Consider the following 46,361-nt stretch of genomic DNA (forward strand, 5'->3'; position numbering starts at 1 on the left):
TTACAGGCAGTGGCATGGTCACGTACCGACGCATCACTCAGTACGCTGAGCCGGTTTTGCTCCCGCGCCACAAGGCCATCCAGCCAGGCACGGGTAGCCGGGCTGCTGCCATCGTTAACCAGCAGAATCTCGAAGTGGGGGTAACGGGTTTTTTCAATCAACGCATGCACGCAGCGCTGTACGTGATCGAGACGCCCATTGCACGGCACGACCAACGAAACCAATGGCTGCTCGGCGTGCCCATAATCAATGCGATGAATGCCTGGCCGATGCATGCACACCTGCGCCTGGGTATAGCCGCGCCGCTGCAAATGGCGCAGCAGCACCGCCTGTTCCTGAGGGCTGTGGATAGGCGCTTCGCTGGGTGATATGCACACGGGTTCGCTGACATGAGCCAGCCCGTCGAGGCCATCGGCATCTTCGATCAGGTGCAACAGCAACGCGAGCTCGGCCGCCCCCGCGCAGGCCAGGTCGAAACCGCCCGCCTCGAGGAATACCTCGCGGCGATAGAACCAATTCCGCGCCAGTTGGGCCGGGCTGGCCAGCAGCATGTCGAGATTGAAGTCGGGGCGCAGCAGCGCCTGCCGGGTACCCTGTGGCGTGGTCACCAGCTCATCGGCATACACCGCACGCACCTGGTCGCCCTCAAGCAACTCCAGCGCGAGTATCAACAACCCGAACGGTGTGAACGTGGTGCCTGCACGCACAAAGCAGAGCCACTGCCCGGTGCCTTGTTGCAAGACCAGTTGGTTAAGCGTGGCAAGCTCGCAATCGGCAGGCACATGGACGGCGAGCTGCTGGTACATCTGCCCTTGCAGGCTTTGGCGCGTGGCCTCGACCGCAGCTGGCGGGCCGTCTGGGAGGATGACGAAATCGAACGTGGGCAAGTCCATGCGCCTGTCTTCCAGACGCTGGGCGATCAACGCCGCCTGTGCGTCAGTAGGGCGACGGGAGCGCAGCCACTGGGCAACCTGTGCATCTGGCCCACCTGCTGCCCCCTGCATGGCGTCTGGTTGCAGGTCGGTGCAAGGCATGGCCTGGGTCTGCTCGATGAAACTGGCCAACTGGTCCCAGAACCGGCCCTGCAAGTCAGCATACTTTTGCTGGACGATGGGCAAGCTCGATCTGGCATGCTCGATAGCCTCGGGCGCGTCTTCGAAGGCCAGGCCATCTGTGCCGAATTCGCCAATCCCAAGCGGTGTGCCATCAAAGAAGGGCGACTTGAGTACCACGGCCGGGCAACCACACAACATGGCTTCCAGCGCAGTTGCAGTGGAAGAAAAGCAATAAATACCTTCACTACGCCGGAACAGCTCGGCCATTTCCCGAGGGGTGGCTGGCCATTTGTTGGTAATGAGCGTGCACCGCGCCGCCAGCTCGGGATGTTCCTGAAGCGCAAGGGTATGGCGCCCAGGGTAGATCAGCCAACCTTTGCGATGGCTGTCATAGGCGTTGTCAAGGTTGTTGAACAGCGATGTATCGATCGGTGGCAGGAACAATATACGCTCAGCCCCAGCGCCCTTGGGCAACAGATGCTCTCCATAGGCAAAGATCATCTCCGAGTCGGCAAACTCCGTATCCCCTGCGATCAACCCCGGTACGTTGAGCAGGTAACGCACGACCGACCTTGCCTTGGTCGGGTTGCCTGACACCACTTCCGGGTACACCACGATAGGCTGGCGACCCGCCTGCTCATGCTGTTGCCTCAGTTCATTGGTGAGCAGCGGCGTGTGCCACATCGGGTTGGTCGTGGAGCTGTACAGGTAGGCGTCCTGGCCGCACCGGTTCAGCAAGTGACACAACATGTGCATCACCCGGATACCGGCTGAGTTATGCCGATAGGCGGGCGCAACGATGTAATACGGGCGCGGCGACGCAACGTGCAATGGTGGATAGTGCTGAGTGCTCACGAGTTGCATCCTGGATGTGGCATGGACGGGCGTGCGCCGCTGGCTCGGGCGAACAACCTGCGGCAGCGCCCGGCAATTCGTTCACACGCAAAGGCGCTCATCAGCGCAGCCTCCGCACATAGGCTTCGATGCTGCCGGCCACATGCTCGAGGTGGTCTTCGCCAAGCCCGGGCCACAGGCCGACCCAGAAGGTGTCCTTCATGATCTTGTCGGTCACCGTCAGGTCACTGGCTACCCGGTATTGCTGGTCTTTCATGTAGGGCTGTCGGGTAAGGTTGCCGGCGAACAGCAGGCGAGTACCCACCTTCTGCGCATCGAGATGACGCAAAAGGTCCAGCCGCTCGACACCACAACCATCACGCAATGTCAGCGGAAAACCAAACCAGGACGGGTCACTGTTGGGCGTGGCGTGCGGCAGGATCAGTTGGTCTACACACCCGGACAAGCGCTCGCTGAGCCAGGCAAAGTTGCGCTTGCGTGCAGCGATGAAATCATCCACCCGGTCCATCTGTGCCAACGCGCAGGCAGCCTGCATGTCGGTGATCTTCAGGTTGTAGCCCAAGTGGGAATAGGTGTACTTGTGGTCGTAACCTTGCGGCAGGTCGCCCAGCTGCCAGCAGAAACGCTTGCTGCAGGTATTGTCTTCACCTGGCCCGCAATAGCAGTCACGTCCCCAGTCACGGAACGATTCGACGATACGCTTGAGCAGCGGAGAATCGGTGAAAACCGCCCCGCCCTCGCCCATGGTGATATGGTGGGCCGGATAGAAACTGAGCGTACCCAGGTCGCCGAAGCTGCCCACCTGGCGGCCATCATAGGTGGCACCCAGCGCATCGCAGCAGTCCTCGATCAGCCACAAGCCGTAGCGGTCGCACAGTTCTCGCACCACGGCCAGGTTGAACGGGTTACCCAGCGTGTGGGCCAACATGATCGCCTTGGTCCGCGGGCTGATCGCCGCCTCGATCAAGGCCGGGTCGACGTTATACGTACCCATCTCGATATCGACGAAGACCGGCACGGCACCGAACTGCAGGATCGGGTTGACGGTGGTAGGGAAGCCCGCTGCCACGCCAATGACCTCGTCCCCCTTGCGAATGGCACGATCCCCCAGGCGCGGCGACGTCAAGGCGGAAAACGCCAACAGGTTCGCCGAAGAGCCGGAGTTGGCGGTGAGCACGCCACGCCGCCCCAGGTAACGTGCCAGGCGTTTTTCGAATGCCTGGTTGAAGCGCCCGGTGGTCAACCAGCCGTCAAGTACCGCTTCCGTCATGGCCTGTAGTTCGGGTGCACCAATGACTTTGCCAGAGGGCGGAACCGCATGCTGGCCAGGTACAAAACCGGGCGCGGCCAGTTCCAGCTCGGCGTAACGGCCAACGAGCTCGGTAATTTGCTGGCGCAACTGCTGCGCCGTTTGATCAGTCATTGAACTCACCTTCGTGTGCCGCTATTTGCGTGCGGCAGTATTGCTGCATGTCTTGGCCATCGCGCCAGGCGTGATGCCATTCAAGGGTGTGACGCAACGATTGCTTCAGGCCCCATTTGGGCCGCCAGCCCAACGATTGACGAGCCCTGGAGGAGTCGAGGGTCAACAAGCCTGCTTCATGGGGCTGCACGCGCGCCTCGACAGACCAGCCCGCCTCGCCTGGCCACAACTGCGCCATGGCATGTACCAACTCACCCACGGTTGCCGTCCCGCTACTGTCAGGGCCGAAATTCCAGGCCTCTGCCACATCCTGGCCACGCTCGATCAACGCCTGGGCCAATAGCAGGTAGCCGTGAAGCGGATCGAGTACGTGTTGCCACGGGCGCACGGCATCGGGATAGCGCAAGATCACCGATTCCCCGGCTTCCCAGGCACGCAGGATATCGGGCAGCAACCGGTCTGCTGACCAGTCACCGCCACCGATCACGTTGCCCGCACGCGCGGTCGCAAGCGCCACACCGCGCTCGCGCAGGAACGACTCGCGCCACGAGGCGCAAAGCAGCTCGACGCACGCCTTGCTGCTGCTATAGGGGTCATGCCCCCCCAAGGCATCCTGCTCACGGTATGGCCATTGCCACTCGCGGTTCTCGTAGCATTTGTCGCTGGTGACCACCAGCACGGCACGCACCGTGTCGCACTGCCGCACGGCTTCAAGCAGGTTGAGCGTGCCGGTAACGTTGGTGGCGTACGTTTGCGCCGGGCTGCGATAGGATTCGCGCACCAGCGGCTGCGCGGCCAGGTGCAAGACAACCTCCGGGCGAAATGCCGCCACACTGCGCAGCAACCGGTCAGCATCACGAATATCGGCAAACTCGCCAGACACGCACTCGGCTAGCCGGGCGCTGTCATAAAGCGAGGGCGCGGTATCGGGGGCCAGGGAGTAGCCATACACTTCGGCGCCCATCTCGCGCAGGCAAAGGGCTAGCCAGCCGCCTTTGAAGCCGCTGTGCCCCGTCAGGAAAACCCGACGCCCCGACCAGAAGCTACGGCTCATGACCAAATGCGCCATTGTGCTTCATCGGCCTTCCAGCGCTCTTCCAGGTAACTGCGATCACGCAGCGTGTCCATGGCCTGCCAGAAGCCACGGTGCACATGGGTCATCAGCTGGCCATCCTGCGCCAGGGCACGCATGGGCTCGTATTCCCATGTGGTGACGTCGCCCTCGATGTAGTCGAAGACCCCGGGCTCAAGCACGAAGAAGCCGCCATTGATCCAGCCACCATCACCCAGTGGTTTTTCCTGGAAGCCATGCACCTGCTCGCCCCGCACATCCAGCGCGCCGTAACGCCCGGGGGGCTGAACGGCAGTGACCGTGGCCAGTTTGCCATGGCGGTTGTGGAAATCGATCAAGGCTGGCAGGTCCACATCGGCAACGCCGTCGCCGTAAGTCAGGCAGAAGGTTTCGTCGCCAACGTAATCGCGTACCCGCTTGAGGCGCCCGCCAGTTGCCGTATTCTCGCCAGTGTCCACCAGCGTGACCCGCCAAGGCTCGGCATGCCGGTTATGGATATGCATCTGGTTTTCCGACATGTCGAAGGTGACATCTGACATGTGCAGGAAATAGTTCGCGAAGTATTCCTTGATCACATAGCCCTTGTAACCGAGGCAAATCACGAAATCGTTGATCCCGTAATGGGAGTAGATTTTCATGATGTGCCAAATGATGGGCTTGCCACCAATTTCGATCATCGGTTTCGGGCGCAGATGCGACTCTTCACTGATACGGGTACCCAGGCCTCCGGCCAGGATGACTGCTTTCATTGTCGACACACCTTGACAGGCTGACGCCCATAGCGGGCTGACAAAATACTGACCAATTCAGTAAGTTGCCGTTATCTAGCAAAAAGATTGCCAATCAGCCTGACCGGGCAAGGTAAATGCGCGTGCAGCGGGAGATACCGCTCAAGTGTGGAGCCGGCCTTGATCGGCCGGGCTCGCGGGTATTGTCGAAACAGGCAGGACAGGGCTGCGACGTCAGCTTGCAGCCCTGTCAATAATCCGCCTCGGCCTACTTGACCTGTTCCAGCCAAGCTAATGGCGTCACTGCCTGCTCGCTGAAGGCCGAGGGCCAGCGTTCGAACAGCACCTGCGCCAACGCATGATCCGCTTCAGGCTGGGCGCTGAGCAACAGCCTGGCCTGCGGCGTCCAGACCACCAGTTGCCCGGCCTCGACAACGGCCCGGCACAGGTCGATATCGGCACCGTGGACAACCTGCAAGCCCGCGCAATGCTCGAACACCTCCTTGCTCACCATCAGGCAGTCGGCACTGACCGCCTGACAACCGCGCACTGCCAATGGCCACCGGGCTTCAGCACACGCTTGCGGCTTCAGGCCCAGCCAGGGCGAAGCCACCTGCGGCCCCAGCAGCAAGGCGTAACCCGCATGCAGAAGCGCAGTATCGCCCCCCTCGAGGCAGGCTCCGACCACACCCACTTCCGGACGCTGAGCCTCATTGAGCAGCGCCTCGATCCAGGCCGGGGTAATGACCTGGCTGCGCGCAGACACCAGCACCAGGTAGGCCCCTCGTGCCTGGCTAGCCGCCAGGTTCAGCCAACTGCTGCGCGACTCGCCTGGCTGGCCGACCAGCACATGCACCTTGCCGGCGAACGGCTGCAACGCCGCAACCTCGTGCTCGGCACACACCACCACCACTTCGTAGCGCGGGTAACGGGTACGCTGCAGCACGCTACGCAGGCAATCCTGCAGCTGCGCGGCATCGCCTTCACTTGCCACAAGCACGCTTACCAACGGCGTGGAGGAATGCCGGTAGTCGATGGACAATCCATCATTCGCCTGTATCTTCACCTGTGCGCGATAACCCAGTTGCGTCAGGTGTCGGCCAACCACCTTGGCAGCTTCCTCATCCAGTGCACTGCCGCCCTGCTCACCGATTAACAGGTATTCGGCCATGTGCGCCAGGCTGCTCAAGCCTTGGGCCTCTACCAGACGCAGCAGCAGGTCGAGCTCCAGCGCTTCACGGCAGGTTTCACTGTACCCACCCAGATCCAGCACCGCCTGGCGGCGCACCAGCCAATGCCGAGACATCAACCCAGGCTGGCTGCGCAACAGATCGAGGTCTGCACCTGGGCGTTCGACCCTGTGCAAACGCCCTTCACCGTCGCGCTGTACTTCATTGGCGGCGATGGCCTGGCAGGCAGGTGCATCGACAAGCTCCACCGACAGGCGCAACAGGCCTCCGGCAAGCAGCACATCGCCGGCACTCAGCAGCATCAGCCAGGCGCTTGGCAACTGACGCACCGCCTGGTTCAGGTGTGTCACCCAATTGCTGTCACTGACCTGTATGAAATGCAGCGTGTCGCGCGGCGTGGTGATGGCCGGTGGCTTGCCAGCCTTGAGCACCAGCAGCTTGAAGTTGCGTATGCCGCTGGCCAGCAGGCTGTCGAACGTGGCCTGAAGCGCTTGATCGTCGTTTTCCAGGTCGAGAACCACAAAGGCGATCTGCTCGGCCGGGTGCTTGCCCAGGTAGCGGAGAACGCGCTGGCGTCCAGCCTCATCCGGTGTAGCAGCCGAGATGGCCTCGATCACCTGACCCGACGGGGTGCCCTGCAAACGGCACTGTTCATCAATACCCGGGACCTGTTCGAGGCGTGCAAGCCAATCCGTCAGCTCACGGACATGCGCAGCTTCTTCTGCCCTGTCCAGCGTGGACAACAGCCGATGGCAGACTTCGCGATTGAACAGGCTCAACGCCAAGGCCTGCCAGTAGCGGTGGCTCAAGCTTTCTGCGGTATCGTTGGGGTGCTCCTGCAACAAGTCACGCTGCTGCACCCAGATCCCTTCCAGCGCACGTTGCTGCTGCGGGCTGGTCGGCCATGCGTGGCAAAGAAACTCAAGCTCGGTCAACCGCGCAAACAGTGCACCGTTGTAATAGGGCAGCTGTACGTCCTGATGCGGCTCGAACAACCGCTCGGGGTCATCGATCACACTGCGCCAGCTGGATGTGAAGATCAACGACGCCGCACCCAGATCGTAGGTGTTGCGCACAAGCCGGTTGAGGGCCGTGAAGCCTTGTTCGTCACCCCATAGCCGATACAGCCCGGCATCCCACTGGCGCAAGCCGCGTACCAGCTGCGTCAGGCGCTCTTCACGCTCCACCGGGCTGTAGCCGGCGGGCTCATGCTCACTCACCACATCGGTCTGGGCCAGGTGTGCAACCGGCCCTTGCGCCAACACGGCAAGGGACATTGCCACACGCACGGCAGGCGCATCCAGGCTGTCTGGCAACGCCGCCAGCACGGCTTGCAAAGTCGACACACGCATGACGGCACGCCAGGCCTGCTGCCCCGCCTGAGCGTACTGCAACAGCCTGGCTGTAGCGGTTTCGGCAATGGCAGATGCAAATGCCGAGCCTACGCGGTAGTACTCGACCTTGCCACTCCCCGGCCTGTAGCCCAACAACTGGCCTTGCGCAGCCACCACCCCAGGTTGCGCGTGCAGGCACGCCGCCGCAGTATCCAGAGCCGGGGCCAGCACGAAGTCGGTATCCAGCGCCAGCACCACATAAGCCGTGGCAAGCCCTTCCAGGCATTCTGCGAGGGCCTGAGCGAACCCGGCCGAGCTCGACCCAGCCGGCAAGTCAAACGCCACACAGGGGACGCAAGCCTGCTGGTAGTAGTGCTGCGCGCGGGCGCGGCTGTGCGCCTGATGCTCGCCCAGCAAAACAACGGTCACATCATTGCGCGAGCCGATTGCGGTATCGATCATATAGCACCTGTCCAATTGTCAATCAGGCGCGGGCATCGCCCCACGCCAACGTTCAGTCTGCCAACCAGGCGTTGGCCCAATGCTGCAAATGGTGCGGCATCAGCATGTAGTCACGCAGCACTTCCGCGCGCAGGGCATCGCCTTGGCGGTAGCTGGCCTGCGGGTCAGCCAGGTGCATGCGAATCGCATCCAGCCATTGCTCGGCGGTGTTGTCCTTGACCCGGGTACATGGCAGGTAGCCGGCGTAGGCCTTGGTGTCGCTACAGACCACCGGAAAACCACACGCCCCGTACTCCAGCAAGCGCAGGTTGCTCTTGCAGTCGTTGAACAGGTTCTGCTCCAACGGCGCCAGCGCCAGGTCGAGGTTGAGGCTGGCGAGCTTGCGCGGGTAATCAGCCAGTTGAACCGCCTTGTGAAACTCTTTCACATAGGGGCGCAAGGGGTCCGGACACATACCGAAGAAGACCCAGTCAACCTCGTTGGCAAGCGCCTTCACAACGTCTTGCAACAGCTCCAGATCACCACGATGGCTCGTGCCACCCGCCCACCCGACGCGCGGCCGGATACTGGTCTGACGCTGGCTGGAAAGCCCAGCCCAGAGCGCGGCAGACAACATGTTGGGCACGACGCGGATGTCCTTGTGCATGCTGGATAGCGCATCGGCCAGTGGCTCGGTCGAACACACCAGCCGATCACACTGCCCGATGCCTTGGGCCACCAACTCGGCAAGGTTGCTAGGCAGGTTGCGGGCATGGTCGTTCTTTTTCGGCGGATCGATGATGTAGTCGTCCAGCTCGTAGATCATCCGCGCCTTCGAAAAGCGTTTGAACTGCGCCATTTCCCGGATGTTGCCCGGCATGTAACGACACTGCAGGATCATCACATCGGGCTTTTCGCGCTCGAGCTCGATAATACCCGGGGAGACGTGGTTGACCCGCCCCTGGATCCAGCCCGCCCGCTCAAGCTCGGTGAACGGCTGGATGACCCGGTAGTGCCCCACTGCCGTGGTATTGACCGGCAACGCCAGCACGGACGGCATGGCACGGGCAATGAAAGGGTCCCAGCCACTGCGCAGGCCTGGCTCCAGGTTGAAATTGGCGAACTTGAGGCTCAGGTTGTCGTTGTAGGCTGGGTCCCGCGCAATGCGGCTCAGCCAACGGTCGTAAGCAACGTCCCGGTCGGCCCTGGCAAGCTCGTCAGCCAGCTCGGCAGCTTCACCACCCGGGAGCCTCATGACACGAGCAAACGGTGTCCCGACCGACAGGAAACCTTTTTCACGCGCACGCAGGCAGAGGTCAACGTCAAACAAGGCGACCCGGAAGGCCGAGGTATCCAGCCCCTCAAGCTCCTCGAACAGCGCCCGGCGAATGAGCAGGCAGTCCAGGCTCAGTGCGCTCCAGTTCTGTACCAGTTGCTGGCGCCCCATGTAACCTTCGGCTGACAGGATTCTGCCCGGGAACGGGCTACCCGCTGTACCGCCGCCAAGGCCGAGCACCAGGCCGGAAGACACCAGCTCGCCGTTGCTGCCACACAGCGCCGGCCCCACCAGGCCGACCTCGGGACGCTGCGCCTGGCTCATCAAGGTACTGAGCCAACGCGGTTCGAAAAGCGCACACTCCGGTGCGAGCAATAGCAAATACTCTCCCTGCGCATGGCGACTGGCCTGGTCGAGCATCGCCGCCCTGCCCTGCGCCTGCACATCGATGACGCGCAACTGGTCACTGCCCAGGCCACGCATCGCCGCCAACCACTCGGTGACAGCCCGCGGCTCGTCGCCATTGGCGATGACCAGCGCTTCGAACGGGCTGTATTCGGTGTACTGGAACAGCGACTCGACGCAACGCCTGAGCGCGTTCAGGTTGGCCCCTGCGGGGATCAGTACCGATACACTTGCCTGCTGCTCATGCAGATAGGTCACACGCGTGACCAAGCTGCCAGCAGTGCCCTCCACCAAGGCATCGACGCCTATACGACGCAGGTGTGCCTCGACCACACGCGCCGCCTCCGCCTGCCCTGCCGGCTCGCTCATCCAGTCTGCGTACCCCGACTGGCAATGCACCAGCATCTGCGCGACGTGCTCTATCACATGCAAGCCATGAGCCTCGACCATTCGCCACAGCAGATCCTGTGGCGCCAGGCTCTCGAACCGGGTATCGAACCCTTCCAGCGCCAGCAGTGCTGTACGCTTGAATGCCAGGGTACGGCCCACATAGGGCACGCTGCGCATCAGGTCGAGGTTGAAGTCCGGCTTGAAAACCGGGTTGCCGGGCGCCAGGGCACCAAAGGTGTCTTCATCGGTGTACAGGCACGTGCTCTCGTCGCGCAGTGCCATGCGCTCGGCCATGACCACCAGCGCATGCGGCCGCAGGCGATCACCGGCACGCAACAGCAGCACCCAGTCGGCGACGTGTGTGCCTGCCAGCCACTGATTGAGTTGAGCGTAGCCACTGCCGCTCAAGGCCAGGTATTGCACGCCTGGCGCGTCAAACCTGTCGAAGCCATCCGGCACCAGCACCAATACCTGGCTGGCGGCATAGGATTGTGCAGCCAGGCAATCCAGGGTGGCGCGCAGTGCGCTTTCATCGCCCTCGCGACAGGTTACGATCGGGACGATGGCGGGCTGTACCGGCCACTGCTCGACCCGCTTTGGCAGCAACCGCAACTGCCCGTCAGACAGGTTGCGGCAAGCCAGCCATTCGGCATAGAGCTCGGTAAAGCTGAGGGCGTTGCTGCCTACCTGCTGCGAGAAATTGGCGACCTGGCCGGCATGGAAGCGGCGGATGTCCAACTCCTCCCAGGCTGAGTCGGCCCCTGGGTCGTAAGCCTCCAGCGGCAGGTAACGCACCCAGCCATTGGCCGGCGCCGACTCGCCGGTGCGCGCCGCCAGCATCTGCTGCAGCCACTCGGTTTCACGCTTGTAGGCCTCGGTCATGCTCGAGTGATGACTGAGCCGGCCTGGGTGAATGCGCTCCACACTCAGTATGCGCTCCAGGCTCGCCAGGTGCCCGCGGCGCAGCAGGCAGGCGTACAAGGCCAGGTCCAACCGTGCGGCGAACCCTTGACCACCCTGTACCAGTTGCGGCAAGTATTCCAGCACCTGAGCACGACGGAACAGCACATGGCTGATGCCACCAAACAGGTTAGGGACGTTCTCGGCGATGCTGGCCAGCAAGTCCGTACCGACAAGCACGGCACTTTGCGGGGCGATCACACTGTTGAGCGCACGGGAAGGCAAGAGGATGTCATCAGCCGACCAGAGCAGACGCTGACCGATCACCATGCTGAGCTGAGGCCATTGCGTCAAAACCTGCGCTTGCCGGCTGATGCAACTGTCGAGCAACAGGTCGTCATCACACAGGAACTTCACCAACTCCCCGTTGGCCTGCTCCAAGCACGCTTGCAGGTTACGTGCAAACCCCAAGCGGACAGGGTTGCGCGTATAGCGCAAGGGCACCGCAGCACCGTTGCCCAGCGCCTGGCAGATAGCCTCGATCTCGGCGCCGGCGCTGTCATCGCAAATGACGACTTCCAGGTTGGGGTAGTCCTGGCCAAGCGCACTGACCAAGGTTGCTTGAAAAAAATCGGCATTGAAGGCAGGAATGGCGATACTGACGAGTGGCTGCTCTGACACGATGACGACCTTGCTGGAGAGGCGGTGCGCTTGGGAATAGGCGGGCGTTCAACCTGGGCGACACAAGGGCAAGCCGGCCGGTCGTTATCAACCCAGGCCGGCGTGCCCGTGCGTCATGACGGGCAAACGCCCGCGAGGATCAGATGTAATTGACCAGCGAGAGACCGGCAATCTTGGCGTAGGCCTGCAACGAGGCCTGCAACATGTTGGATTGCATCTGAAGGCGAATCATCACCTCAGCCGGATCGCTCTCACGAATCGAGCTCTGGGTCTTGGCGTTTTCGCCACTCAGGGCCTCATTGGTTTCCACTTGCACATCGATTGCCTGACCGCGGCCGCCGATCGACGAAATGGAGGAACTGACCTGATTGGTGGCGCTGGCGATGTTGCCAATCGCCGAGTCCAGCGATGCCAGGAAGTTCTGCCTGGCCACGGGGTCGTTGTCGACCGGGGTGGCCAGCGCCGCGCGCAACTGGCTGATGGTATCGAGGACGTTCTGGGTCTGGTGCGTGTCGACCTTGATACCAAAGCTGTCGCCTGCGCTGGGCGTGTCCGAAAGCGTGAACTCGACCCCCATGGCGGTCGCTGTGTTGCCACTGAGCGTGCCCTTGGAAATCGGTTTGCTGTCGGCGCTCACGGGGGAGGCATAAAGCTCGAATTCGGTAGCACTGGTGAACTTGAGTACCGCCCCCTCAGGGAACGCAGACTTGTATTTCTCAGCATCGGTGATGGTAGCGCCGGTCACCTGGGCAGACGAGCTGTTGCCCGCACTGCGGGTGCCGGAGATTTCATCCGCCTTGGAGCTCAGGCTGAAGACATGGCCGGCAATGGCCGCGTCGGGGTCGGCGGCGTCGCCGTCCTTGAAGGTGATGTCCAGACGCAGGTCAACACCACGGAAATTGACCGTGGTGTTCTTGCCATTGGGGTCGAAGGTGCCCCCCTGGCTGGCTTCCAGCGTCACGTCCTTGCCGTCCGCATCGGTGATCTTGAACTGGGTGCTGCTGGTGAACTCAATGGTGTACGGCTCGCCGCTGCGGAAGCGGTCGTTGTACGTTGCGCTGCCGCTCACCTGGCCATTGGACAAGTTGATCCGGCCATCGTCGGTGGCCGGCGACACAAGGCTGGTTTCGCTGCGGCTGGTATTGAGCGCTTGCTCGAAGGCATCGTAGCCAGTTTCGTTGGCCGCCAGGGTGAGCATGTCACCCACTTGCAGGTTCAGTTTGCCCTGGTCGCCCTGGTAGGTATAAGTGCCATCAGCGTTGCGCACATAAGGCGGTGTATCGCCTTTGGACCCCGAGAACAGGTACGCACCGCTTTCATCCTTGCTGTTCATCAACGAGAACAGCTGGTCCTCCAGCGACGCCAGCTCGGTGGCATTGGCCTTGCGGTCTGCATCGGTGAAACCGGCGTTACCCGAGCTGACGGCCAGCTCGTTGACGCGCTGCAAGATGGTGCCAATCGCATTCAGCGTGCTTTCTGCGGTGCCCAGGGCGTTGCGCACATTGGTGACGTTGCGGGTGTACTGGTCGAGCATGTTCTGTTGCTGCTGCAGTTGCAGCAGACGTGCCGCACCTACCGGATCGTCAGCCCCGCGACGTACCCGAATGCCGTCAGAGGCCTCTTGCCGAGTCTTGTCGAGGTTGGAGAAGCTGCGCTGGTAATTGGCGCTGTTGCTGCTGTAGAACTGCGAAGTGGAAATGCGCATGTCTACGCCTCCTTAAAGAGCATTGATCAAGGTGGTGAAGGTTTCCTGTGCCGCCTTGATAATCTGCGACGACGCGGTGTAGTACTGCTGGAACTTGACCAGGTTGCCGACCTCTTCATCGACCGACACGCCGGAAAGGCTGTTGCGGCTGTCCAGCGCAGAGCTGTGCAGCGCATTGGTGGCATCACTGTCCATTTCCGCCTGGCCAGCTTTTCCGCCAACGTTTGAAACCAGCTTGGCATAGGCATCGGTAAAGCTGATGCCCTTACCGTTGGCCCCGACTTCGACCGTGGATTTGGTCTGGAGGTCGATCACCGACTGGGCGTTGCGGTTGTCGGCCGAGCCAGCCCCCGTCAACGACACGGTGTAGCTGTCGCCGTTCTGTGGCGCGCCGGAAACGCTCATTTCGAAGGTGAAGCTGCTACCGGTCGCATTGCCGCTGCCATCGACCATCGGCACCGACAGCTTCAGCTTGTTCTCCTGGCCCGGCACGATGGTGCCGCTGCCGATTTCGGTACCCTTGGCGTCGTACAGCTTGTAAGCCTGGGGCGAAGTGGTTTCGTCACCGAACACCAGCTTGACCGGGGTGGAATTCTTCAGGCCTGCCTGCAACTGCGAACGCTGCGTGGCATCGTAGATATCCAGCTGCGAGGTCAAGGTCGGCTGGGTGATCACCCCGGTGCCCTTGTTGCCGGCACCGTTGGTGGCGGTCAGGGGTGACGCCAGGGCCAGGCGTTTGGGGTCGGTGAGGACCGTCTCGATATTGGCGGCCGCGTTGCGAGTGGGTGTGATCTTGAAGCTGTCGCCAGCGCTCAAACCGCCGCCGTTGAGCGACAAGGTAAAGCCATCAATGACCGGCGGTGGCGTGTCGTTAAGGTCGTAGCTGCCCATTTCGGTGCCTTCCGGCAGCTTGCGCACGCTGTAGCCTGTGGCGCTGGTGAAGGTCACCTGGTAATCGCTGGTAGTCAGTTTGCCGGTGTCCTTGATGCTGACATCCAGGTTGCCGGACCCGATGCTGTTGCCGAGTTTGGCCACGCTGCGCTCACTCATGGCCTTGGCGCTGTTGATGTCACCGAACAGGGTGGCGCCAAAGTTGCCATCCTTGTCGATACCCTGGGCCAACTGGCTATTGATCTGGTCTGCCAACACCAGGGCCACGCGCCCCAGCTCGTTAAGCGCAGGGTCGAGGGTTTCACTGCGGTAGCGGATCAACCCACCCAGCTCGCCTCCGGTGGCACTGCTGGTGATGTCCATCTTGGTCGAGCCGCGGTTGAGCACCAGGCTCAAACGGCCCGGGTCGCTCGCCGTAGGCTCCACACCCACCGTCTGGGTGGTGTTGCCCAGCACCAGCGCCTGGCCGTTCTTGAGATAGACATCGTAGGTGCCGTCACGCTCGACCACATCCGTGCCGATCAGCTTGTTCAACTCACGCACCGCACCATCACGCTGGTCCAGCAAGTCGTTGGGCTGACCGGAAACAGCGCCCACCCGGGCGATTTGCTCGTTCAACCCGGCGATGGTCTTGGTCAGGTTGTTGATCTGGTCGGTAATCGCCGTCATGTTGCTGTTGATATTGCTCAGTTGCTGATTCAACTGCGACGACAAGGTATTGAAACGCTTGGCCAGCGACTGGGCGCTGGTCAGCAATAGCTGACGCGACGCGTCTTCGGTTGGCTTGGACGCCGCATCCTGCATGGAGGTGAAAAAGCTCTGCAGCGCAGCCGTAATACCGGTATCGCTACTGGACAGCGAAGTATCCAGCGGCGTGATCTGATCCAGGTACGAGGACGCCTCACTGCTCAGCGAGGTGGTGGTACGCAGCTGGTTCTCGATGAACGCGTTGTACACCCGGCGCACGTCCGCCAACGTAGTGCCCGTGCCAATGAACACCTGGCCGACTTGTTGCCCGCCCTTGGTCTTTTGCACGTTCTGTTGGCGCGAGTAGCTTTCGACATCGGCGTTGGCGATGTTGTTACCGAGGGTGTACATCCCCGACTGCGCGGCACCCAGCCCCGACATACCAATGTTGATCAGACTCGCCATGGTTCCATACCCTTAAAGTTTTGTTGCGGTACCGAGCATTGCGTAGTGCTCGTACGACTTCATCTGTCTTGCGATCTGCGAGATCTTGCTGGCGTAATTCGGGTCGGTGGCATACCCGGCCTTTTGCAACTCTTGCACGAACTGTTCTGGTTTATCGGCGGCCTTCACCGCATCTTGATAGCGTGAATTGTTCTGCAGCAGGCTGACCAGGTCGTGGAAGCTGTCCTGGTAGGAATCGTACGAACGGAACGCCGCCGTCTCCTTGACGAACTGGCCATCACGGTACTCGCTGGTAATCGCCCTCGCCTCGCCGCCGTCCCAGTTGCCAGTGGCCTTGATACCGAAAAGGTTGTGGCTGCTGCTGCCGTCGGTGTTGCGCATGACCGACTTGCCCCACCCGGTTTCCAGTGCGGCCTGGGCCACCAGGTAGCGTGGGTCGATACCAATGCGCTTGGCCGCCTGTTCGGCCATCGGCAGCATGGTGGCGACGAATTCATCGCTGTCGCCAAAGGCTTTGTTCGGCGCCAGCGGCGGCTGGGCCACGGCGCGGCCGACGATGCGCAGGCCGTTGTCCGGCACGGCGAAGGCCTTGGCCACTTGCTGGCCGTCACGGGCAGGCACAGTGGCGGTGTTGGCAGTGGCCGCCGACGGCACGATGCCGGCCAGCAAGCGGTCGGTGAGTTTGCTCGGCAGTGCCAGGCGCCGTGAATTGAGTGCTGCGACGTCGTTGCGGGTCGCGGTCGACTGGGCGGCATGCACCGGCTCGGCCACCTTGTTGCCCCACAACGCCGGGGCATTGCCCTCGGTACGTGGAAACGGGCTGGTGCTGGCCGGGCTGGCCTTGTTCTTCGACAGCTGACGCACCAGCACATCCTGCAGCCCGATACCGCCACCTTCGCGCGACATGCTCACAGCCAGTTGCTGGTCATACATGTCACGGTACTGCTTCACCGTTTCGGTGTTCATCGGGTTGTCGTCGGCCAGCACGTCGCTGGCCTTGCGCGAGGCCTTGAGCATTTCGCTGATGAACAGCGACTCGAACTCCTGGGCGACCTTGCGCACGTTGGCATCGCTGTCGCGGTCGCCATGTTTGAGCGAGCTCAGGCGATTGAGGTCGGTGTAGGCACCGCTGTCGGCGCTGCCAGGAACCAGGCTTTTGCTGTTCATCCGCGCCGTCCTCAGATCACGATCAGGTCGGCCTGCAAGGCGCCGGCCTGTTTCAGGGCTTCAAGGATCGCCATCAGGTCGCCAGGCGCTGCGCCCACCTGGTTTACCGCACGGACGATTTCATCCAGCGTGGTGCCCGGCCCGAACTTGAACATGGGCTTGGCTTCCTGCTCGGCATTGACCCGCGAACGCGGCACCACGGCGGTCTGGCCGTTGGAGAACGGCCCGGGCTGGCTGACGATCGGGTCTTCGGTAATGGTCACGGTCAGGCTGCCGTGGGTGACCGCCGCTGGCGACACCTTGACGTTCTGGCCGATGACGATGGTGCCGGTGCGCGAGTTGATGATTACCTTGGCCACGGCCTGGCCCGGGTCGATTTCGAGGTTTTCCAGGATCGACAGGTAATCCACGCGCTGGCTTGGATCCATCGGGGCACTGACGCGCACCGAACCACCGTCCACGGCCTGTGCCACACCAGGGCCGAGCAGGTCGTTGACCTTGTCGACGATACGCTTGGCGGTGGTGAAGTCGGGGCGATTGAGGTTCAGGGTCAGGGTATTACCCTGGTTGAAGCCGCTCGGCACCGCACGCTCGACACTGGCACCACCCGGAATACGGCCGGCCGACGGAACGTTGACGGTGATCTTCGAGCCGTCACGGCCTTCTGCATCAAAGCCGCCGACGACCAGGTTGCCTTGGGCAATGGCGTAGACGTTGCCATCGATACCCTTGAGCGGGGTCATCAGCAGGCTGCCGCCGCGCAGGCTCTTCGAGTTACCGATCGAGGAAACGGTAATGTCCACCACCTGGCCAGGCTTGGCGAACGCCGGCAGGTCGGCATGCACCGACACCGCCGCAACGTTTTTCAGCTGCACGTTGCCGGAGCCGGCCGGCACCTTGATGCCGAACTGCGACAGCATGTTGTTGAAGGTTTGCAGGGTGAATGGCGTCTGGGTGGTCTGGTCACCCGTGCCGTTCAGCCCCACCACCAAGCCGTAACCGATCAACTGGTTGGAACGCACGCCAGAGATGCTGGCGATATCCTTCAGGCGCTCGGCCTGGGCAGCGAACGCACAGGACAAGAGCAGAGTTGTGGCAATCAGCTGCCTCACGTTGAACATGGTCATCCGTACTCAGAAAGGCCAAAGCGGGCTGATGAAGAAGCGGTCCAGCCACCCGGGCTGGCTGGCATCGGCGAACGAGCCGGTACCGGAATAGGTGATGCGCGCGTCGGCCACACGGGTGGACGGCACGGTGTTGTCAGTGGCGATATCGTCAGCGCGGATCATGCCGGCAATACGCACCAGCTCTTCGCCTGTGTTCAGGGTCAGCCACTTCTCGCCACGCACGGCGATGATGCCGTTGGGCAGCACTTCGGCCACAGTGACGGTGATGGAGCCGGTCAGGGTGTTGCCCTGGGTAGCCTTGCTATCTCCCTTGGTGGTGCGCTCGCCGTTGTAGCCGGCCTCCAGTGACAGATCACCGCCGCCAAACGGGTTGTTGGTGTTTGGCGTAGTGCCGAACAGCGAAGTCAGGCCGATATTGGCGTTGCTGTTTTTCTGGATCTGCGAACCGGCGTTCTTGCTGGCGGACGTGCGCTCGTTCAGCGTGATGGTGATGATGTCACCCACCCGGAACGCCTTGCGGTCGCTGTACAGGTTCTGCTCGAAACCGGCCTGGTAGATCGAACCGTTGTTGGCCGCTGCCGGCAACGGGGTGCGCGGCAGGACCGGCGCATAGTACGGGTCGTTGGGCTTGGGCGTCGGGCCGACGCAACCTGCCAGCAACACCGCCCCCCCCAGGGCGAACACGGACAACAGACGATTCATGATGCATACCTCACGGGTGTAACGAAGCGACAGGGCTTAGAGCTGTTGGGTCACGAACGACAGCATCTGGTCGGCGGTGGAGATGACCTTGGAGTTCATCTCGTAGGCACGCTGGGTGGTGATCATGTTCACCAACTCTTCCACCGTGCTGACGTTGGAGTTTTCCAGCGTCTGCTGCAGGGTAGTGCCGAAGCCGTTGAGGCCTGGGGTGCCGACCTGCGGCGCACCACTGGCAGCGGTTTCCAGGAACAGGTTGTTACCCATTGCCTGCAGGCCAGCCGGGTTGATGAAGTCGGCGGTCTGAATGTTGCCGATAACCTGCGCAGCCGGGTTGCCGGCGGTGGTGATCGACACGGTGCCGTCCTGGCCGACCGTGAAGGTCTGGGCGTCGTTCGGGACCACGATGGCAGGCTCCAGCGCCAGGCCATCGGCGTTGACGATCTGGCCGTCGGAGTTCAGGTGGAACGTACCGTCGCGGGTGTAGGAGACGGTGCCGTCAGGTTGCAGGATCTGGAAGAAGCCACGGCCATTGACGGCCATGTCCAACGGGTTTTCCGTGGTCTGCAAGCTGCCGGTCTGGAAGTTTTTCTGCGTGCCGACAATGCGCACACCGGTACCGACCTGCAGGCCCGACGGCAGCTCGCTGTCCTGGGTAGACTGCGCACCTGGCTGACGCTTGATCTGGTACAGCAGGTCCTGGAATTCGGCACGATCACGCTTGAAGCCGGTGGTCGAGACGTTGGCCAGGTTGTTGGAGATGACCGTCAGGTTGGTGTCCTGTGCGGACAGGCCGGTTTTAGCGACCCAGAGAGCCGGAAGCATTTAGTGTTCTCCTCGTGCGCCTGATTTACGGCACCCGTTCAAATGTGGTTAGCCGAGTTGCAAAACACGCGCCATGGCTTCATCGCCTTCCTTGGCCGCGTTCATCATCTTGACGTGCAGTTCGAACTGACGGGACAGCGCCAGTACAGAAGTCATTTCCTCGACAGCGTTGACGTTGCTGCCTTGCAAAAAGCCCGATACCACCCGCACGTTGATGTCGGCATCGGCGGGTTGGCCAGACGTGGTGTGAATCAGCCCGTCCTGGCCTTTGGTCAGGCCTTTGGTGTCGGGGTTGACCAGCTTGATGCGGTCGACCTCTGCCATCACGCGTGGGTCTTCACCCATGGAGCGGATGCTGATGGTGCCATCGGAGCCGACTTCGACCTTTTGCTCAGGCGGGATGGCAATAGGGCCGCCGTTGCCGAGCACAGGCATGCCGTTGCCAGCACGCAACACCCCGAGGGCGTCGATGTTCAGGCTACCGGTACGCACATACGCTTCACTGCCATCTGGCGCTTGCACGGCGATGAAACCATTACCGCTCACGGTCACATCCAGGTCGCGGCCGGTTTCCACCATCGGGCCTTCACTGAAATCGGTGCCCGGGCGCTCGGTCATGGCAAAGGCACGCGCCGGAAAGCTGTCACCGAACACCGGCATCGAACGCGCCTGCTCCAGGTCACGCTGAAAACCATTGGTAGAAATGTTGGCCAGGTTGTTGGCATGCGCCTTCTGCGCCAGCGCGTTCTGGCTGGCCCCGGTCATGGCCACATAAAGCATCTTGTCCACAATCATCCTCCGTTGCACTGGCGGCCGTTTGCCGTTCGCCGTTGCTCTACAGGGGCTAAAGCAAGTTCCGAACCAACTTGCCAAAAGCACGAAAAAGCCCGTGAATACGGGCAATTGGGCAAGCCCAGGCGGCGACAGCCGCCGGTTATCCGGCGCTGCTTTGCCGCTGGCGGCAAAACGGGTTCATCTACAGGCAACCCCGTGCCTACGGCAGGTCACGGCAACGCGCATTGTTGTAAGGCCCGGCAAAGCGCCTCCAGCCCTCACCTGGCGACCACTGCGAACACACCAGACGCCCATCCACCAGGCTTTCCCATCGCCAGTAAGGCGCTGGCGCCGCCTGCAGCTGACCAAGACAGCAGGCAACCAGCATTGCGACAAACAGCCTTTTCATCACCCCTCCTGCAAAAACGACGAACCCCTTCACGAGAAAGGGGTTCGCCTGTACGCACTCAAACAATCACGATCAAGTCATCTGAATGATGGTCTGCATGACGGTACTTTCGGTCGAAATGGTCTTGGCGTTCGCCTGGTAGTAGCTCTGCGCCTTGATCAGATCAACCAGCTCCTGCGTCAGGTTGACGTTGGAGCCTTCCAGCGAGTTGGACTCGATCGCGCCCAAGGTACCGGTTTTCGGCGAGTCGATACCCGGAATGCCCGAGTTGTAGGTCTCGGTCCAACGGGTACTGCCGATTTGCTGCAGCCCCTGCTCGTTGGCGAAACTCGCCAGCGCTACCTGACCAATGGCGCGCGACTGGCCATTGCTGAAGGAGGCGAACAATACACCCGTCGCGTCGATGCTCAGGTTGGACAGGATGCCCGTGGCATAACCGTCTTGGGACTGAGACATACGCGCCGTTTCAGTGTTGTAGGAGGTGGTGCTGGCCATCGACATTTTCATGCCGGCAGCATCGCCCACCGCACCGTTGGCACTCCAGTTACCCGAAGCATCTTCGGCTGCTGGCACCCAGCCAATCATGCTGAAGGTATTGTTGACGACCGTGAACGAGGTGCCCGCTGGGTGCCCGGTGTTGTCGGCTGTCATCGAGTTGACCGAGCCATCGCTGTTGAATGCGATCGTGCCCACCAGCGGCTCTGTGCTGCCCGGATTGAAAGGGTTGCGCCCGTCAACGAGGGTGTACATGGTCCACTCGTTGGTACCGGTCTTGCGATAGAACTGCTCCATGGTGTGTTCGTTGCCCTGGCTGTCATACACCTTGGTCGGGAACGAGCGGGTATAGGTCGTATCGTCGGAAGGGTCGAACGGCTTGTTCGCCACCAAGGCAGGCGAGGTGACACCCAGCGACTGGTCGGTACCTGCCGCACCACTGGCAACCCAGTCACCATTGGCATCCTGAGTGGCCGGCACCCAGCCGGTCATGGCAAACGCGCCATTGCTGACCGTGAACGAAGCACCACTTGGCACGCCCGTGGTGTCAGCCACCATGGAGCTGATGGTGCCATCACTGTTGTAGTTGATGGTGCCGGCCAGCGGGGTGGTACTGGCCGGGTCGAACGGGTTGCGACCGTCGACCAGCGTGTACATGGTCCATTCGTTGGTGTCGGTCTTGCGGTAGTACTGCTGCACTTCGTGCTGAACACCGTTAGCATCCAGCACGGTACTGGTGCTGGAGCGCTGATAAGTGCTTGGGTCCGCCGGGTCGAATGCAGCCATGGACGGCGGCTTGGTGTTGTCATACACCAGGAAAGGAATCGAGGCCGCCGAGGAGTTCAGGTTGATGCCCTGGTCGATCAACGAGGTCGGCTTGGGCTGCAATGCCGACGTATCGATCTTCAGGTCGGTCAGGACGCCTTTCTGGATCTTGCCGGTGGCATCCGCCATGTAACCTTGCAGGCGCAGGCCATCAGAGGTTTCGACGAAGTTGTCCTTGCTTGGCTGGAAGGAGCCCGCCCGGGTGTATACCTTCGAGCCGTTGTCAGACAGCACGAAGAAGCCCTGCCCCTGGATGCCCATGTCCAGCACGTTGCCCGTGGTGTTTACATCACCTTGGGTGAACTGCTGAGAAATGGCCGCCAGCCGCACACCATTGCCCACCTGATTCTTGCCCACACCCAGGCGGTTGGCGCCTGCATACACATCCGCGAACTCGGCGCGCGAGGACTTGAAGCCCGTGGTATTGACGTTGGCGATGTTGTTGCCGGTGACATCCAGCTGCTTGTTGGCTGCGTACAGACCGCTAAGGCCGATATTGAAAGACATGAATTCGCTCCTTTTGCCGCTCTAGCGGGCCTTAGATACCGATGGTTTGCACGTCGGAGAGGGAGACCTTGCCTACACCGGCAAGGTTGAGCACCATTTCGCCCGAGGCACTGAAGCTGACACTGGTGACCTTGGCCGGCAACAGCGTGCTCATTTGCACCGCCTTGCCATCGACTGTGGTGCTTGCAGTGAAGGTATAAGTGCCCGGGTCCACTTTCTCGCCACTGTTGTTGGTACCGTCCCAGATGAAGTCGGCGTAACCGGCTTTCTGCTCACCCAACTCGATGGTCTTGACCGTGTTGCCGTCCTTATCCTTGATGGTGATCTTCGCTTCACTGATGGCCTGGGGTACAACGAACTGGGCATTGAAGCTTTCAGCGGTGTCAACCACGGCCTTGTCGTTCTGAACCACCACCGACCGCCCTACCAGCGACGATGCCTGAAGCGCCTGGGACGAAGCCATGGCACTGGTGATGGCGCTGACCGAGTCGTTCAGCGAGGTAATACCTTCCAGGCTGCTGAACTGCGCCAGCTGGGCAACGAACTCGCCGTTATCCTGCGGGTCCAGCGGGTTCTGGTGCTGCATCTGGGTGACAAGCAACTGCAGGAAAGCATCTTTGCCGAGCGAATCGGTGCCAGTCTTGGATGCAGTGTCCGTGGTCTTTTTGGTGCTGGTGCCCACGCCCGACGCCGACAGCACGTCATTGAGGTTCACACCGTTAGTATCGATTGCCATGGTCCGAATTCCTTATCACTGCCCCAGGGTCAGCACTTTCTGCATCATGGTCTTGGCCGTGTTCATCAGTTCGGCATTGGTCTGGAACGCGCGGCTGGCAGAGATCATGTCAGCCATCTCCTCGACCACGTTGACGTTCGGGTAGTAGACGTAGCCGTCCTTGTTCGCCGCCGGGTGGTTTGGCTCGTAACGTGCCTCGAGGGTGCTCTGGTCTTCGACGATGCCTTTTACCTGCACGCCCTGCCCTGCTTCACCCTGGTCTTCGAACAGCGACTGGCTGCTGCCGGCCTGTGCGTCCTGGAAGGTGGTAGCGAACACCGGATGGCGGGCGCGGTAGGTCTGGTCGATGCTCGAAGACACGGTCTCGGCGTTGGCAATGTTGGACGCAACGGTATTCAGGCGCGTGTTCTGCGCGCTCATACCGCTACCGGCAATGTTGAAAACACTGGAAAGGGACATGGTCATTCTCCCCGCAGGGCGGAAACCAGCCCTTTGAATTTACTGTTGAGCAAGGTGAAACTGGCCTGGAAGCCAATGGCGTTTTCGGTGTAGTTCGATTGCTCGATCTGCGCGTCCACGGTGTTCTGGTCGATCGACGGCTGCAGCGGTGTGCGGTACTTGAGGGTATCGTCAGCGGCAATGGCGAGGCCTTCGGCTTCGATGTGCCGGCTGTTGGTACGGTCCATGGCGAAGCGGCCGCTTTGCTGCTTGCTGGTTTCGGCGGCGAGCACCGAAGAAAAGTCCATGTCACGCGCCTTGTAGTTGGGCGTGTCGGCGTTGGCGATGTTGTTGGCCAGCACTTCAGCGCGCTGGGCGCGGAAGCCCAGTGCCTTTTCGTGAATGCCAAGCGCCTTGTCGAAGCTGATGCTCATGTCGGGGAAACCTTCAGAGGTTGACCGGAATGTCGTTGAGCAAGGTATAGCAAGGGCTGTGCCAACGCGTGAAAAGCCCGAAAACACAGGCTTTCGAGGTACGGTGGTGTCAGGGTGATGCCAGAAAAGCGGCAAAGGCCTTCCGCCTTGGGCGGCGAAAGCGGCAATTGCCGGATGGCAAAAGCGGCAAATCAAAAATTTGACGTCAGTCTTTCCCCTGTACCGGCCTCTTCGCGGGCGCGCCCACGAAGAGGCCGGTACAGGCCAACAAAAAGGCCGGCAACTTTCGCTGCCGGCCTTCGTGCTTACTTGGCCTGGTAGATGATCCCCGGGCTGCACTGCACCATCTGGTAATGATCCGGCAACCCGTTCAGGGCTTCCGAGGCGCCGAGGAACAGGTAGCCACCCGGCTTCAGGGTGCTGTGAATGCGCAGCAGGATGTCCTTCTTCACCTGCGCCGAGAAGTAGATCAGCACGTTGCGACAGAACACGATGTCGAACTTGCCCAGGCTGGCATAGCTGTCGAGCAGGTTGAACGAGCGGAACTCGACGCGGCTGCGAATGGCCGGCTTCACCGCCCAGCGCCCTGGCCCCTTGGGGTCGAAGTAGCGCTGCAGGCGCTCCTGCGACAGGCCACGGGCAATGGCCAGGCTGTCGTACTCACCGGTCTTGCAGTTGGTGAGCATGGTGCCTGACAGGTCGGTGGCCACAATCTGCGCCCCCATCTTCAGCTGGCCCAGGTTGCTGCGCTCGAACTCGTCGATGGCCATCGAGATGGAATATGGCTCCTGCCCCGACGAACAGGCCGCCGACCACATGCGCAGGCGCTGGCCTGGGTTGTTGCGGATGAACTCGGGAATCACCTTGTTCTTCAGCACTTCGAACGGGTAGGTATCGCGAAACCACAGGGTCTCGTTGGTGGTCATGGCATCCACCACCTGCTCGCGCAAACCGCCGCGCGGCTGGGCCTGGATACGCTGTACCAGCTCGCCCAGGCTCTTGATGCCCTGTTGTTCCATCAGCTTGTTGAGACGGCTGGAAACCAGGTACTGCTTATTCTCGCCCAGCAGGATGCCACAGGCTTTCTCCAGGAATACCCGGAACTGTTCGAAATCCAAATTACCCGTAGACACTACTGCCGCCTCTTTTCAATCACTGGTGCCGGGGGCCTGCCCCCGGCTGCTTCAATGCGCTGCCTTGATCCGGTCGACCACCCGCTGGGCCAGGTCGTCCGGCTTGAACTTGGCCAGGAAGTCATCGGCGCCGACCTTCTTGACCATTGCCTGGTTGAACACCCCGGAGAGCGAAGTATGCAGGCAGATGTGCAATTTTTGCATGCGCGGGTCGCTGCGGATCTCCGCCGTTAGCGTATAGCCGTCCATTTCCGGCATTTCAATGTCGGAGATCATCATCAGGAACTCTTCTTCCGGCTTTTTGCCCTCATCCACCAACTGACGCAGGTAGTTCAGAGCCTGACGGCCATCGTTGAGCGCAACCACCTCGACCCCTACGGTCTGCAGGCAGCGGCTGACCTGCTTGCGCGCCACCGACGAATCGTCGACGGTCAGCACCCGCATCAGCACGGCCTTGTCCTGCACTTCGGCGTCGATCACCCCGGCCGATACCGATTCCGACGATGGCGACACTTCGGCCAGCACCTTCTCCACATCGATGATCTCGACCATCCGGTTGTCTACCCGGGTGACCGCCGTCAGGTAGTGGTCACGGCCAGTTCCCTTGGGTGGCGGATGGATCTCTTCCCAGTTCATGTTGACGATGCGCTCCACCGAGTGCACCAGGAAGCCCTGGGTCTTGGTGTTGTACTCGGTGATGATCACGAAGCTGTTGCGCGTGTCTTCCTGCAGCGGCCGCAACCCGGTGGCCATCGACAGGTCGAGAATCGGGATGGTCGCCCCGCGAATGTTGGCAACGCCACGCACCACCGGGTGCGCCTTGGGCAGCAGGGTCAGCGCAGGGCACTGCAGCACTTCCCTGACCTTGAACACGTTGATGCCGTAAAGCTGCTCGCCATTGAGGCGAAACAGCAGCAATTCCAGGCGATTCTGCCCCACCAGCTGTGTGCGCTGGTTGACCGAATCCATAACACCCGCCATGCCAGACTCCTTAATCTTTCAGCCTTTCGTTGCAACTCAGGTAGCGAGTCGGCACGGGCTTTGCTTTTTTGAGCGTCATGCACACGAAAACGACATTTTTCCGACGATTGACGCGCCTGCTGACCGGCTTGCTGGCCACGCTGTGCCTGCTGGCGCCCGGCGTTCGTACGTTAGCGGACGCGTTCACCTTGCCTGAACAACTTATCGGTGTCACCCAAGGGTTTCTTGAATTCACGGTAGAAGATTACCTGGCCACCACCCAGACCCCTGGTCGCTATGAGATACAGGTCAACCCGCTGGACCCGCGCCTGCGCATGCCATTGTGCAGCCAGCCGCTGGACGCCTCGCTGGAAAGCCCCGCCCTGCCGCTAGGCCGGGTAACGGTACGGGTCCGCTGCGACAGCGCAGCCCCGTGGACAGTGTTCGTACCGGCTACCGTGCGGCTGTTCCGCGACGTGGTGGTGGTAACCCGCCCGCTCAAGCGCGACAACACGGTTGGCGAAGGCGACGTGGCCCTGCGCGAGCGCGATGTCGGCACCCTTGGCCAGGGCTTTCTGACTGAACTGGACCAGGCAGTGGGCATGAAGATGCTGCGCCCCACGGTGATCGACCAGGTGCTGACCCCGCAGCATCTGGAACAGGCCGAGGTGGTCCGCAAGGGTGACCAGGTGGTAATCATTGCCCGCAGCGGCAGCCTGAGCGTGCGCATGCCGGGCGAGGCCCTGAGCAAGGGCGGCCTGAGCGAGCAGATACGGGTACGCAACCTCAACTCCAAGCGAGTGGTGAAGGCCAGGGTGACCGGCCCCGGCCAAGTCGAGGTCAGTATGTAGGCCGGCCACCAGATTAGGCTGGCAGTGAGGAACCGCTTTTCCTAAACTGTGTCAGAACACGGGTTCGCGAGCTTGCTGACAGGCGGCGATGCATTTGTGCCTAAAGTTTCTATCGGGTTGGCCGAAAACAAGGCAAGCGTCCAAATACCCAGAGGTTTCTGATCATGGTCATCGACTTCAGTCGTTTGAATAACTCGCCGTCCGTCACGGGCGGTGTGCGCGGCAACTCCGCGTCGGGCAGCGCCGAAAAACCGGCAGTCAGCCAGGAAGCGGCCAGCGCCACCAGCGTCAGCGGAGAAGCGGTGCACCTCAGCCAAGAGGCCCAGCAGTTGCAGAAGATCAGCGACAAGCTGCGCGACGAGCCCGTGGTCAACAGCGCCCGCGTGGCCCAGTTGAAACAGGCGATCGCCGACGGCAGCTACCAGGTCGATGCCGGCCGGGTCGCCAGCAAACTGCTCGATTTCGAAGCCCAGCGCTGACCGTACGGCGCGCTGACTTCACGGACGCTAGAAAAGCCAAGAGTTAGCCATGCACGACATCACCTTGCTGCAATTGATCGAAGACGACATTGCCCCGATGCAGGAACTGCTCGACCTCCTGCAAAAGGAGTCTGTAGCCCTGCATGGCCGCGATATGGCCCCGCTGGAAAATATTCTGGCCCGCAAGCAGTCATTGATCGTGTTGCTCGAGCAGCAAGGCCTGCGGCGCAACAACCTGCTTACCAGCCTCGGCCTGAGCGCAGACCGCGCCGGTGTGGAGGCTGTGGCGGCACAATCGCCCAACGGTGAATTGATCCTGCAACAACTCGACGTGATCAGCCAGTTGATGCAAGCCTGCCAACAGCTTAACGAGACCAATGGCCGGATCATCCAGGTGCAGCAACACGTCACCAGCAACCAGATCCGGATCCTCATGGGCGGCGATTCGCCGTCGCTGTACGACAGCCGCGGCAGCACCTCGCCGCTGGCCAAGCCACGGGCCCTCAGCCAAGTGTGATTTTTTCTATCAAGGCACGGAACATACTGGCAAAATGCCGTTAATTGCGTGTGTCGCTTTTGCCTGGAGAACGATAAGCCGTGTTCAATGAATCCGATGCCCCGCAACCGCCAAAGGTGCTGAGCACCCCCTTGGAGATTGCGGCCAACTTACGGCAGCTGCAGGAAAGCCACGACCCCCTCATCATCACCTTCCACGACCGTAGCCAGCGCTTTCAGAGCTATGTGGTGCACGTGGACCGTGAAAGCAACACCCTGGCCCTGGACGAAATGATCCCCCGCGATGGTGAGAAGTTCATCGAGAACGGCGAGCACTTCCGCATCGAAGGTTTCCACGATGGCGTGCGCATCGCCTGGGAATGCAACCACACGCTGAAGATTACCGAAGTCGACGGCCACCGCTGCTACAGCGGCCCCATGCCAGAAGAGATGACCTACCACCAGCGCCGCAATGCCTTCCGCGCCGCGCTGAAGTTGTCGCAACTGGTCGATATCATCCTCGACGGCGCCCACCTGAAGGGCAACGGGGCCCTGCGCGGCAAACTGCTGGATATCTCGGCTACCGGCTGCAAACTGCGCTTTGAAGGCAATGTCGAAGACCGCCTGCAACTGGGCCAGGTGTACGAGCGTTTCAAGGCGGGCAACCCGCTGGGCCTGGTGGACACCATGGTCGAACTGCGCCACCTGCACTATGAAGAGCGCATCAACACCACCTTTGCCGGCGTACGCTTCCATAACCTGAGCGGGCAGGCACAGCGCAAGATCGAGAGCTTTGTATACCAGCTGCAGCGTGAGGCGCGGCGGTTCGACAAGGACGACTACTGATCGTCGGCTAGCTGTTAAGCAAAAACGCCACCTGCTGAGGTGGCGTTTTCATTTGTGCTCTTCCTGCCCCGCGAAGAGGCCGGTACTGGCTTACACCGACTTGCTGACCGCCTCCGGTTCAGCTGCCTGTTGCTCAGCCCCTTTGTCTTCATCCTCGGTATCTTCAGCCGCTACCGGCGCCTGCATCATGTCCTGCACGGTCTGCTCATCCACCCGTGGGTCCAGCGCTGCCGACAACGGCGAACCGGCCGCCGGCATCGCCACGTGGCCCAGCGGCGCATCCTGAACCTGGTGCAGCCCAGTAACCGCTTTCGGCCGAATGCGCCACACCAGCACCAAGGCGAAGAACACAAAGAACGCGTACAGCATCTGTGCGCCCAGCACCTTCATCAGCACGCCCGCCGCCAGGGGCCCGATGCACGCCCCCACACCGTAGGTCACCAGCAGCATGGCGGTCAGCGACACCCGCCGCTCGCTTTCCACGTGGTCGTTGGAAAACGCCACCGCCAGCGGGTACAGGCAGAACTGCAGCAACGAAATCAAAAAGCCGATACCGAACAGCAACTCCAGCGGCACACTGGGCAGTATCGCCAAGGGCGCAGCGGCCAACGCCAGGCCTATTGCCACGCTGCGAATCAGCACCGCCCGGTCGTAACGATCAGACAACCAGCCCAGTGGCCACTGCACCAAAAGGCCAGCAAAAATGCAGCTACCCATGAACAGGCCGACCTGCTCGGTCGTCATCCCCTGGCTGGAGGCATACAAGGGCGCCAGGCCGTAGAACGAGCCGACGATCAATCCCGAGCCCAATACCGTACTGAGCGATTGCGGCACACGCTTGATGAAGAACTTCGGCTCCATCGGCGCCGGGCGCAAGGGCGCCGGGTGAATGCGCCGGGTCATCGCCACCGGCACCAGGCACAAGGCAAAGCACATCGCCACCAGCATCAGCAGCTCCGGGCCGAGCGCGGGGTGCACCACCAGGATCAGCTGGCCAAGCACCAGCCCCAGGTACGATGCGATCATGTAGCCGCTGAACACCGCGCCACGGTGCTTCACATCAGCCTGCTCGTTGAGCCAGCTCTCGATGACCATGTATTGGCACATCATGCCCAGGCCCACGATCATGCGCAGCCCGACCCAGGCCGGCAGCCAGCTGGTCAGGCCATGGCCGAGCACCGCCGCACCGACGATGCCGGCGCAGGTGGCGTAGGCGCGAATGTGCCCTACCCGGCCGATCAGCCGGTGGCCGACCTTGCCGCCCACCGCCAGGCCAAAATAGTTGGCCGCCATCAACGCGCCCACCCACAGGCTGTCGACGTGGTCGGCCGCCAGGCGCAACGCCAGGTAGGTACTGAGCAGACCCGAGCCGATCAACATCATCAGCGCGGCGAAATACAACGACTGAAACGGCTTCCATACATTTCGCATACGTCCCGCAATGCTCCCTGGTCAGGTGGCGGTAGGTGCTAGCAGCATAAGGGCAAACGCCGGTCCTTGCAGGCCCCCGACTGCAAAATGGTGCAGCCGGGGCGTGTCCGGTGCAGGTCGTGTCGCGATCAGGCCTGTGCCGCCAGAACCCGGCGCTCCCACGGGGTGATTTCGTCGAAGAAATCGGTCAGCTCCAAGGTCTTGCTGGCGATGTAGCCTTCGATGAACTCACTGCCGAACAGTTCCCGCGCCAGCGCGCTGCGCTTGAGCCGCTCCAGCGCCGCATGGAGGGTGCATGGCAAGCTCAAGTGCTCCGGCACTTCGAACTCGCCCTGGATCGCCGGCGAAGGTTGCAGGCGCTGCTCGATGCCGTGCAACCCCGCGGCCAGGGAGGCGGCGATGGCCAGGTAGGGGTTGGCGTCAGCGCCGGGCAAGCGGTTTTCCACCCGCCGCGCTACCGCTGCACTGGCCGGGATGCGCAAGCCTGCTGCACGGTTGTCCTCGGACCAGCAGGCGTTGTTCGGCGACGCATAGGGGTGGCACAGCCGCTGGTACGAGTTGACGTTGGGCGCAAACAGCGCAGTGAAGTCGGCCATGCATGCCTGCAGGCCGCCGATGAAATGGTGGAAGGTATCGGTAGGCTGGCCCTGCTCATCGCTGAACACGTTACGCCCGCTGCCGGTATCGACCAGGCTCTGGTGAATATGCATGGAACTACCAGGCGTGCGCGCCAGCGGTTTGGCCATGCACACCACGGTCAGCCCGTGCTTGAGTGCCACTTCCTTGAGCAAGTGTTTGAACAGGAAGGTCTGGTCGGCCAGCAGCAGCGGGTCGCCATGCAGCAAGTTGATCTCGAACTGGCTGACGCCCATTTCGTGCATGAAGGTGTCGCGCGGCAGGCCGAGCGCGGCCATGCACTGGTACACCTCATTGAAGAACGGGCGCAGGCCGTTGTTGGAACTGATACTGAATGCCGAATGGCCCAGCTCGCGGCGGCCGTCGGTGCCCAGCGGTGGCTGGAACGGTTGCTGGGGATCGCTGTTGGGGGCAAAGACGAAGAATTCGAGCTCGGTCGCCACCACTGGCGCCAGGCCCAGCGCCGCGTAGCGGGCGATCACGGCCTTGAGCTGGCCACGGGTGGACAGTGCCGAGGGGCGACCATCCAGTTCATTGGCGTCGCAAATGGCCAGGGCGCGGGCGTCGTTGCTCCAGGGCAGGCGATGGACCTGGCTGGGTTCGGCGACCAGTGCCAGGTCGCCGTCGTCGCTGCCGTAGAACTTCGCCGGCGGGTAACCGCCCATGATGCATTGCAGCAGCACCCCACGGGCCATCTGCAGGCGGCGGCCTTCGAGAAAGCCTTCGGCGGTCATCACCTTGCCGCGTGGGACGCCGTTGAGGTCGGGGGTGACGCATTCGATTTCATCGATGCCCTGGAGCTGAGCGATGCTCATGACGCTTGTCCTTGTTGTTGTAGGCTGACAACAACATAGGCTGGGGGTGTTTAAAATATCAAGCAGCCTCTCGAACGCCTGGGGCCTCTTCTATTCGCGCAAGGTCATGCCATTGGCCGGCAACGGCAAGGCTGTCTTGTAGCGCACCTGTTTCAAGGCAAAACTCGAGCGGATATTCGCCACCCCCGGCAACCGCGTGAGGTAATCGAGAAACCGCTCCAGCGCCTGGATACTTGGCAGCAGTACCCGCAACAGGTAGTCCGGGTCGCCCGTCATCAGGTAGCACTCCATCACCTCGGGCCGTTCGGCAATTTCTTCCTCGAAGCGGTGCAGCGACTGCTCTACCTGTTTTTCCAGGCTGACATGGATGAACACATTCACATCCAGCCCCAACGCCTCGGGCGACAACAAGGTCACCTGCTGGCGGATCACCCCCAGCTCTTCCATGGCCCGCACCCGGTTGAAACAGGGCGTGGGCGACAGGTTGACCGAGCGTGCCAGCTCGGCGTTGGTGATGCGGGCGTTTTCCTGCAGGCTGTTGAGAATGCCGATATCGGTACGATCGAGTTTGCGCATGAGACAAAATCACCGGTTTTTTGTGTTTATGCGGAATGTTTATCTGCCCCGCTCGGCAAAGGCAATCAACTTGAGAGAAAAATTCTCCTGCCGGACCACTAAGATGTAGGGGACGCTGACTTACCAGTCACAAGCCGGTACTCAGCGGCGGCCGCTTCAGAGCTCACAAAAACAAATACCCGAGCGAGCGTAAAAAGCATGAACGAGTACGCCCCCCTGCGTTTGCATGTGCCCGAGCCCACCGGCCGGCCAGGCTGCCAGACCGATTTTTCCTACCTGCGCCTGAACGATGCAGGTCAAGCCCGTAAACCCCCTGTCGATGTCGACGCTGCCGACACCGCCGACCTGTCCTACAGCCTGGTCCGCGTGCTCGACGAGCAAGGCGACGCCCAAGGCCCGTGGGCTGAAGACATCGACCCGCAGATCCTGCGCCAAGGCATGCGCGCCATGCTCAAGACGCGGATCTTCGACAGCCGCATGGTGGTTGCCCAGCGCCAGAAGAAGATGTCCTTCTACATGCAGAGCCTGGGCGAAGAAGCCATCGGCAGCGGCCAGGCGCTGGCGCTTAACCGCACCGACATGTGCTTCCCCACCTACCGTCAGCAAAGCATCCTGATGGCCCGCGACGTGTCGCTGGTGGAGATGATCTGCCAGTTGCTGTCCAACGAACGCGACCCCCTCAAGGGCCGCCAGCTGCCGATCATGTACTCGGTACGCGAGGCCGGCTTCTTCACCATCAGCGGCAACCTGGCGACCCAGTTCGTCCAGGCGGTCGGCTGGGCCATGGCCTCGGCGATCAAGGGCGATACCAAGATTGCCTCGGCCTGGATCGGCGACGGCGCCACTGCCGAATCGGACTTCCACACCGCCCTCACCTTTGCCCACGTTTACCGCGCCCCGGTGATCCTCAACGTGGTCAACAACCAGTGGGCCATCTCAACCTTCCAGGCCATCGCCGGTGGCGAGTCGACCACCTTCGCCGGCCGTGGCGTGGGCTGCGGCATCGCTTCGCTGCGGGTGGACGGCAACGACTTCGTCGCCGTTTACGCCGCTTCGCGCTGGGCTGCCGAACGTGCCCGCCGTGGTTTGGGCCCGAGCCTGATCGAGTGGGTCACCTACCGTGCCGGCCCGCACTCGACCTCGGACGACCCGTCCAAGTACCGCCCTGCCGATGACTGGAGCCACTTCCCGCTGGGTGACCCGATCGCCCGCCTGAAGCAGCACCTGATCAAGATCGGCCACTGGTCCGAAGAAGAACACCAGGCCACCACGGCCGAGTTCGAAGCGGCCGTGATTGCTGCGCAAAAAGAAGCCGAGCAGTACGGCACCCTGGCCAACGGTCACATCCCGAGCGCCGCCTCGATGTTCGAGGACGTGTACAAGGAGATGCCCGACCACCTGCGCCGCCAACGCCAGGAACTGGGGGTTTGAGATGAACGACCACAACAACAGCATCAACCCGGAAACCGCCATGGCCACCACTACCATGACCATGATCCAGGCCCTGCGCTCGGCCATGGATGTCATGCTTGAGCGCGACGACAATGTGGTGGTGTACGGCCAGGACGTCGGCTACTTCGGCGGCGTGTTCCGCTGCACCGAGGGCCTGCAGACCAAGTACGGCAAGTCCCGCGTGTTCGACGCGCCCATCTCTGAAAGCGGCATCGTCGGCACCGCCGTGGGCATGGGTGCCTACGGCCTGCGCCCGGTGGTGGAAATCCAGTTCGCTGACTACTTCTACCCGGCCTCCGACCAGATCGTTTCTGAAATGGCCCGCCTGCGCTACCGTTCGGCCGGCGAGTTCATCGCCCCGCTGACCCTGCGTATGCCCTGCGGTGGCGGTATCTATGGCGGCCAGACACACAGCCAGAGCCCGGAAGCGATGTTCACTCAGGTGTGCGGCCTGCGCACCGTAATGCCATCCAACCCGTACGACGCCAAAGGCCTGCTGATTGCCTCGATCGAATGCGACGACCCGGTGATCTTCCTGGAGCCCAAGCGCCTGTACAACGGCCCGTTCGACGGCCACCATGACCGCCCGGTTACGCCGTGGTCGAAACACCCGCACAGCGCCGTGCCCGATGGCTACTACACCGTGCCACTGGACAAGGCCGCCATCACCCGCCCCGGCAATGACGTGACCGTGCTCACCTATGGCACCACCGTGTACGTGGCCCAGGTGGCCGCCGAAGAAAGTGGCGTGGATGCCGAAGTGATCGACTTGCGCAGCCTGTGGCCGCTAGACCTGGACACCATCGTGGAGTCGGTGAAAAAGACCGGCCGTTGCGTGGTAGTACACGAGGCCACCCGTACCTGTGGCTTTGGCGCAGAACTGGTGTCGCTGGTGCAGGAGCACTGCTTCCACCACCTGGAGGCGCCGATCGAGCGCGTCACCGGTTGGGACACCCCCTACCCTCACGCGCAGGAATGGGCTTACTTCCCAGGGCCTTCGCGGGTAGGTGCGGCATTGAAAAAGGTCATGGAGGTCTGAATGGGCACGCACGTCATCAAGATGCCGGACATTGGCGAAGGCATCGCGCAGGTCGAATTGGTGGAATGGTTCGTCAAGGTGGGCGACATCATCGCCGAGGACCAAGTGGTAGCCGACGTCATGACCGACAAGGCCACCGTGGAAATCCCGTCGCCGGTCAGCGGCAAGGTGCTGGCCTTAGGTGGCCAGCCAGGTGAAGTGATGGCGGTCGGCAGTGAGCTGATCCGCATCGAAGTGGAAGGCAGCGGCAACCATGTGGATGTGCCGCAAGCCAAGCCGGCCGAAGTGCCTGCGGCACCGGTAGCCGCTAAACCTGAACCACAGAAAGACGTTAAACCGGCGGCGTACCAGGCGTCAGCCAGCCACGAGGCAGCGCCCATCGTGCCGCGCCAGCCGGGCGACAAGCCGCTGGCCTCGCCGGCGGTGCGCAAACGTGCCCTCGATGCCGGCATCGAATTGCGTTATGTGCACGGCAGCGGCCCGGCCGGGCGCATCCTGCACGAAGACCTCGACGCGTTCATGAGCAAACCGCAAAGCGCTGCCGGGCAAACCCCCAATGGCTATGCCAGGCGCACCGACAGCGAGCAGGTGCCGGTGATCGGCCTGCGCCGCAAGATCGCCCAGCGCATGCAGGACGCCAAGCGCCGGGTCGCGCACTTCAGCTATGTGGAAGAAATCGACGTCACCGCCCTGGAAGCCCTGCGCCAGCAGCTCAACAGCAAGCACGGCGACAGCCGCGGCAAGCTGACACTGCTGCCGTTCCTGGTGCGCGCCCTGGTCGTGGCACTGCGTGACTTCCCGCAGATAAACGCCACCTACGATGACGAAGCGCAGATCATAACCCGCCATGGCGCGGTGCATGTGGGCATCGCCACCCAAGGTGACAACGGCCTGATGGTACCCGTGCTGCGCCACGCCGAAGCGGGCAGCCTGTGGGCCAATGCCGGTGAGATTTCACGCCTGGCCAACGCTGCGCGCAACAACAAGGCCAGCCGCGAAGAGCTGTCCGGTTCGACCATTACCCTGACCAGCCTCGGCGCCCTGGGCGGCATCGTCAGCACGCCGGTGGTCAACACCCCGGAAGTGGCGATCGTCGGTGTCAACCGCATGGTTGAGCGGCCCGTGGTGATCGACGGCCAGATCGTCGTGCGCAAGATGATGAACCTGTCCAGCTCGTTCGACCACCGCGTGGTCGATGGCATGGACGCCGCCCTGTTCATCCAGGCCATGCGTGGCCTGCTCGAACAACCCGCCTGCCTGTTCGTGGAGTGAGCATGCAACAGACTATCCAGACAACCCTGTTGATCATCGGCGGCGGCCCTGGCGGCTATGTGGCGGCCATCCGCGCCGGGCAACTGGGCATCCCTACCGTGTTGGTGGAAGGCCAGGCGCTGGGCGGTACCTGCCTGAACATCGGCTGCATTCCGTCCAAGGCGCTGATCCATGTGGCCGAGCAGTTCCACCAGGCCTCGCGCTTTACCGAACCCTCGCCGCTGGGCATCAGCGTGGCTTCGCCACGCCTGGACATCGGCCAGAGCGTGGCCTGGAAAGACGGCATCGTCGATCGCCTGACCACTGGTGTCGCCGCCCTGCTGAAAAAGCACGGGGTGAAGGTGGTGCACGGCTGGGCCAAGGTGCTTGATGGCAAGCAGGTCGAGGTGGATGGCCAGCGCATCCAGTGCGAGCACCTGTTGCTGGCCACGGGCTCCAGCAGTGTCGAACTGCCGATGCTGCCGTTGGGTGGGCCGGTGATTTCCTCGACCGAGGCCCTGGCACCGAAAGCCCTGCCGCAACACCTGGTGGTGGTGGGCGGTGGCTACATCGGCCTGGAGCTGGGTATCGCCTACCGCAAGCTCGGCGCGCAGGTCAGCGTGGTGGAAGCGCGCGAGCGCATCCTGCCGACTTACGACAGCGAACTGACCGCCCCGGTGGCCGAGTCGCTGAAAAAGCTGGGTATCGCCCTGCACCTTGGCCACAGCGTCGAAGGTTACGAAAATGGCTGGCTGCTGGCCAACGATGGCAAGGGCGGACAACTGCGCCTGGAAGCCGACCGGGTGCTGGTGGCCGTGGGCCGCCGCTCACGCACCAAGGGCTTCAACCTGGAATGCCTGGACCTGAAGATGAATGGTGCCGCGATTGCCATCGACGAGCGCTGCCAGACCAGCATGCACAACGTCTGGGCCATCGGCGACGTGGCCGGCGAACCGATGCTGGCGCACCGGGCCATGGCCCAGGGCGAGATGGTGGCCGAGATCATCGCCGGCAAGGCACGCCGCTTCGAACCCGCTGCGATAGCCGCCGTGTGCTTCACCGACCCGGAAGTGGTCGTGGTCGGCAAGACGCCGGAACAGGCCAGTCAGCAAGGCCTGGACTGCATCGTCGCGCAGTTCCCGTTCGCCGCCAACGGCCGGGCCATGAGCCTGGAGTCGAAAAGCGGTTTCGTGCGCGTGGTCGCGCGGCGTGACAACCACCTGATCCTGGGCTGGCAAGCGGTTGGCGTGGCGGTTTCCGAGCTGTCCACGGCGTTTGCCCAGTCGCTGGAGATGGGTGCCTGCCTGGAGGATGTGGCCGGTACCATCCATGCCCACCCGACCCTGGGTGAAGCGGTACAGGAAGCGGCACTGCGTGCCCTGGGCCACGCCCTGCATATCTGACACTGAAGCGGCCGAGGCCGATTTGGCCCGCCGCGCCGAGAGGCGCTGCGGGTCTTTTTTATACCTGTACCGGCAAACCAATTCACTCGGCGATGGCATTCTTGCCGGCCCTTTTGGCCCGGTACATTGCCTTATCAGCCCGCGCCAGCAGCGCATGCTGGTCCTCCCCTTCCTGCCACTGCACCACGCCATAACTCATGGTCAGACGGCACTCCCCCACCGGTTCCAGTTGCGCCATCACCTGGCGCAAGCGCCCGGCGACATCCAGCGCCTCGCCCAGCGTGCTCTGCGGCAGTACGATAACGAACTCGTCCCCGCCCCAGCGCGCCAACAGGTCCAGTTCGCGCAGGCAGGTCCGCAGGCTGTCGACCACCCGCACCAGCGCTGCATCGCCCCGGGCGTGCCCGTAGCGGTCGTTGATCGGTTTGAAATCATCCAGGTCCATGGCGATCAGCGACAACGGCTGGCGAAAGCGCTGCGCCCGCTCGCACTCCCGCTGCAATGCCTTTTCCAATCGATAGCGGTTGGCAATGCGGGTTAACGCATCGCGCTCAGCCAACTCACGGTTCTCGTCCAGTTGCCGCTGCAACTGCTGGTTCACCCAGGACAACTCACGGGTGCGCTCGGCCACTTGCCCTTCCAGCGACTGGTTCTTCTGCTCCAGCTGCTCGACCAGGCGTTTGCCGGCGTCGATATTGCGGTGAGCACCGAGCATGCGCGCCACCGAACCGTCTTCGTTACGGTCGATGATGTAGCCGCTGTCTTCGATCCACAGGTAGCTGCCATCGTGGCAACGGCAGCGGTATTCGATGAGGTAGCGCTCGTTATGCTGACGGATGTACGCCTCGAAATGTGCCATTACCCGTGGGTAGTCTTCCGGGTGGATCACGCTTTCCCAGGTCAGTACCGAGTTGGCCATGGAGTGGCTGGCGTAGCCGAGCATCGCGTACCAGCCCGGGTTGCGATAGACGTAGCCGGTGTTGGCATTCCAGTCCCAGATGCCATCGCTGATCAACTCGAACAATGTGTGCAACTGCTGTTCACTGAAGCCAGCGGGGGCCGGCCTGGTTTCCTGATTCATGGACGCTCTCCCTGATGCCCAGCAACTGCGCTCCGGTCAAGGGGCTGCCGACAGTGGTGGTAATTGCCGCAGGCGGCAAGATGATGCCTGTGACGGGCAAGCATATGCCCGCCAGCGTGCAACCGGAATAGCCCCAACGCCCGGTTTCCAGCTGCCATAGCGCTGGCATGGCTTTTGCGCGTAACGCCTGCCAACACGATTTCCAAGGAGGAAACATGATAATCGCCCACAACGGCGTCAGCTGGCAGCCCACGCTCCATCAACCACAGCGCGCCAACGATGAACAGGCTGCGGCGCAGGCTACGGATTTGCGCACGGCAATCACCACCGCCAGCACGACAGCCCAGCAGCAAAACCAAGGCAACACGGCGCAGCAGAACGCTGAGGATGCCCGGGAGGAGGCTTTCGCCAAATTCAAGGTGATGCTGCAAAACCTTGGCTCTGGCGTAACCGGGCAGGACAGCCCGGAGCAACTGACCACCAGCACTGCCCGGCAAGCGTTTCAGGACCTGATGTCCAAATCGCACGGCGAGATGATCAAGGAAAAACTGCTGAGCGAAATTGGCCTGACCGAAGCGCAGTACGAAGCCCTGCCGCCAGAGGTGAAGGCCAAGGTCGGCGAGTTGATCGCTCAGCGCTTGCAAGAGGAGATCGAGAACCGGGTCCAGGAGAAAGCACAAGAACAGCTCTCCCAGGCAGACGGCACATCAGATGGCAATGAAGACGCGATAAGCCACGTGTGAGGATTGGCGACGAGGCCTGTCGGGGGCGCCACCCGACAGGCAGCGCCAAGGCTCAAGCCAACTGCAGCAGCGCCTCCTCCACCGCAGCCACCACCTGGTTGCCCTTGGCACCCGGTAATCGCCACGCGGCAATGGTCATGCCCAAAGGCACCGCGCAGTCGATGGGCGCCACCAGTTCGCCGCTGTCCAGATAGCGTTGCACCAGGCTTCTGCGCCCGATCAGCACACCGGCAGCCAGCAACGCCTGCTGCAATGCAATCGAGTACAGGGAAAAACCCGGCCCACGGGCCACGAAATTGTGCCCCGGCATGGCTGCGCCGGCCCACACCGCCCAGTCATTCCAGCCTACGTCAGCAATGCAACGGGCATTGGCAAGGTCCGCAGGGGTGATGATGCTCTCTGCCAAGGCGGGTACGCATACGGGCAACACTTCTTCCGTGGCGATCCTGCGCTGCCAGCGTTCGGGTTTTTCGGTGTAGAACAGGCACAGGTCGAATGGGCTACGTTTGAGGTTGGGCGGCTCATCCACCGCCGTAACCGAAATCTCGATGGGCGCCAGCAGGCGGGTCAGTTCCGGCAGGCGTGGCCCTATCCACAACTGCGCCAGGGCCGGCGACGTTACAATGTGCACACGCTGCGGCGCAGCCAGCCGCCGTAACGTGCGCGCGGCGGCTTCCACTGCATCGAACGCCTCGGTGAACTGGCTTTTCACGCTCTCACCCAGGGGCGTCAGGCGTACGCCCTTGGCATGGCGCTCGAACAACGCAGCGCCGTATTCGTTTTCCAGCGTCTTGACCAAGGCGGCGATGGCCCCTGGGGTGACCTTGAGTTCGAGGGCGGCACGCGCGAAACCGCCCAGGCGCGCAGACGCCTCGAAGGCACGCAAGGCATTGAGCTGGAGCGAGTGCCGGGTGGGGCTGTCGAGATACACGGTATGAGGCCTATATTTTTTAGGCCTACTATTTCAGAAATCTGACGTTGTGGCCAACTGTCAGGCGCATTAACGTGAGGGTGTCCATGCACCCTCCGAACAGCTTCAAGGAACTCCCATGCAGTACCCAAGCGCGACCCAAGCATTCAAGCAGGGCGCACAAAGCGTTATGCCGTTGACCTCCGGCATTGTGCCTTTTGGCCTGATCACCGGGGTTACGGCAATCGGCATGGGCCTGTCACCCGCCGACGCCATTGGCATGACCTTGCTGTTCTACTCCGGCTCTGCGCAAATGGTGGTGATGCAATTGATGCAAAACGCCGCCCTGCCAGTGACGATGGTGGTCACCGCACTGGTGATCAACCTGCGTTTTCTGATGTACAGCGCCAGCCTGGCCCCACACCTGGGCCACCTCCCGCGCCGTCACAAATGGCCAATGGCGTTCATGCTGTCGGATCAGTCCTTCGCCCTGTGCACACTGAAAATGGGCACAGGCGGACTAGGCCAGCATGCCTACCCCTATTACGCCGGCACGGCGATCACCATGTGGTTCGGCTGGAACCTCTCGGTACTGGCGGGCATGTACCTGGGCGCAGGCATTCCGGAAGACTGGTCACTGGGTTTTGCCATACCGTTGTCTTTTCTGGCCTTGCTGATACCCGGCATTCGCAATACCGCCATGCTCGGCGCCGCGCTGACCGGTGGCGTGCTTGCGGTGCTGGCCGTTGACCTGCCCTACAACCTTGGCCTGCTGACCGGTGCCGTCGGCGGAATCATCGCCGGGCTGGCCATCGAGAGTCGGCAAAAACAACACGCCGTACCTGAAGCCCATACAGAGCAGAACGCATCATGAGCGAAACGACCCAGTGGATAACCTTCGTGCTGATTGGCCTGGGCACCTTCGCCATCCGGCTGTCGTTCATCGAACTGCACACGGTGTTGCGCATCCCGCCTCTGTTTCGCCGCGCATTGGCCTATGTGCCGGCCAGTGTACTGGCTGCGCTGGTGTTGCCGGCCGTGGTCTTCCCTGACCGGCATGCCGGGTTCGACTGGACGAACCCGCAGATACCCGCGGCGGTCCTGGCTGCGTTGGTAGCCTGGCGCACACGCAGCACGATGCTGACGCTGGTTGTGGGCATGGGGGTGTTGTGGGCGTTGAAGCACTGGGGGCTTTAGGAGAAAGTGTCCGCCGTGCGACATGAAGCGCAACAGTCCTTAGGAAAAATCAGCAGGATGTTGTGCATAGAATTCGTTTGAGGTCCTTGGCCTTATTGTCCATGGTGGCAGCCTGGTAGCTATTTGCCACGCGTGGACGCAGGCGCACGACAGTGCCTGCGTAGGGGAACGTTGTCGGCCCCCAATAATAAGAGAGGACAAGGAAATGCAATCCAACAGTTTGAAACAAAGCCTGAAGCAGCGGCACATCACCATGATTGCCCTGGGCGGGGTAATCGGTGCCGGGCTGTTCATGGGGTCTGGCGCGTTAATCGCATCGGCGGGCCCTGCGGCCATCCTGTCGTACTTCATCGGGGGGTTGGTGGTCACCCTGGTCATGTTCATGCTCGGCGAAATGGCCTGCCGCAACCCGGATGCCGGTTCGTTCTCGACCTACGCCAACACCTACCTCGGTGACTGGGCCGGTTTTGCTGTCGGCTGGCTGTACTGGTTCAAGTCGATGATGACCATCACCCTCGAAGCAGTGCTGTTGGGCGCGATCCTGCATGACTTTCTACCTTGGTTGCCGATCTGGGCAGGCGCTTTCCTGATGCTGGTGACGTTGATGGCCAGCAACGCCTACTCGGTACGCTCCTTTGCCGAAGTGGAATACTGGCTGGCCGCGATGAAGGTCGCCACCATTCTCATTTTCATGCTACTGGGCATTTCGATCCTGCTTGGCCTGCACAGCAACATCCCCTCCCCCGGGCTGGTCAACCTCACCGCCCATGACGGCTTCATGCCCAACGGCCTGTCACCGGTGATGGCTGGCGTGATCGTGGTGATCTTCTCGCTGGGCGGCAGCGAAATTGCCGCCGTGGCTGCAGGTGAGTCGGAAAACCCGCGACAGAACGTGATTCGCGCAATCAAGAGCGTGATCCTGCGGGTGATGCTGTTCTATGTAGGCTCGGTGTCGATCCTGATCCTTTGCCTGCCGTGGACCGACAAGGCCAACCTGGCCTCGCCCTACGTTTCGCTGTTCAGCCTGGCCGGGTTCGGTGGTGCTGCGGTGGCCATGAAACTGGTGCTGTTCGTCTCGTTCATGTCGGTGATGAATTCGTTCATGTTCTCCAACTCGCGCATGCTGTTCTCCCTGAGCCAGCGCGGGCACGCACCCAAGCTGTTCTCGCGCACGAGCGCCAAAGGTGTGCCGATCAATGCATTGCTGCTTAGCCTGTCGATCTGCACGATGATCCTGACCGTGCACTTCGTCAGCGGCGGCGACCTGTTCATGACCTTGGCCAAGAGCACCGGCAGCCTGGTGATGGTCGTATGGATCTTCATCATCATCGCCCACATGGCCATGCGCTGGAAAACCCGCCATGAAGCGATCGACCCGGCGGCCTTCCGGGCCTGGCTGTTCCCGTATGCCAACATCGTCGCGTTGTTCGCCTTGCTGGCGGTGATCGGCACCCAGGCATTCGAACCGGCGTCACGCTTCCAGTTCTGGTTCACAGTGCTGACAGTGGTACTGGTGGTGGTGGGGTACTTCGTGATGCGTCAGCGCCTGGCCGGTAGCAAGGCAGACGAACAACACCATCGCGCGTTGCAATGATGGATGGCGGGCATGTGGGGAAACAGGAAATGGCGTCCCAGGCAGGAATTGAACCTGCAACCTTCCCCTTAGGAGGGGGATGCTCTATCCAATTGAGCTACTGAGACGCAAGCACCGGCAGCGAGCGCTGCACAGCGGGACGGCCAGCATGTTAACCAGCATGCTGGCGTTTGTCATGCCTCTACCTGGCTTTTTCGCGTAATCCTTTTCTGGCACTGCTACACCGGCGGCAGCACACCTTCATCGCGAAGCAACCCGAACAGGGCCGCGACCGCTGCCTCCAGGCTTGTCGAGTTGTCCAGCACATGCACCGAAGGATCGGACAACACCTGCAAACGAGCACTACGCGCCAACCGCTGTTCAACCTCCTCAACGCTTTCGCGGCCCCGGGCCAGCAAGCGCTGGCGCAGCACCTCCGGCCTGACCTCGACCAGCACTGCCAACATGTCCGGGTAACGCTGACGCGCTTCGGGCAGGTAAGCCCGCGAGCCATTCACCAGCACCGCCTTGCCCGCCGCCAACCACTCATCCACCTGCCGAGGAATGCCATACCCCAGGCCATTGGCCCGCCAGCACATGGCAAATGCCCCCTGCGCACACAAGGTTTCAAACTGTTCCGCCGTGACCCCTTGGGCAGCTTCGCCCTTGGCTTCGGCCGAGCGGGTAATGACCCGACGGGCAACCTCTACCCCGGCGGCTGCCAGCCGCTCACGCGAAGCGTCGATCAGGGAATCTTTTCCCGAACCGGACGGTCCTACCAGAAATATCAGCCGGCCTGTCCCTGATCGGCGGTCGCTTGCGTCATGTTGCATAGCCACTATGCTCTATGGAGGGAAACCGGCGCATTCTAGGGGTTTTCCTGTCCTTTTGCTGTGTTTTACCAGTTTTTGACGGCAAAAGACTGACAGTCAGGCAAGCCGGAGCATGTAAAACTTTTCAAACCAGTGCTCATTTCTGATAATTGGTACTGGCATAAAGCCTTTATCCGGCCCACTATTTGTCACAGAATTGACGCCAAGGAAACGGCGACCATGAGGCAAGATGAGCATCCATTTTTCACTGACGGTTGAACATTTTGTCGTCGCCACGGTCGTATTTCCACCCCGTGCGGCCAATTTGAGAACCGCTTCCCCTGAACCAAACTCCGGTCAATTTATATGCGCCCAATGAAACAGGCTATTTATTCGAGCCGCACCGCTGACAAGTTCGTCGTCCGCCTGCCAGACGGGATGCGTGAGCGCATTGCCGAGGTAGCGCGCAACCATCACCGCAGCATGAACTCCGAAATCATCGCGCGCCTGGAGCAGAGCCTTATCCAGGAAGGTGCTTTGGGTGACGAGCTGAGCATGCGCCTGGACAGCCCTGAGCTGTCCCTGCATGAGCGCGAGTTGCTGCAGCGCTTCCGCCAACTGTCCCACCGCCAGCAGAATGCCTTGGTCGCCCTCATCGCTCACGATGTGGAAATGGCCGCCGACGCCTCCTGAGGCCTGCAAGCGAGCACAAAAAAGCCAGCGTAAGCTGGCTTTTTTTATGGGGGCTATCTGAAGCAAACGCAGCCCTCTGCAGGAGCGGCCTTTCGCGGCACAAGGCCGCTCCTGCAAAGGATTGTGTTTGGGCTTAGAGAAGGAACAACGTGGCCAGGCCAAGGAAGATGAAGAAGCCGCCACTGTCGGTCACGGCAGTGATCATCACACTCGCGCCCATCGCCGGGTCGCGCCCCAAGCGGGCCAATGTCATCGGGATGAGCACACCCATCAGCGCCGCCAGTAACAGGTTCAAGGTCATCGCTGCAGTCATCACCACGCCCAGCGACCAGCTACCGTACAACCAGAAAGCCACGGCACCAATGACTCCGCCCCACACCAGGCCGTTGATCAGCGACACCGCCAGTTCCTTGCGCATCAGGCGGCTGGTATTGCCCGGCGATACCTGGTCCAGTGCCATGGCGCGGACAATCATGGTGATGGTCTGGTTGCCCGAGTTGCCACCAATACCCGCAACGATGGGCATCAACGCAGCCAGGGCCACCAGCTTTTCGATCGACCCCTCGAACACCCCGATCACTCGCGAAGCGAGAAACGCAGTAATCAAATTGATCGCCAACCACGCCCAGCGGTTGCGGAACGAGCGCCAGACCGAGGCGAAGATGTCTTCCTCTTCACGCAGACCCGCCATGTTGAGGACTTCGCTCTCGCTCTCTTCACGGATCAGGTCGACCATCTCGTCAATGGTCAAACGGCCGATCAGGCGCTCGCCCTTGTCTACGACAGGTGCCGATACCAGGTCGTAACGCTCGAAAGCCTGCGCCGCATCATAGGCATCTTCCTCGGGCTGGAAGGATACCGGGTCGGTCGCCATGACCTCCGCCACCTTCTTCTCCGGGTCGTTGACCAGCAGGCGCTTGATGGGCAACACACCCTTGAGGATGCCGTCGTAATCGACCACGAACAGTTTGTCGGTGTGGTTGGGCAGCTCTTTCAGGCGGCGCAGGTAGCGCAGCACCACTTCCAGGCTGACGTCTTCGCGGATGGTGACCATCTCGAAGTCCATCAGCGCACCGACCTGCTCCTCGTCGTAGCTCAGCGCCGAACGCACACGTTCGCGTTGCTGGGCATCGAGGGTTTCCATCAGCTCATGGATAACGTCGCGCGGTAGCTCTGGGGCCAGGTCGGCCAGCTCGTCGGCGTCCATTTCCTTGGCGGCGGCCAGCAGCTCGTGATCGTCCATGTCAGCGATCAGCGATTGACGAACCGAGTCGGATACTTCCAGCAGGATGTCGCCATCGCGGTCCGAGCGCACCAGCTGCCAGACCGTCAGGCGGTCTTCCAGGGGCAAGGCTTCGAGGATATAGGCGATGTCGGCGGGGTGCAGGTCATCGAGCTTACGCTGCAGCTCGACGAGGTTCTGGCGGTGGACGAGGTTTTCCACCAGGTCGTTGTGCGCGCCCTCCTGGCGGTGAGTCAGGTCTTCGACCACACGCTGGCGCTGCAGCAGTTCGACCACCTGGGCCAGGCGATCCTGCAGGCTCTCTTGCGCTTTTTTTACTTCTACTTCAGTCATAGGCGAACTCCACTCCCAGCAGCGGAGCACGCCGGGAGAATCAATCGGTCAGATCTTTCTGTATGAATCGTGTTAGCGAGTAACTACTGGGTAAGTCCATGGTGGTTTTCCACAAGCCCCGGCGGGGCTGACGGGCGCAATCATACACTGCTAAAGCTGTCAGATCGCTTAAATTTTTGGCCAGAACAATCGTTTGCGTGATAAAGCTGGGACAACGCTCGAAGCTATCAGTGCGACGGTTGTTGTGGATGGGAAAGCACATTTGTTTTGGTTGCCGCACGGCGGCGCCAAGCTACACCACAATCATTACAGAAGAGCGTAGATCGACATCACCAACAATTCATTGGCGCAGAAAAACAAAAAGCCCGCTCAAATGAGCGGGCTTCTTGATGGGGTATGGCGGACTCAGCAGGATTCGAACCTGCGACCGCTCGGTTCGTAGCCGAGTACTCTATCCAGCTGAGCTATGAGTCCG

Annotated in this window: 40 protein-coding genes and 2 tRNA genes (1 of these 42 only partly in view); 13 read left to right on the forward strand and 29 right to left on the reverse strand. The window is 61.7% G+C overall.

Features of this window, described 5'->3' with window-relative positions; all coding sequences use genetic code 11:
• The 20 genes from B9A31_RS11230 to B9A31_RS11325 form a co-directional block, all read right to left on the reverse strand.
• Positions 1–1,919, reverse strand: the 5' portion of a protein-coding gene (locus B9A31_RS11230) for a glycosyltransferase (RefSeq protein ID WP_027615303.1). 1,570 nt of this gene lie to the left of the window's left edge; only the first 1,919 of its 3,489 coding nucleotides appear in the window; the start codon lies at positions 1,917–1,919; its stop codon lies off the left edge, out of view.
• 91 nt (positions 1,920–2,010) lie between these two features.
• The gene (gene rfbH / locus B9A31_RS11235; protein WP_027615304.1) at positions 2,011–3,333 is read right to left on the reverse strand and encodes a lipopolysaccharide biosynthesis protein RfbH; all 1,323 of its coding nucleotides are present in this window, start codon (positions 3,331–3,333) and stop codon (positions 2,011–2,013) included.
• Positions 3,326–4,402, reverse strand: a complete 1,077-nt coding sequence (rfbG, locus tag B9A31_RS11240) for a CDP-glucose 4,6-dehydratase (RefSeq protein WP_197739513.1) — start codon at positions 4,400–4,402, stop codon at positions 3,326–3,328. Before rfbG ends, rfbH begins: the two co-directional genes overlap by 8 nt.
• A complete protein-coding gene (gene rfbF / locus B9A31_RS11245) occupies positions 4,384–5,154 on the reverse strand; it encodes a glucose-1-phosphate cytidylyltransferase (protein ID WP_016711808.1) in 771 nt (256 codons plus the stop codon). Before rfbF ends, rfbG begins: the two co-directional genes overlap by 19 nt.
• A gap of 247 nt (positions 5,155–5,401) precedes the next feature.
• Positions 5,402–8,119 (reverse strand): glycosyltransferase family 2 protein, encoded by a 2,718-nt coding sequence (locus B9A31_RS11250; protein WP_084296996.1) that lies wholly within the window; start codon positions 8,117–8,119, stop codon positions 5,402–5,404.
• Between the two features lie 52 nt (positions 8,120–8,171).
• The gene (locus tag B9A31_RS11255) at positions 8,172–11,750 is read right to left on the reverse strand and encodes a glycosyltransferase (protein WP_027615307.1); all 3,579 of its coding nucleotides are present in this window, start codon (positions 11,748–11,750) and stop codon (positions 8,172–8,174) included.
• A 139-nt stretch (positions 11,751–11,889) separates the two neighbouring features.
• A complete protein-coding gene (locus B9A31_RS11260; protein ID WP_027615308.1) occupies positions 11,890–13,455 on the reverse strand; it encodes a flagellar hook-associated protein 3 in 1,566 nt (521 codons plus the stop codon).
• Between the two features lie 12 nt (positions 13,456–13,467).
• Entirely contained in the window at positions 13,468–15,498 is a 2,031-nt protein-coding gene (gene flgK, locus B9A31_RS11265) for a flagellar hook-associated protein FlgK (RefSeq protein ID WP_027615309.1), read from the reverse strand.
• Positions 15,499–15,510: 12 nt separating this feature from the next.
• Positions 15,511–16,665 carry a flagellar assembly peptidoglycan hydrolase FlgJ gene (flgJ, locus tag B9A31_RS11270; protein WP_027609425.1) on the reverse strand — a complete coding sequence of 385 codons (1,155 nt, stop codon included), beginning with the start codon at positions 16,663–16,665 and terminating at the stop codon, positions 15,511–15,513.
• A gap of 11 nt (positions 16,666–16,676) precedes the next feature.
• Positions 16,677–17,786 carry a flagellar basal body P-ring protein FlgI gene (locus B9A31_RS11275; RefSeq protein WP_027609424.1) on the reverse strand — a complete coding sequence of 370 codons (1,110 nt, stop codon included), beginning with the start codon at positions 17,784–17,786 and terminating at the stop codon, positions 16,677–16,679.
• A 12-nt stretch (positions 17,787–17,798) separates the two neighbouring features.
• Positions 17,799–18,494 carry a flagellar basal body L-ring protein FlgH gene (gene flgH / locus B9A31_RS11280; protein WP_016711815.1) on the reverse strand — a complete coding sequence of 232 codons (696 nt, stop codon included), beginning with the start codon at positions 18,492–18,494 and terminating at the stop codon, positions 17,799–17,801.
• Between the two features lie 36 nt (positions 18,495–18,530).
• On the reverse strand, positions 18,531–19,316 hold the full coding sequence (gene flgG / locus B9A31_RS11285; protein WP_012051601.1) for a flagellar basal-body rod protein FlgG: 786 nt from the start codon (positions 19,314–19,316) through the stop codon (positions 18,531–18,533).
• A gap of 48 nt (positions 19,317–19,364) precedes the next feature.
• Complete coding sequence (locus B9A31_RS11290) at positions 19,365–20,105, reverse strand: flagellar basal body rod protein FlgF (RefSeq protein ID WP_027609423.1); 741 nt, start codon at positions 20,103–20,105, stop codon at positions 19,365–19,367.
• A 205-nt stretch (positions 20,106–20,310) separates the two neighbouring features.
• A complete protein-coding gene (locus tag B9A31_RS11295; RefSeq protein WP_016711817.1) occupies positions 20,311–20,499 on the reverse strand; it encodes a hypothetical protein in 189 nt (62 codons plus the stop codon).
• A gap of 72 nt (positions 20,500–20,571) precedes the next feature.
• Positions 20,572–22,326, reverse strand: coding sequence for a flagellar hook-basal body complex protein (locus B9A31_RS11300; RefSeq protein WP_027609422.1), 1,755 nt, complete (start codon positions 22,324–22,326; stop codon positions 20,572–20,574).
• A 31-nt stretch (positions 22,327–22,357) separates the two neighbouring features.
• Positions 22,358–23,062, reverse strand: a complete 705-nt coding sequence (gene flgD, locus B9A31_RS11305) for a flagellar hook assembly protein FlgD (RefSeq protein WP_016711819.1) — start codon at positions 23,060–23,062, stop codon at positions 22,358–22,360.
• Positions 23,063–23,077: 15 nt separating this feature from the next.
• Positions 23,078–23,521: a flagellar basal body rod protein FlgC gene (flgC, locus tag B9A31_RS11310; protein WP_027609421.1), complete on the reverse strand. Its 444-nt coding sequence runs from the start codon at positions 23,519–23,521 to the stop codon at positions 23,078–23,080.
• 2 nt (positions 23,522–23,523) lie between these two features.
• Complete coding sequence (gene flgB / locus B9A31_RS11315; protein WP_016711821.1) at positions 23,524–23,934, reverse strand: flagellar basal body rod protein FlgB; 411 nt, start codon at positions 23,932–23,934, stop codon at positions 23,524–23,526.
• A 305-nt stretch (positions 23,935–24,239) separates the two neighbouring features.
• The gene (gene cheR, locus B9A31_RS11320; RefSeq protein ID WP_004575768.1) at positions 24,240–25,067 is read right to left on the reverse strand and encodes a protein-glutamate O-methyltransferase CheR; all 828 of its coding nucleotides are present in this window, start codon (positions 25,065–25,067) and stop codon (positions 24,240–24,242) included.
• A 51-nt stretch (positions 25,068–25,118) separates the two neighbouring features.
• On the reverse strand, positions 25,119–26,048 hold the full coding sequence (locus B9A31_RS11325) for a chemotaxis protein CheV (protein WP_010955104.1): 930 nt from the start codon (positions 26,046–26,048) through the stop codon (positions 25,119–25,121).
• Between the two features lie 77 nt (positions 26,049–26,125).
• Here B9A31_RS11325 and flgA point away from each other — a divergent pair, with 77 nt between their 5' ends.
• The 4 genes from flgA (at position 26,126) to B9A31_RS11345 (ending at position 28,698) form a co-directional block, all read left to right on the forward strand.
• Positions 26,126–26,878, forward strand: a complete 753-nt coding sequence (gene flgA / locus B9A31_RS11330; RefSeq protein WP_019099579.1) for a flagellar basal body P-ring formation chaperone FlgA — start codon at positions 26,126–26,128, stop codon at positions 26,876–26,878.
• A 164-nt stretch (positions 26,879–27,042) separates the two neighbouring features.
• Entirely contained in the window at positions 27,043–27,357 is a 315-nt protein-coding gene (flgM, locus tag B9A31_RS11335; RefSeq protein ID WP_027609419.1) for a flagellar biosynthesis anti-sigma factor FlgM, read from the forward strand.
• Positions 27,358–27,406: 49 nt separating this feature from the next.
• Positions 27,407–27,874, forward strand: coding sequence for a flagella synthesis protein FlgN (locus B9A31_RS11340; protein ID WP_016711824.1), 468 nt, complete (start codon positions 27,407–27,409; stop codon positions 27,872–27,874).
• Between the two features lie 80 nt (positions 27,875–27,954).
• Positions 27,955–28,698, forward strand: coding sequence for a flagellar brake protein (locus tag B9A31_RS11345; protein ID WP_025753857.1), 744 nt, complete (start codon positions 27,955–27,957; stop codon positions 28,696–28,698).
• A gap of 90 nt (positions 28,699–28,788) precedes the next feature.
• On the opposite strand, the gene B9A31_RS11350 is transcribed toward B9A31_RS11345, so the two are convergent.
• The 3 genes from B9A31_RS11350 to bkdR form a co-directional block, all read right to left on the reverse strand.
• Positions 28,789–30,129 carry an MFS transporter gene (locus tag B9A31_RS11350; RefSeq protein WP_025753858.1) on the reverse strand — a complete coding sequence of 447 codons (1,341 nt, stop codon included), beginning with the start codon at positions 30,127–30,129 and terminating at the stop codon, positions 28,789–28,791.
• A 128-nt stretch (positions 30,130–30,257) separates the two neighbouring features.
• Positions 30,258–31,499 carry a glutamine synthetase family protein gene (locus B9A31_RS11355; protein ID WP_178092344.1) on the reverse strand — a complete coding sequence of 414 codons (1,242 nt, stop codon included), beginning with the start codon at positions 31,497–31,499 and terminating at the stop codon, positions 30,258–30,260.
• Between the two features lie 171 nt (positions 31,500–31,670).
• Positions 31,671–32,156, reverse strand: coding sequence for a Bkd operon transcriptional regulator BkdR (bkdR, locus tag B9A31_RS11360; RefSeq protein ID WP_012273540.1), 486 nt, complete (start codon positions 32,154–32,156; stop codon positions 31,671–31,673).
• 198 nt (positions 32,157–32,354) lie between these two features.
• On the opposite strand from bkdR, the gene B9A31_RS11365 reads away from it, so the two are divergent.
• From B9A31_RS11365 to lpdA, 4 genes are read left to right on the forward strand one after another with little or no spacing between them, the layout of a single operon-like run.
• On the forward strand, positions 32,355–33,587 hold the full coding sequence (locus tag B9A31_RS11365; protein WP_019099583.1) for a 3-methyl-2-oxobutanoate dehydrogenase (2-methylpropanoyl-transferring) subunit alpha: 1,233 nt from the start codon (positions 32,355–32,357) through the stop codon (positions 33,585–33,587).
• A 1-nt stretch (position 33,588) separates the two neighbouring features.
• A complete protein-coding gene (locus tag B9A31_RS11370; RefSeq protein ID WP_012273542.1) occupies positions 33,589–34,647 on the forward strand; it encodes an alpha-ketoacid dehydrogenase subunit beta in 1,059 nt (352 codons plus the stop codon).
• Entirely contained in the window at positions 34,648–35,919 is a 1,272-nt protein-coding gene (locus B9A31_RS11375) for a dihydrolipoamide acetyltransferase family protein (RefSeq protein ID WP_027615311.1), read from the forward strand. It begins immediately after the preceding gene.
• A 2-nt stretch (positions 35,920–35,921) separates the two neighbouring features.
• Positions 35,922–37,301 (forward strand): dihydrolipoyl dehydrogenase, encoded by a 1,380-nt coding sequence (lpdA, locus tag B9A31_RS11380; RefSeq protein ID WP_019099585.1) that lies wholly within the window; start codon positions 35,922–35,924, stop codon positions 37,299–37,301.
• Positions 37,302–37,383: 82 nt separating this feature from the next.
• Here lpdA and B9A31_RS11385 read toward each other — a convergent pair whose 3' ends face one another.
• Positions 37,384–38,382 (reverse strand): sensor domain-containing diguanylate cyclase, encoded by a 999-nt coding sequence (locus tag B9A31_RS11385; protein WP_019099586.1) that lies wholly within the window; start codon positions 38,380–38,382, stop codon positions 37,384–37,386.
• Positions 38,383–38,597: 215 nt separating this feature from the next.
• Between B9A31_RS11385 and B9A31_RS11390 the strand changes: the two genes are divergently transcribed.
• Positions 38,598–39,125, forward strand: a complete 528-nt coding sequence (locus B9A31_RS11390) for a hypothetical protein (RefSeq protein WP_019099588.1) — start codon at positions 38,598–38,600, stop codon at positions 39,123–39,125.
• Positions 39,126–39,177: 52 nt separating this feature from the next.
• On the opposite strand, the gene B9A31_RS11395 is transcribed toward B9A31_RS11390, so the two are convergent.
• The gene (locus B9A31_RS11395) at positions 39,178–40,056 is read right to left on the reverse strand and encodes a LysR family transcriptional regulator (protein WP_016711834.1); all 879 of its coding nucleotides are present in this window, start codon (positions 40,054–40,056) and stop codon (positions 39,178–39,180) included.
• 118 nt (positions 40,057–40,174) lie between these two features.
• Between B9A31_RS11395 and B9A31_RS11400 the strand changes: the two genes are divergently transcribed.
• The 3 genes from B9A31_RS11400 (at position 40,175) to B9A31_RS11410 (ending at position 42,826) form a co-directional block, all read left to right on the forward strand.
• Positions 40,175–40,909, forward strand: coding sequence for an AzlC family ABC transporter permease (locus B9A31_RS11400; RefSeq protein ID WP_019099589.1), 735 nt, complete (start codon positions 40,175–40,177; stop codon positions 40,907–40,909).
• A complete protein-coding gene (locus tag B9A31_RS11405; RefSeq protein WP_016711836.1) occupies positions 40,906–41,232 on the forward strand; it encodes an AzlD domain-containing protein in 327 nt (108 codons plus the stop codon). Before B9A31_RS11400 ends, B9A31_RS11405 begins: the two co-directional genes overlap by 4 nt.
• Before the next feature lie 205 nt (positions 41,233–41,437).
• On the forward strand, positions 41,438–42,826 hold the full coding sequence (locus tag B9A31_RS11410; protein WP_025753865.1) for an amino acid permease: 1,389 nt from the start codon (positions 41,438–41,440) through the stop codon (positions 42,824–42,826).
• Between the two features lie 30 nt (positions 42,827–42,856).
• Here the strand turns inward: B9A31_RS11410 and B9A31_RS11415 are convergent.
• Together B9A31_RS11415 and phnN are read right to left on the reverse strand one after the other, a co-directional pair.
• Positions 42,857–42,933: transfer RNA gene (locus B9A31_RS11415), tRNA-Arg, on the reverse strand.
• A 111-nt stretch (positions 42,934–43,044) separates the two neighbouring features.
• Positions 43,045–43,638 carry a phosphonate metabolism protein/1,5-bisphosphokinase (PRPP-forming) PhnN gene (phnN, locus tag B9A31_RS11420; protein ID WP_019099590.1) on the reverse strand — a complete coding sequence of 198 codons (594 nt, stop codon included), beginning with the start codon at positions 43,636–43,638 and terminating at the stop codon, positions 43,045–43,047.
• A 345-nt stretch (positions 43,639–43,983) separates the two neighbouring features.
• On the opposite strand from phnN, the gene B9A31_RS11425 reads away from it, so the two are divergent.
• Positions 43,984–44,310 carry an Arc family DNA-binding protein gene (locus B9A31_RS11425; protein WP_003254499.1) on the forward strand — a complete coding sequence of 109 codons (327 nt, stop codon included), beginning with the start codon at positions 43,984–43,986 and terminating at the stop codon, positions 44,308–44,310.
• 133 nt (positions 44,311–44,443) lie between these two features.
• On the opposite strand, the gene mgtE is transcribed toward B9A31_RS11425, so the two are convergent.
• Together mgtE and B9A31_RS11435 are read right to left on the reverse strand one after the other, a co-directional pair.
• Positions 44,444–45,886 carry a magnesium transporter gene (gene mgtE, locus B9A31_RS11430; RefSeq protein ID WP_016711838.1) on the reverse strand — a complete coding sequence of 481 codons (1,443 nt, stop codon included), beginning with the start codon at positions 45,884–45,886 and terminating at the stop codon, positions 44,444–44,446.
• A gap of 397 nt (positions 45,887–46,283) precedes the next feature.
• Positions 46,284–46,360, reverse strand: a tRNA-Arg gene (locus tag B9A31_RS11435).
• Between the last annotated feature and the right edge of the window lies 1 nt (position 46,361).

This window comes from Pseudomonas sp. URIL14HWK12:I5 (assembly GCF_900176445.1).
In the GTDB taxonomy this organism is placed as follows: Bacteria; Pseudomonadota; Gammaproteobacteria; order Pseudomonadales; family Pseudomonadaceae; genus Aquipseudomonas; species Aquipseudomonas monteilii.

What these genes read in the sequence shown, in the direction of transcription:
- B9A31_RS11405 (WP_016711836.1), top strand. Translation starts at nt 40,906, where the DNA reads ATGAGCGAAACGACCCAGTGGATAACCTTCGTGCTGATTGGCCTGGGC.
- flgM (WP_027609419.1), top strand. Translation starts at nt 27,043, where the DNA reads ATGGTCATCGACTTCAGTCGTTTGAATAACTCGCCGTCCGTCACGGGC.
- B9A31_RS11295 (WP_016711817.1), bottom strand. Translation starts at nt 20,499, where the DNA reads ATGAAAAGGCTGTTTGTCGCAATGCTGGTTGCCTGCTGTCTTGGTCAG.
- B9A31_RS11390 (WP_019099588.1), top strand. Translation starts at nt 38,598, where the DNA reads ATGATAATCGCCCACAACGGCGTCAGCTGGCAGCCCACGCTCCATCAA.
- rfbH (WP_027615304.1), bottom strand. Translation starts at nt 3,333, where the DNA reads ATGACTGATCAAACGGCGCAGCAGTTGCGCCAGCAAATTACCGAGCTC.
- B9A31_RS11300 (WP_027609422.1), bottom strand. Translation starts at nt 22,326, where the DNA reads ATGTCTTTCAATATCGGCCTTAGCGGTCTGTACGCAGCCAACAAGCAG.
- B9A31_RS11325 (WP_010955104.1), bottom strand. Translation starts at nt 26,048, where the DNA reads ATGGCGGGTGTTATGGATTCGGTCAACCAGCGCACACAGCTGGTGGGG.
- B9A31_RS11275 (WP_027609424.1), bottom strand. Translation starts at nt 17,786, where the DNA reads ATGTTCAACGTGAGGCAGCTGATTGCCACAACTCTGCTCTTGTCCTGT.
- rfbG (WP_197739513.1), bottom strand. Translation starts at nt 4,402, where the DNA reads ATGGCGCATTTGGTCATGAGCCGTAGCTTCTGGTCGGGGCGTCGGGTT.
- B9A31_RS11385 (WP_019099586.1), bottom strand. Translation starts at nt 38,382, where the DNA reads ATGAATCAGGAAACCAGGCCGGCCCCCGCTGGCTTCAGTGAACAGCAG.
- flgG (WP_012051601.1), bottom strand. Translation starts at nt 19,316, where the DNA reads ATGCTTCCGGCTCTCTGGGTCGCTAAAACCGGCCTGTCCGCACAGGAC.
- B9A31_RS11410 (WP_025753865.1), top strand. Translation starts at nt 41,438, where the DNA reads ATGCAATCCAACAGTTTGAAACAAAGCCTGAAGCAGCGGCACATCACC.
- bkdR (WP_012273540.1), bottom strand. Translation starts at nt 32,156, where the DNA reads ATGCGCAAACTCGATCGTACCGATATCGGCATTCTCAACAGCCTGCAG.
- rfbF (WP_016711808.1), bottom strand. Translation starts at nt 5,154, where the DNA reads ATGAAAGCAGTCATCCTGGCCGGAGGCCTGGGTACCCGTATCAGTGAA.
- flgK (WP_027615309.1), bottom strand. Translation starts at nt 15,498, where the DNA reads ATGGCGAGTCTGATCAACATTGGTATGTCGGGGCTGGGTGCCGCGCAG.
- B9A31_RS11375 (WP_027615311.1), top strand. Translation starts at nt 34,648, where the DNA reads ATGGGCACGCACGTCATCAAGATGCCGGACATTGGCGAAGGCATCGCG.
- lpdA (WP_019099585.1), top strand. Translation starts at nt 35,922, where the DNA reads ATGCAACAGACTATCCAGACAACCCTGTTGATCATCGGCGGCGGCCCT.
- B9A31_RS11370 (WP_012273542.1), top strand. Translation starts at nt 33,589, where the DNA reads ATGAACGACCACAACAACAGCATCAACCCGGAAACCGCCATGGCCACC.
- mgtE (WP_016711838.1), bottom strand. Translation starts at nt 45,886, where the DNA reads ATGACTGAAGTAGAAGTAAAAAAAGCGCAAGAGAGCCTGCAGGATCGC.
- B9A31_RS11365 (WP_019099583.1), top strand. Translation starts at nt 32,355, where the DNA reads ATGAACGAGTACGCCCCCCTGCGTTTGCATGTGCCCGAGCCCACCGGC.
- B9A31_RS11400 (WP_019099589.1), top strand. Translation starts at nt 40,175, where the DNA reads ATGCAGTACCCAAGCGCGACCCAAGCATTCAAGCAGGGCGCACAAAGC.
- B9A31_RS11425 (WP_003254499.1), top strand. Translation starts at nt 43,984, where the DNA reads ATGCGCCCAATGAAACAGGCTATTTATTCGAGCCGCACCGCTGACAAG.
- phnN (WP_019099590.1), bottom strand. Translation starts at nt 43,638, where the DNA reads ATGCAACATGACGCAAGCGACCGCCGATCAGGGACAGGCCGGCTGATA.
- B9A31_RS11350 (WP_025753858.1), bottom strand. Translation starts at nt 30,129, where the DNA reads ATGCGAAATGTATGGAAGCCGTTTCAGTCGTTGTATTTCGCCGCGCTG.
- flgA (WP_019099579.1), top strand. Translation starts at nt 26,126, where the DNA reads ATGCACACGAAAACGACATTTTTCCGACGATTGACGCGCCTGCTGACC.
- flgB (WP_016711821.1), bottom strand. Translation starts at nt 23,934, where the DNA reads ATGAGCATCAGCTTCGACAAGGCGCTTGGCATTCACGAAAAGGCACTG.
- flgC (WP_027609421.1), bottom strand. Translation starts at nt 23,521, where the DNA reads ATGTCCCTTTCCAGTGTTTTCAACATTGCCGGTAGCGGTATGAGCGCG.
- B9A31_RS11250 (WP_084296996.1), bottom strand. Translation starts at nt 8,119, where the DNA reads ATGATCGATACCGCAATCGGCTCGCGCAATGATGTGACCGTTGTTTTG.
- flgH (WP_016711815.1), bottom strand. Translation starts at nt 18,494, where the DNA reads ATGAATCGTCTGTTGTCCGTGTTCGCCCTGGGGGGGGCGGTGTTGCTG.
- flgJ (WP_027609425.1), bottom strand. Translation starts at nt 16,665, where the DNA reads ATGAACAGCAAAAGCCTGGTTCCTGGCAGCGCCGACAGCGGTGCCTAC.
- B9A31_RS11260 (WP_027615308.1), bottom strand. Translation starts at nt 13,455, where the DNA reads ATGCGCATTTCCACTTCGCAGTTCTACAGCAGCAACAGCGCCAATTAC.
- flgD (WP_016711819.1), bottom strand. Translation starts at nt 23,062, where the DNA reads ATGGCAATCGATACTAACGGTGTGAACCTCAATGACGTGCTGTCGGCG.
- B9A31_RS11355 (WP_178092344.1), bottom strand. Translation starts at nt 31,499, where the DNA reads ATGACCGCCGAAGGCTTTCTCGAAGGCCGCCGCCTGCAGATGGCCCGT.
- B9A31_RS11340 (WP_016711824.1), top strand. Translation starts at nt 27,407, where the DNA reads ATGCACGACATCACCTTGCTGCAATTGATCGAAGACGACATTGCCCCG.